Origin of the sequence: Ectorhizobium quercum (genome assembly GCF_026552795.1) — a bacterium.
GTDB lineage: Bacteria > Pseudomonadota > Alphaproteobacteria > Rhizobiales > Rhizobiaceae > Ectorhizobium > Ectorhizobium quercum.
Genome location: NZ_JANFPI010000002.1, coordinates 225790 through 282627, shown reverse-complemented (window position 1 = coordinate 282627; position 56838 = coordinate 225790). Strand labels below are relative to the sequence as shown.

Annotated in this window: 53 protein-coding genes (2 of these 53 cut by a window edge); 30 read left to right on the top strand and 23 right to left on the bottom strand. The window is 64.9% G+C overall.

From position 1 onward, the window contains the following. Positions 1 to 2601: the 3' portion of a PAS domain-containing hybrid sensor histidine kinase/response regulator gene (locus NOF55_RS06040; RefSeq protein WP_306410444.1), read on the top strand. The gene continues 1113 nt to the left of window position 1, outside the view; 2601 of the gene's 3714 nt are visible here — the last part of the coding sequence; its start codon lies off the left edge, out of view; the stop codon is at positions 2599 to 2601. 2 nt (positions 2602 to 2603) lie between these two features. Here the strand turns inward: NOF55_RS06040 and mnmC2 are convergent, their stop codons facing one another. Beyond that, complete coding sequence (gene mnmC2, locus NOF55_RS06035; protein ID WP_306410443.1) at positions 2604 to 3320, bottom strand: tRNA (5-methylaminomethyl-2-thiouridine)(34)-methyltransferase MnmC2; 717 nt, start codon at positions 3318 to 3320, stop codon at positions 2604 to 2606. A gap of 217 nt (positions 3321 to 3537) precedes the next feature. Between mnmC2 and NOF55_RS06030 the strand changes: the two genes are divergently transcribed. The 7 genes from NOF55_RS06030 to NOF55_RS06000 all read left to right on the top strand — a co-directional run bounded on the left by NOF55_RS06030 (position 3538) and on the right by NOF55_RS06000 (position 8835). Continuing rightward, on the top strand, positions 3538 to 4662 hold the full coding sequence (locus tag NOF55_RS06030; RefSeq protein ID WP_306410943.1) for an NAD(P)/FAD-dependent oxidoreductase: 1125 nt from the start codon (positions 3538 to 3540) through the stop codon (positions 4660 to 4662). 129 nt (positions 4663 to 4791) lie between these two features. Next, on the top strand, positions 4792 to 5712 hold the full coding sequence (puuE, locus tag NOF55_RS06025) for an allantoinase PuuE (RefSeq protein WP_306410442.1): 921 nt from the start codon (positions 4792 to 4794) through the stop codon (positions 5710 to 5712). 2 nt (positions 5713 to 5714) lie between these two features. Continuing rightward, positions 5715 to 6209 carry a 2-oxo-4-hydroxy-4-carboxy-5-ureidoimidazoline decarboxylase gene (uraD, locus tag NOF55_RS06020; protein WP_306410441.1) on the top strand — a complete coding sequence of 165 codons (495 nt, stop codon included), beginning with the start codon at positions 5715 to 5717 and terminating at the stop codon, positions 6207 to 6209. 1 nt (position 6210) lies between these two features. After that, the gene (gene alc / locus NOF55_RS06015; protein ID WP_306410440.1) at positions 6211 to 7230 is read left to right on the top strand and encodes an allantoicase; all 1020 of its coding nucleotides are present in this window, start codon (positions 6211 to 6213) and stop codon (positions 7228 to 7230) included. Positions 7231 to 7235: 5 nt separating this feature from the next. Next, a complete protein-coding gene (locus NOF55_RS06010; RefSeq protein ID WP_306410439.1) occupies positions 7236 to 7739 on the top strand; it encodes an ureidoglycolate lyase in 504 nt (167 codons plus the stop codon). After that, positions 7736 to 8092 (top strand): hydroxyisourate hydrolase, encoded by a 357-nt coding sequence (gene uraH, locus NOF55_RS06005; RefSeq protein ID WP_306410438.1) that lies wholly within the window; start codon positions 7736 to 7738, stop codon positions 8090 to 8092. Before NOF55_RS06010 ends, uraH begins: the two co-directional genes overlap by 4 nt. A gap of 2 nt (positions 8093 to 8094) precedes the next feature. Next, positions 8095 to 8835 carry a metallophosphoesterase family protein gene (locus tag NOF55_RS06000; RefSeq protein WP_306410437.1) on the top strand — a complete coding sequence of 247 codons (741 nt, stop codon included), beginning with the start codon at positions 8095 to 8097 and terminating at the stop codon, positions 8833 to 8835. Between the two features lie 126 nt (positions 8836 to 8961). On the opposite strand, the gene NOF55_RS05995 is transcribed toward NOF55_RS06000, so the two are convergent. The 10 genes from NOF55_RS05995 to xdhA form a co-directional block, all read right to left on the bottom strand. Continuing rightward, positions 8962 to 9558: a ferric reductase-like transmembrane domain-containing protein gene (locus NOF55_RS05995; RefSeq protein WP_306410436.1), complete on the bottom strand. Its 597-nt coding sequence runs from the start codon at positions 9556 to 9558 to the stop codon at positions 8962 to 8964. After that, positions 9542 to 10036: a peptidase associated/transthyretin-like domain-containing protein gene (locus tag NOF55_RS05990; RefSeq protein ID WP_306410435.1), complete on the bottom strand. Its 495-nt coding sequence runs from the start codon at positions 10034 to 10036 to the stop codon at positions 9542 to 9544. Before NOF55_RS05990 ends, NOF55_RS05995 begins: the two co-directional genes overlap by 17 nt. Positions 10037 to 10144: 108 nt before the next feature. Beyond that, positions 10145 to 11290: an alpha-hydroxy acid oxidase gene (locus tag NOF55_RS05985; protein WP_306410434.1), complete on the bottom strand. Its 1146-nt coding sequence runs from the start codon at positions 11288 to 11290 to the stop codon at positions 10145 to 10147. Positions 11291 to 11346: 56 nt separating this feature from the next. Then, positions 11347 to 12669, bottom strand: coding sequence for a guanine deaminase (gene guaD / locus NOF55_RS05980; protein WP_306410433.1), 1323 nt, complete (start codon positions 12667 to 12669; stop codon positions 11347 to 11349). Then, entirely contained in the window at positions 12666 to 13913 is a 1248-nt protein-coding gene (locus tag NOF55_RS05975; protein WP_306410432.1) for a urate hydroxylase PuuD, read from the bottom strand. The genes guaD and NOF55_RS05975 overlap by 4 nt, the downstream gene beginning before the upstream one ends. A 111-nt stretch (positions 13914 to 14024) precedes the next feature. After that, positions 14025 to 14933 carry a LysR substrate-binding domain-containing protein gene (locus NOF55_RS05970; RefSeq protein WP_306410431.1) on the bottom strand — a complete coding sequence of 303 codons (909 nt, stop codon included), beginning with the start codon at positions 14931 to 14933 and terminating at the stop codon, positions 14025 to 14027. Beyond that, the gene (locus tag NOF55_RS05965; RefSeq protein WP_306410430.1) at positions 14930 to 15169 is read right to left on the bottom strand and encodes a hypothetical protein; all 240 of its coding nucleotides are present in this window, start codon (positions 15167 to 15169) and stop codon (positions 14930 to 14932) included. Before NOF55_RS05965 ends, NOF55_RS05970 begins: the two co-directional genes overlap by 4 nt. Next, positions 15166 to 16008, bottom strand: a complete 843-nt coding sequence (gene xdhC, locus NOF55_RS05960; protein WP_306410429.1) for a xanthine dehydrogenase accessory protein XdhC — start codon at positions 16006 to 16008, stop codon at positions 15166 to 15168. Before xdhC ends, NOF55_RS05965 begins: the two co-directional genes overlap by 4 nt. Further along, on the bottom strand, positions 16008 to 18344 hold the full coding sequence (gene xdhB, locus NOF55_RS05955; protein ID WP_306410428.1) for a xanthine dehydrogenase molybdopterin binding subunit: 2337 nt from the start codon (positions 18342 to 18344) through the stop codon (positions 16008 to 16010). Before xdhB ends, xdhC begins: the two co-directional genes overlap by 1 nt. Positions 18345 to 18349: 5 nt before the next feature. Next, positions 18350 to 19807: a xanthine dehydrogenase small subunit gene (gene xdhA, locus NOF55_RS05950; protein ID WP_306410427.1), complete on the bottom strand. Its 1458-nt coding sequence runs from the start codon at positions 19805 to 19807 to the stop codon at positions 18350 to 18352. Positions 19808 to 20052: 245 nt separating this feature from the next. Between xdhA and NOF55_RS05945 the strand changes: the two genes are divergently transcribed. The 4 genes from NOF55_RS05945 to sbmA all read left to right on the top strand — a co-directional run bounded on the left by NOF55_RS05945 (position 20053) and on the right by sbmA (position 24540). Continuing rightward, entirely contained in the window at positions 20053 to 21108 is a 1056-nt protein-coding gene (locus NOF55_RS05945; protein ID WP_306410426.1) for an LLM class flavin-dependent oxidoreductase, read from the top strand. A gap of 27 nt (positions 21109 to 21135) precedes the next feature. Continuing rightward, positions 21136 to 21891 (top strand): type I methionyl aminopeptidase, encoded by a 756-nt coding sequence (gene map, locus NOF55_RS05940; RefSeq protein ID WP_306410425.1) that lies wholly within the window; start codon positions 21136 to 21138, stop codon positions 21889 to 21891. A 77-nt stretch (positions 21892 to 21968) separates the two neighbouring features. Further along, a complete protein-coding gene (locus tag NOF55_RS05935; protein ID WP_306410424.1) occupies positions 21969 to 23162 on the top strand; it encodes a YbfB/YjiJ family MFS transporter in 1194 nt (397 codons plus the stop codon). A 124-nt stretch (positions 23163 to 23286) separates the two neighbouring features. Continuing rightward, positions 23287 to 24540, top strand: coding sequence for a peptide antibiotic transporter SbmA (gene sbmA / locus NOF55_RS05930; RefSeq protein ID WP_306410423.1), 1254 nt, complete (start codon positions 23287 to 23289; stop codon positions 24538 to 24540). A gap of 93 nt (positions 24541 to 24633) precedes the next feature. Here the strand turns inward: sbmA and NOF55_RS05925 are convergent, their stop codons facing one another. Continuing rightward, entirely contained in the window at positions 24634 to 25641 is a 1008-nt protein-coding gene (locus NOF55_RS05925; protein ID WP_306410942.1) for a polysaccharide deacetylase family protein, read from the bottom strand. A 110-nt stretch (positions 25642 to 25751) separates the two neighbouring features. Here NOF55_RS05925 and NOF55_RS05920 point away from each other — a divergent pair, with 110 nt between their 5' ends. From NOF55_RS05920 to der, 3 genes are all read left to right on the top strand, one after another. Then, the gene (locus NOF55_RS05920; RefSeq protein ID WP_306410422.1) at positions 25752 to 26336 is read left to right on the top strand and encodes an NnrU family protein; all 585 of its coding nucleotides are present in this window, start codon (positions 25752 to 25754) and stop codon (positions 26334 to 26336) included. A 153-nt stretch (positions 26337 to 26489) separates the two neighbouring features. Next, positions 26490 to 27161: a tetratricopeptide repeat protein gene (locus NOF55_RS05915; protein WP_306410421.1), complete on the top strand. Its 672-nt coding sequence runs from the start codon at positions 26490 to 26492 to the stop codon at positions 27159 to 27161. Between the two features lie 9 nt (positions 27162 to 27170). Beyond that, positions 27171 to 28586: a ribosome biogenesis GTPase Der gene (der, locus tag NOF55_RS05910; RefSeq protein WP_306410420.1), complete on the top strand. Its 1416-nt coding sequence runs from the start codon at positions 27171 to 27173 to the stop codon at positions 28584 to 28586. A gap of 9 nt (positions 28587 to 28595) precedes the next feature. Here the strand turns inward: der and NOF55_RS05905 are convergent, their stop codons facing one another. Continuing rightward, positions 28596 to 29639: a glycosyltransferase family 4 protein gene (locus tag NOF55_RS05905; protein ID WP_306410419.1), complete on the bottom strand. Its 1044-nt coding sequence runs from the start codon at positions 29637 to 29639 to the stop codon at positions 28596 to 28598. A gap of 133 nt (positions 29640 to 29772) precedes the next feature. Here NOF55_RS05905 and bglA point away from each other — a divergent pair, with 133 nt between their 5' ends. The 5 genes from bglA (at position 29773) to NOF55_RS05880 (ending at position 35912) form a co-directional block, all read left to right on the top strand. After that, a complete protein-coding gene (bglA, locus tag NOF55_RS05900; protein WP_306410418.1) occupies positions 29773 to 31407 on the top strand; it encodes a beta-galactosidase BglA in 1635 nt (544 codons plus the stop codon). Between the two features lie 162 nt (positions 31408 to 31569). Then, positions 31570 to 31878, top strand: a complete 309-nt coding sequence (locus NOF55_RS05895) for a DUF485 domain-containing protein (protein ID WP_306410417.1) — start codon at positions 31570 to 31572, stop codon at positions 31876 to 31878. Continuing rightward, positions 31875 to 33536, top strand: coding sequence for a cation acetate symporter (locus NOF55_RS05890; RefSeq protein ID WP_306410416.1), 1662 nt, complete (start codon positions 31875 to 31877; stop codon positions 33534 to 33536). The genes NOF55_RS05895 and NOF55_RS05890 overlap by 4 nt, the downstream gene beginning before the upstream one ends. A 400-nt stretch (positions 33537 to 33936) precedes the next feature. Further along, positions 33937 to 34245, top strand: coding sequence for a DUF485 domain-containing protein (locus NOF55_RS05885; RefSeq protein WP_306410415.1), 309 nt, complete (start codon positions 33937 to 33939; stop codon positions 34243 to 34245). Then, the gene (locus NOF55_RS05880) at positions 34242 to 35912 is read left to right on the top strand and encodes a cation acetate symporter (RefSeq protein ID WP_306410414.1); all 1671 of its coding nucleotides are present in this window, start codon (positions 34242 to 34244) and stop codon (positions 35910 to 35912) included. The genes NOF55_RS05885 and NOF55_RS05880 overlap by 4 nt, the downstream gene beginning before the upstream one ends. A gap of 234 nt (positions 35913 to 36146) precedes the next feature. Here NOF55_RS05880 and ade read toward each other — a convergent pair whose 3' ends face one another. The 6 genes from ade to NOF55_RS05850 form a co-directional block, all read right to left on the bottom strand. Further along, a complete protein-coding gene (gene ade, locus NOF55_RS05875) occupies positions 36147 to 37841 on the bottom strand; it encodes an adenine deaminase (protein ID WP_306410413.1) in 1695 nt (564 codons plus the stop codon). 98 nt (positions 37842 to 37939) lie between these two features. Further along, on the bottom strand, positions 37940 to 38257 hold the full coding sequence (locus NOF55_RS05870) for an ArsR/SmtB family transcription factor (RefSeq protein ID WP_306410412.1): 318 nt from the start codon (positions 38255 to 38257) through the stop codon (positions 37940 to 37942). A gap of 315 nt (positions 38258 to 38572) precedes the next feature. Continuing rightward, positions 38573 to 39061 carry a HugZ family pyridoxamine 5'-phosphate oxidase gene (locus NOF55_RS05865; protein WP_306410411.1) on the bottom strand — a complete coding sequence of 163 codons (489 nt, stop codon included), beginning with the start codon at positions 39059 to 39061 and terminating at the stop codon, positions 38573 to 38575. Positions 39062 to 39236: 175 nt separating this feature from the next. Next, positions 39237 to 40280, bottom strand: coding sequence for a choline ABC transporter ATP-binding protein (gene choV / locus NOF55_RS05860; RefSeq protein WP_306410410.1), 1044 nt, complete (start codon positions 40278 to 40280; stop codon positions 39237 to 39239). Then, the gene (gene choW, locus NOF55_RS05855; protein WP_306410409.1) at positions 40277 to 41152 is read right to left on the bottom strand and encodes a choline ABC transporter permease subunit; all 876 of its coding nucleotides are present in this window, start codon (positions 41150 to 41152) and stop codon (positions 40277 to 40279) included. The genes choV and choW overlap by 4 nt, the downstream gene beginning before the upstream one ends. 143 nt (positions 41153 to 41295) lie before the next feature. After that, the gene (locus NOF55_RS05850; protein WP_306410408.1) at positions 41296 to 42258 is read right to left on the bottom strand and encodes a choline ABC transporter substrate-binding protein; all 963 of its coding nucleotides are present in this window, start codon (positions 42256 to 42258) and stop codon (positions 41296 to 41298) included. A 214-nt stretch (positions 42259 to 42472) separates the two neighbouring features. On the opposite strand from NOF55_RS05850, the gene NOF55_RS05845 reads away from it, so the two are divergent. Together NOF55_RS05845 and NOF55_RS05840 are read left to right on the top strand one after the other, a co-directional pair. Further along, positions 42473 to 43483 carry a hypothetical protein gene (locus NOF55_RS05845; protein ID WP_306410407.1) on the top strand — a complete coding sequence of 337 codons (1011 nt, stop codon included), beginning with the start codon at positions 42473 to 42475 and terminating at the stop codon, positions 43481 to 43483. Positions 43484 to 43621: 138 nt separating this feature from the next. Further along, positions 43622 to 44737, top strand: a complete 1116-nt coding sequence (locus tag NOF55_RS05840; protein ID WP_306410406.1) for a DUF2333 family protein — start codon at positions 43622 to 43624, stop codon at positions 44735 to 44737. Positions 44738 to 44797: 60 nt separating this feature from the next. On the opposite strand, the gene NOF55_RS05835 is transcribed toward NOF55_RS05840, so the two are convergent. Further along, entirely contained in the window at positions 44798 to 45316 is a 519-nt protein-coding gene (locus tag NOF55_RS05835) for a TIGR00645 family protein (protein WP_306410405.1), read from the bottom strand. Positions 45317 to 45566: 250 nt separating this feature from the next. Here NOF55_RS05835 and NOF55_RS05830 point away from each other — a divergent pair, with 250 nt between their 5' ends. Further along, positions 45567 to 47792: a TonB-dependent hemoglobin/transferrin/lactoferrin family receptor gene (locus NOF55_RS05830; RefSeq protein WP_306410403.1), complete on the top strand. Its 2226-nt coding sequence runs from the start codon at positions 45567 to 45569 to the stop codon at positions 47790 to 47792. A 52-nt stretch (positions 47793 to 47844) separates the two neighbouring features. Here NOF55_RS05830 and NOF55_RS05825 read toward each other — a convergent pair whose 3' ends face one another. After that, positions 47845 to 48660: an extensin-like domain-containing protein gene (locus NOF55_RS05825; protein ID WP_306410402.1), complete on the bottom strand. Its 816-nt coding sequence runs from the start codon at positions 48658 to 48660 to the stop codon at positions 47845 to 47847. Between the two features lie 288 nt (positions 48661 to 48948). Here NOF55_RS05825 and NOF55_RS05820 point away from each other — a divergent pair, with 288 nt between their 5' ends. The 5 genes from NOF55_RS05820 to NOF55_RS05800 all read left to right on the top strand — a co-directional run bounded on the left by NOF55_RS05820 (position 48949) and on the right by NOF55_RS05800 (position 54300). Continuing rightward, complete coding sequence (locus NOF55_RS05820; protein WP_306410401.1) at positions 48949 to 51138, top strand: anthranilate synthase; 2190 nt, start codon at positions 48949 to 48951, stop codon at positions 51136 to 51138. A 2-nt stretch (positions 51139 to 51140) separates the two neighbouring features. Next, positions 51141 to 51647 carry a GNAT family N-acetyltransferase gene (locus NOF55_RS05815; protein ID WP_370868953.1) on the top strand — a complete coding sequence of 169 codons (507 nt, stop codon included), beginning with the start codon at positions 51141 to 51143 and terminating at the stop codon, positions 51645 to 51647. Between the two features lie 194 nt (positions 51648 to 51841). Next, positions 51842 to 52759, top strand: a complete 918-nt coding sequence (locus NOF55_RS05810) for a cation diffusion facilitator family transporter (RefSeq protein WP_306410399.1) — start codon at positions 51842 to 51844, stop codon at positions 52757 to 52759. Then, positions 52756 to 53220: a preQ(1) synthase gene (gene queF, locus NOF55_RS05805; RefSeq protein ID WP_306410398.1), complete on the top strand. Its 465-nt coding sequence runs from the start codon at positions 52756 to 52758 to the stop codon at positions 53218 to 53220. The genes NOF55_RS05810 and queF overlap by 4 nt, the downstream gene beginning before the upstream one ends. Before the next feature lie 276 nt (positions 53221 to 53496). Then, positions 53497 to 54300, top strand: coding sequence for a GNAT family N-acetyltransferase (locus NOF55_RS05800; RefSeq protein ID WP_306410397.1), 804 nt, complete (start codon positions 53497 to 53499; stop codon positions 54298 to 54300). 54 nt (positions 54301 to 54354) lie between these two features. Here NOF55_RS05800 and NOF55_RS05795 read toward each other — a convergent pair whose 3' ends face one another. Next, entirely contained in the window at positions 54355 to 54927 is a 573-nt protein-coding gene (locus NOF55_RS05795; protein ID WP_306410396.1) for a HupE/UreJ family protein, read from the bottom strand. A gap of 158 nt (positions 54928 to 55085) precedes the next feature. Then, positions 55086 to 55583, bottom strand: a complete 498-nt coding sequence (locus NOF55_RS05790) for a GNAT family N-acetyltransferase (protein WP_306410395.1) — start codon at positions 55581 to 55583, stop codon at positions 55086 to 55088. A gap of 170 nt (positions 55584 to 55753) precedes the next feature. Between NOF55_RS05790 and NOF55_RS05785 the strand changes: the two genes are divergently transcribed. Then, positions 55754 to 56338: an ATP-dependent Clp protease proteolytic subunit gene (locus NOF55_RS05785; RefSeq protein WP_306410394.1), complete on the top strand. Its 585-nt coding sequence runs from the start codon at positions 55754 to 55756 to the stop codon at positions 56336 to 56338. A gap of 70 nt (positions 56339 to 56408) precedes the next feature. Next, a protein-coding gene (locus tag NOF55_RS05780) for a benzoate/H(+) symporter BenE family transporter (RefSeq protein ID WP_306410393.1) crosses the window boundary here: on the top strand, positions 56409 to 56838 show its beginning. The gene runs 755 nt beyond the window's last position; the window shows 430 of its 1185 coding nt (coding positions 1-430); it begins with the start codon at positions 56409 to 56411; its stop codon lies beyond the right edge, outside the window.

Sequence of the window (56838 nt, the reverse complement as noted above, 5' to 3'; positions counted from 1 at the left end):
GACTCGTCGCTGTCCGTCATCACCCGCCTCAACCGGATCGCGGCGCCCGACGGGGAGCGCTTCGTCGTCGGCTCCATCACCGACGTCTCCGTGCTGAAGGCGCGCGAGGTGCAATTGCTCGAGGCGCGCAGCCACGCGGAGAAGCTGCGTTCCGATCTCGAGACGATCCTGCAAAGCCTGCCGGTCGGCGTCATGATCCTCGACGGCAATTTCGATATCGAGTCCGTGAACGCCGCCTTCGCGGATGTGTGGACGGCGGGCGATCCGCTCGCGCTCATCGGGCGCCCCTATCGCGAATTCGTCCGCGCCAATTACGACAGCAACTCCTATGCGGGGATCGGCGAGGATTTCGAGGCCGTCTACCGTTCGCGCATCGAGAGCTTCTCGAAGGCGGATGCCGAGCCGCTGGAAGTGCGCAGCCATGACGGCAAGGTGCTGATCATCGGCAACAAGGCGCTGTCGAACGGCAAGTATCTCCTGACCTATTTCGACATCACCGCCGTGCGCGAGCGCGAGCGGGAGGCGCATGAGGCGAAGGAGGCGCTGGAGCGTCTCGGCGAACTTTGGGGCGATGCGACCCGGGTGATGTCGCAGGGGCTGCTGATCATGCACGAGGGGCGCATCGTCATGTCGAACGGCGCCCTGCCGGACATGCTGCACGTTCCGCCCGCCATGCTGGAGCCGGGCCAGCCCTGGAGCCGTCTTCTGACCTTTCTCTGCGAGCGGGGCGATCTGGGCGGGCCGGACGATGTGGCCGGCCTCCGGCAGATGTTCGCGGAGCGCATTCCGCGCGGCGAAAGCCTTTCCGCCTCCTTCCTCGCCGATGGCAAGACCTGGGTTCTGTTCGAATCCAATCTCAGCAGCCGCGACCACTGGATCGCGGTGTTTACCGACGTGACCGAACTGAAGCGCCGGCAGGAGGAACTGACCCTGCTTCTGGAGCGGGCCGAGGCCGCCGACCGGGCGAAGTCGGAGTTCCTCGCCAATATGAGCCACGAGATCCGCACGCCGATGAACGGCGTCCTGGGGATGGCGGAGCTGCTGGCCAAATCCAATCTCGACACCCGCCAGAAGACGTTCACGGATATCATCGTCAAGTCGGGCAATGCGCTCCTGACCATCATCAACGACATTCTCGACTTCTCGAAGATCGATGCCGGGCAGATGAAGCTCAGGAGCATGCCGTTCGATCCGGTCGAGGCGATCGAGGACGTCGCCTCGCTGCTGTCGACGGCGGCCGCCCGCAAGGATATCGAACTGGCGGTGCGCGGCACGCAGGCGCTGCGGCAGGTGGTGGTGGGCGATGCCGGGCGGTTCCGCCAGATCGTGACCAATCTGCTCGGAAACGCCATCAAGTTCACCGAGAAGGGGCATGTGCTGATCGATTTCGGCTTTGCGCCGATGCAGGACGGGCGGCAAATGCTTACCCTGCGCATCGCCGATACGGGGATCGGCATTCCCGAGGACAAGCTGGACTCCATTTTCGAGAAGTTCTCGCAGGCGGACGCTTCCAATACGCGCCGTCACGAAGGCACGGGGCTCGGGCTTTCGATCACCGCCGGTCTCGTCGAGTTGTTCGGCGGCGAGATCGCCGTGGAAAGCGTGCCCGGAGAGGGATCTGTGTTCACGGTGCGCCTGCCGCTGCCGGTCGCCGGTGGCCAGCGCGATCCGTCGCCGCTTCCCGTCAATGTGCAGGGCGCGCATGTCCTGGTCATCGACGACAACGCCGTCAGCCGTGCGGTCCTGATGGAGCAGCTTTCCGGCTGGGGGTTCGACGCCTATGCCTGCGCCAGCGGCGGGGAAGCCTTTTCCATCATGGATGCCGCCCTGGACAGCGGCCTTGCCATCGATGCCGTCATCGTCGACTTTCCGATGGAGAAGGACGATGCCGCGAATATCGCCCGCCGCATGCGCGACAGCGCGCAGCATGCCGATGTTCCGGTGATCTTCCTGACCTCGATGGAGGTGGCGGGCAGCGAACACCTGTTCGCGGCGCTCAACGTGCAGGCCCATCTCATGAAACCGCCGCGGGTCGATCTTCTGCGCAAAACGGTGGTCGATGTCGTGCGCGGCGCCCGGCTGCGGCGCGGCATGCTGAAGGAGGATGAGACGGCAAGTGCCGTTTCGCTGCCGCCGGCGGCTCCGGCTCCGGCCGTTGCTGCGGCCGTGTCGTTTTCCCCGAAACGGAGCGGTCTCGATATTCTCGTCGCCGAGGACAACGAGGTGAACCAGATCGTGTTCACGCAGATATTGCAGGCGACCGGGCTTTCCTTCCGCATCGCCCGCAACGGCCAGGAGGCGGTCGAGATCTGGCGCACGGATACGCCCTCGATGGTCCTGATGGACGTTTCCATGCCGGTGATGAACGGCCATCAGGCCACGCGGCTGATCCGGCGGATCGAGGAGGAGGAAGGATTGCAGCGCGTTCCGATCATCGGCGTCACCGCCCATGCGCTGGACCGCGACCGCGACCTGTGCCTGGAAAGCGGAATGGACGACTATCTTTCAAAGCCCATCAGCCCGGAACTCCTGGAAGCGAAGATCAGCCGCTGGCTCGGTATCCGGGGGCAGGACGCCGGCGGCAGGGATGCCCGGTCCTGATCCTAGCGCACGCCGCACAGCATCTCGCGCTTGCCCGCGAAGCCCGGCGCGCGGTTCACGGTGAAGCCGGCGGCGGCGAGATTGCGGCGGACGAAGCCGGCCGCCGCATAGGTGGCGAAACTGCCGCCCTCGGCGGTCCGGTCGAAGACGAGTTGCATCAGGCCCGCCGACCACATGTCCGGGTTGCGGGAAGGGGCGAACCCGTCGAGATAAAAGGCGTCGAAACGGTCGTTCCAGTCCCGCAATCCGTCGAGCGCCGGGCCGCAGACGATGGTCAGCCGGGTCTGCGGGTCGAGGTCGAGGACGACATGGCCGGCGGGCTCGTCCGGCCAGAGCGCGGTGAGCGCCTGCCGTTCGGCATCGATTTCCGGCCAGCGCGACAGCGCCTTGCCGATCGCCGCGCGGGGCATCGGATAAAGCTCGAAGGAGGTGAAATGCAGGTGGCCTGCCGGGTCGCGGGTTTCCTTCCACTGCCGCCAGGTCTCGCAAAGGTTCAGGCCGGTGCCGAAGCCCAGTTCACTGATGCGGAACGGGCCGGGCTTCGTCCAGCGCTGCGGCAGGCCGTTGCCGGCGATGAAGACGTGGCCGCATTCCAGCCGCCCGTCGCTGCGGCAATAAAAGTGATCGCCAAACCGCGGCGAATAGGGCATATCGCCATCGAACCATTCGAGGGTGAAGCCGTCCGCTTCGGGCGAGTGATCTGGGAACCGAGTGCTCATGTCTTCTGCTAGTCCCGACACCGGCGCCGGTCAATCCTCCGTGCCGGCAATGCCCCCTCTGGCCTGCCAGCCATCTTCTCCTCAAGGGGGGAGGAAGCTGGGCGCGTCGGTTTCCTCAAGTGTGGGCTTGACGGCGGGCGAGGCCATCCCACCCGGTTTCTCCACCCAAACGGGCGAGACGGCGGCAGCCAGAGGGGCACATTCCCTCTCGGCAGAGGTGCTCGTCATCGGCGGCGGCGTCATGGGGCTGTGGGCGGCGGTGGAGGCGGCGCGGGCGGGCGCGGACGTGCTGCTCGTCGATGCCGGCCGCATAGGGCAGGGGGCGAGCAACGGGCTGGTCGGTGCGCTGATGCCGCACATGCCCGACAAATGGAATCAAAAGAAGCAGTTCCAGTTCGATGCTCTCGTTTCGCTGGAACATGAAGTCGCGGCGCTGGAGGCGGAAACCGGGATTTCGGCCGGCTATCGCCGCTCGGGCCGGCTGGTGCCGCTGCCCAGGCCGCATCTGCGCGCAATCGCGCTTCGCCATTCGGCGGATGCCGAGCGGGTCTGGCAGGCGGAAGGGAGGCGCTTCCACTGGCATGTGCTGGACCGGCCGCCGGTCGAGGGCTGGGTGAATGCCGGGGCCGGCGCGCACGGCTTCGTGTTCGATACGCTCGCCGCCCGCGCCGCGCCGCGCCGGGTCACGGCGCTGCTGGCGGGGTGGCTGGAGCGTTCGGCCCGTGTGCGCATTCTGGAAAACAGCCGGGTCGAGCAGCTCGATCCGGCGGGCACCGCCCGTCTTGCCGGCGGGCCGACCGTTCGTTTCGGCCATGCCGTGGTCGCTGCCGGTTATGATGCGTTCGCCATGTTCGAAGCCGTTTCCGCTCCGCTGGAAAAGCCGCTGGGGCAGGCCGTCAAGGGCCAGTCGGCACTGCTTCGGGCGGATGTCGATCCCGCCTTTCCGGCGATCTTCCTCGACGGGCTCTACGTCATTTCCCACGAGAACGGTCATGTCGCCATCGGCTCGACCAGCGAGAATGCGTTCAGCGATCCCTTTGCCTGCGACGGCCTGCTCGAACCGTTGATCGCCCGGGCGGTGCAGATGGTTCCGGCGCTCGAAGGCGCCCCCGTGGTCGAGTGCTGGGCCGGGCTTCGGCCCAAGGCCATCGGGCGGGACCCGATGGTCGGCCCGCACCCGGACCATCCGCGAATCATCGCGATGGCCGGAGGCTTCAAGGTCAGTTTCGGCATTGCCCATCTGCTGGCGAAAGCGGCACTTGCCGCCCTGCAAGGCAAAGCCCCGGCGGTGCCGGAAAGCTTTCTGGCCGCCAGCCATATCGCGCTGGCGCAAAGCCGGTAAACTGATGCCGGACGCTCTTGCCGGGGCGGGGCGATGGGATATATTGTCCGCAATCTGCGTGCCGGTTGTATACGCTGCGATCCGGCACCGCCCGCCTTACAGTCTGTTGCGTCAAGTCGAGGTCAGTTCATGGTTTCCGATGCCTATCCCCGCAATCTCGCAGGTTACGGACGCAATGCGCCCGATCCGAAGTGGCCGGGCGGCGCGAACATCGCCGTTCAGTTCGTCGTCAACTACGAGGAGGGCGGCGAGAGCACGATCATGGACGGCGATCCCGCCTCGGAGAGCCTGCTGTCGGAAATCGTCGGTGCCGCGCCCTGGCCGGGCCAGCGCAACATGAACATGGAATCGCTTTACGAATACGGCTCTCGCGCCGGATTCTGGCGCCTGTGGCGGCTGTTCACCGGCCTCGGCGTGCCGGTCACGGTCTATGGCGTGACGCTGGCGATGGCGCGCAACCCGGAGGCGGTCGCCGCCATGCGGGAAGCGGGCTGGGAAATCGCCAGCCACGGCTATCGCTGGCTGGAATACAAGGATTTTTCCGAGGAGGAAGAGCGCCGGCATATCCGCGAGGCGGTGCGGCTTCACACGGAACTGACCGGCGAGCGTCCGCTCGGCCTCTATCAGGGCAAGCCCTCGGTCAACACGCTGAAGCTGACGCAGGAGGAGGGCTTCCTCTATTCCAGCGATTCCTATGCCGACGACCTGCCCTATTGGGTGAAGGGCATCGACGGCAAGCCCTTCCTGATCATTCCCTACACGCTGGAAGCCAACGACATGCGGTTCGCGACGCCGCAGGGCTTCAATTCCGGCGACCAGTTCTTCACCTATCTGAAGGACAGCTTCGACGAGCTTTATGCCGAAGGTGCCGCCGGCAGCGCGAAGATGATGAATATCGGCCTGCATTGCCGGCTCGTCGGCCGCGCCGGGCGCATCGCGGCGCTGCGGCGCTTCGTCGAATACGTGCTTTCGCACGATAACGTCTGGATTCCGAAGCGGATCGAGATCGCCCGCCACTGGCATGCGCTTCACACGCCGGAGACCATCTGAGCATGGACGGAAAGGCTTTCGTCGAGACCTTTGGCGGCGTATTCGAACATTCGCCCTTCATCGCCGAACGTGCCGTCGCCGCCGGCACCATCGTCGAGCCGCTGACGGCTGAGGGCGTGCATCGGGCGCTGGTCGCCGTCTTCCGCGCCGCGACGCCGCAGGAGCGGCTCGGCATTCTGAACGCCCATCCCGATCTGGCTGGCAGGCTGGCGATCGCCGGCGAACTGACGGAAGACAGCCGCAACGAGCAGGCAGGCGCAGGGCTGGACCGGCTTTCGCCCGCCGAACACGCACGTTTTACCGAACTCAATACCGCCTATGTTGAGAAATTCGGGTTTCCCTTCATCATCGCGGTGAAGGGACTGAACAAGGACGATATCCTCGCCGCCTTCGAGCGGCGGATCGGCAACAGCCGCGAGGAGGAGTTCGCGACCGCCTGCGCGCAGGTCGAGCGGATCGCGCTGCTGAGGCTGAAGAGTTTGCTTGCAGGAGAATGAGATGAGTGAAGTTGAATCCGTTGACGTGCCCGATTTCGCCAAGGGCGCGGTCAACCTGGCCTCGGCGCGCCTCGGTGCACGCGGCCTTTATGCCACCGACGAGTTCTTCGCGCCGCTGTCGCGCATGCTGAAGGACGATCCGGCGGTCTTCCTGCCGGGTGAATACGACGAGAACGGCAAGTGGATGGACGGCTGGGAAAGCCGCCGCAAGCGCGTGCCGGGCCATGACTGGGCGGTGATCCGCCTCGCCATGCCGGGCTATGTCCACGGTTTCGATATCGATACCAGCCATTTCACCGGAAACTATCCGCCGCATTGCTCCATCGAGGCGTGCTTCCTCGAGGAAGGCGACCCGACGGACGCCAGCGACTGGACGGAAATCCTGCCGAAGCATCCGCTCGGCCCGAACGCCCACCACTTCATCGAGGTGGCGGACAAGACGAAGGTATGGACGCATCTGCGCCTGCATATCTATCCCGATGGCGGCATCGCCCGCCTGCGTGTCTATGGTTCGGCGCATGTCGACTGGTCGAAGATCCCGGCGGACCGGGAAATCGACCTCGCCTATATCTTCAACGGTTCGAAGTCGCTCGCCTGGTCGGATGCGCATTACGGCCACCCGGACCTGATCCTGAACGCCGGTCGCGGCGTGAACATGGGCGACGGCTGGGAAACCGCCCGCCGCCGCGGACCGGGCCACGACTGGGCGATCATCCGCCTCGGCCATGCGGGCCTTATCCGGCGCATCGTCATCGACACCGCCCACTTCAAGGGCAATTTTCCCGATGGCGCGGAGATCCGCGGCATCTCGCTGCCGGGCCACAGCGATTATTTCAGCGCGGACGAGATCGCCGCGTCCGAAGGCTGGCCGGAGCTTCTGCCCCGCCAGAAGCTGAAGGCCGACCACATCCACGACTATGCCGGGGAAGTGCGCGACATCGGGCCGGTGACGCATGTGCGCCTCGCCATGTTCCCGGATGGCGGCATCAGCCGCCTGCGTCTGTTCGGCTTCAAGGCGTGAGCGTCATGGCCGACGATTTCCTTCCCATCGAACCGCTGAGCCGCGAAGCCTTCGCCCCCTTCGGCGATGTGATCGACCCCGATCCGGCCTCCATGCGCCTGATCAACGGCGGGACGACCCGGCGTTTCGATGCGCTCGCCCGCGTCGAGGCCTATGGCGAGGATGCGGAGGTCGTCATCAGCATCTTCCGGGGCGAGCCGCGCCGGTTTCCCTATCTCGTCACCATGATGGAGCGTCATCCGCTCGGCAGCCAGAGCTTCTCGCCGCTGTCCGGCCGGCCGTTTCTCGTCGTCGTTTCCGAGGACAGGGACGGTATTCCGGCGGTTCCGCGCGTTTTCCTGGCCAGCGGAGGCCAGGGCGTGAACTATCGCTCGAACGTCTGGCACCATCCGCTGATGACGCTGGGCGCGGTGAGCGATTTTCTGGTTGTCGACCGTCTCGGGCCGGGCAACAATCTCGAAGAGTATTTTTTCGATACGCCCTACCTGATCGGAGAGCCGACGCCATGACCGGAGTGACCACCCATGTTCTCGATACCGCGCTCGGCAGGCCCGCGGCCGGCATGCGCATCGATGTGGTGCGCCATGAAGGCAAGGGACGGGCGGTCCTCAAGACGGTGACGACCAATGCGGACGGGCGCGTCGACGGCGGGCCGATCCTGTCCGGCGACAGCTTCCTCGTCGGGGAATACGAACTGGTCTTCCACGCAGGCGATTATCTGCGCGCCGCCGGCCACGCGCTGCCGGAACCGCCTTTCCTCGATACCATCCCGATCCGTTTCGGCGTCGCCGATACGACGCAGCACTACCATGTGCCGCTGCTGATATCGCCGTTCAGCTATTCCACCTATCGGGGAAGCTGAGCATGCGCCTTGCCGTCATCGCCGACGTTCACGGCAATGCGGCGGCGCTGGAGGCCGTCCTTGCCGACATCGACCGGCAAGGCATCACCGACATCGTCAATCTTGGCGACTGTTTCAGCGGGCCGCTGGAGGCGGGCAGGACGGCGGACATCCTGCTTTCACGCGCCATTCCGACCGTTTGCGGCAACCACGACCGCGCCCTGATCGACCGGCCCTTCGCGGAGATGGGAGACTGGGAGCGACCGGCCCGCGCGCAGCTTTCGCCGGCGCATCTCGACTGGATCGGCGCCTTGCCCTTCAGTCTGGTGTGGCGCGATGAGGTCTATCTCTGCCATGCGACACCGCAGGACGACAACACCTACTGGACCGAGGCGCTGACGCCCGAGGGTTCCTTCCGGCTGAAGGCGCTGGAGGAGATCAAGGCGCTGGCCGAGGGCATCGAGCAGACGCTCATTCTCTGCGGCCACAGCCATATCGCCCGCTCCGTGCTGCTGTCCGGCGGGCGGCTTCTCGTCAATCCCGGCAGCGTCGGCTGCCCCGGCTACGACTATGACCAGCCGTGGTATCACAAGGCCGAGGCCGGAACGCTGTTCGCCTGCTACGCCATCGTGGAAAAGACGGCGCGCGGCTGGCAGCCGGCTTTTCGGCAGGTGCGCTACGACAACGAGGCAATGGCACGGCTTTCGGAAGCTGCGGGCCTGAAGGACTGGACGAGCGCGCTGAGAACGGGCTGGGTCCGCTGACCGACCGGGTGCGGCGGGATCGTCCTTGAGCATTTCCGCATTCCTTGAATCGAGAAAGCGCTCGAACTGCTTGTTTTTACGTATTTCCGGCCGCAGAACCGCTTCAGACTTTTCCCGGGTTTGCTCTCAGCGGCTGGGTCGCAGCCGGGTTTTCACGGCCAGAAGCGTTGCGAGCAGGGCTGCGGCGCAGATCATCGCTTTCGTCATGTCTCCCATCGCACCCTCGATCATCCACGCATGGACGATCCCGGCAATGGTGGCCGTGGCGGCGAGGAGCATGTGAAGCGCGCGCCACAGGGCGGGCGCAAGGCGCAGCCGGCGGCGGCCCGCGGCGAGCGCCGCCGTCAGCAGCAGGGCCACGAGGCCGATCACGCCATAGAGCGAGAAGGGGGTGGGCGCGACGAGCAGCAGGGCGTCGGCAATGTCCTCCGGGCTGTAGATGTAGAGGCCGCCGACATGGGCGATCACGAGAAGCAGTGTGACCGCGCCCGTCAGGCGATGCCAGGACAGGCCGGTCCTGCCGCGCGTTCCGGGCAGGCGGTTGGCGACGAAGAGCGGTTGCAGGAAAAGCGTGCTCAACGCAAGGACGCCGGCCATGCCGCCGGCGATCCATATCGCGTCGCGTCCGTTCAGCAGGGGGCTTGCCGCCGCCACGGCGACGGGCAGGACGGCGACGAGGCCGACCGCCGTCCACAGGGCGATCGCCTCAACTCTTCGGCGCATCGCCGCCGGTCGGAGCCAGATTGAAATCGACGACGATGGACGTGTCGTTGCGGCTTTGCAGCACGGGCCGCAGGAAGAGCGTCTCATAGCCCGGATCGTCGAAGGCGACATGGATGTGCGCCTGGCCGAATTGCGGGACGATGGGCGAGGTTTCGAGGCGGAAATTGCCCTGGGCGTCGGTCATGACGCTGCCGCGGTTGGTCGGCTCGCGCTCGCCGCCGCGTTCCGTGGCAGTCCAGATCTGCACGCGCACATTGGCGAGCGGCGCGCAGGTGCCGGCTTCGCGCACCGTTCCCGACACGACGAAGCCGGTGCCGAGGTTTTCGACCGCAGGGGCGTTGGCGATATAATTGTTCCGGCCGCCGCGCATCGTTTCGGTGGCGGCGCATCCGCTGGCGTTCTGGGCGAACGCCGGCGGGCCGGGAAGCGCAAGAACCGGCGAAAACGCGAGTGCCGCTGCGATCAGGGTCCGTTTCATGGGATCAGCCTCTTCGACCTGTTGAACGAAAGAACGTCCTGCAAGTGTGTCGGTATCCGCGGGGCTTTTGAAGGCCGGCCGCTTCAAACATCCGTGAGACGGCGGTGATCAGAACGGGCTTTCGGCGATGATCTCCCGCGTCGCCCCGGAAATCTCCCTCCTGCCGCAGAGGGCGAGCGTGGTGTCCATCTCCCGGCGGATGATCTCGAGCGCCAGCTTCACGCCCTCGCGTCCGCCGGCGCCGAGGCCGTAGAGGAAGGGGCGGCCGATGAAGGTGCCCCTCGCGCCGAGCGCCAGCGCCTTCAGGACATCCTGGCCGGAGCGGATGCCGCCATCCATATGGACCTCGATGCGGTCGCCGACCGCTTCGGCGATCCGGGGCAGGGCGGAAATGGAGGAGGGCGCGCCGTCGAGCTGGCGGCCGCCGTGATTGGAGACGATCAGCGCATCGGCGCCCGTCCTCGCCGCCATTTCCGCATCCTCGACGTCGAGCACGCCCTTCAGGATCAGCTTGCCGCCCCAGCGCTGCCGGATCCATTCCACGTCCTTCCACGAAAGCTGCGGGTCGAACTGTTCCGCCGTCCAGGTGGAGAGCGAGGAGAGGTCCGAGACGTTCTTCGCATGGCCGACGATGTTGCCGAAGGTACGGCGCTTCGTCTTCAGCATGTCGAGGCACCAGAAGGGCCGGGTCGCCATCTGCCAGATATGCTTCGGAGTGAATTTCGGCGGTGTGGACAGGCCGTTGCGGATGTCGTTGTGGCGCTGGCCGAGGATTTGCAGGTCGAGCGTCAGCACCAGCGCCGAGCAGCCCGCCGCCCGGGCGCGGTCGATGAGGCTGCCGACAAAATCGCGGTCCTTCATCACGTAGAGCTGGAACCAGAAGGGCGATTTCGTGTGGGCGGCGACATCCTCGATGGAGCAGATGCTCATGGTCGACAGGGTGAAGGGCACGCCCGCCTCTTCCGCCGCCTGCGCCGCGAGGATCTCGCCGTCGGCATGCTGCATGCCCGTCAGGCCGGTCGGGGCGAGTGCGACCGGCATGGAAACGGGGTGGCCGACCATCGTCGTTTTCAGCGAGCGGTTCGCCATGTCCACCAGCACGCGCTGGCGCAGCTTGATCCTGCCGAAATCCTCCTCGTTCGCCCGATAGGTGCTTTGCGTGTACGAGCCACTGTCGGCGTAGTCGAAGAACATTTTCGGCACACGGCGTTTCGCGCGGGCCTTGAGGTCGGCGATATCGAGGGAAGCAGTCATGAGGGGTATTCCGGTGGTTGAAAGTGGCCCGGTCTAGCACGCCGGGCCGGCGCGCGTCATGACGCAATTGTCGCAATGCTGCTTTTCGCCGGGCGGCCGGCAACGTAGGTTTCGGCAACGGCGCGGTCGTCGCCGAGCGTTTGCAGCAGGAACAGTTCGTCCGCGAGCGAGCCGACCACTTCCATCTTCAATGCCATCGCCGGCGTCGCCGACGCGTCCAGCACCACGAGGTCGGCATCGGTGCCGGGATCGAGCGAGCCGATGCGGTCGGCCAGCGCGACGGCTTCGGCATTGCCGCGGGTCAGCAGCCAGAAGCTTTCCAGCGGGTTCAGCCGCTCGCCCAGCAGTTGCTGGACCTTGTAGGCCTCGTCCATCGTCCTCAGCATCGAATAGCTGGAGCCGCCGCCGATGTCGGTGGCGACCGAAACCGTCACGGGTTTCTCGCGGCCGATGAGCTTTTTCAGCGGCATCAGGCCCGAACCGAGGAAGAGGTTCGAGGTCGGGCAATGGACGGCGACCGCGCCCGTGTCGCTTAGCACGTCCGCCTCGCGTTCGGAAAGATGGATGCAGTGGCCGAGCAACGCCTTCGGGCGCAGGAGGCCGTAGCGGGCGTAGATGTCGGTATAGTCGGACGCTTCCGGGTAAAGCTCGCCGGTGTAGCGGATTTCCTCGTCGTTTTCCGACAGGTGCGTCTGGATGTGCAGGTCGGGAAACTCGCGGGCGAGTGCTGCGGCGGCTTCCATCTGCCGCGGCGTGGAGGTGATGGCGAAGCGCGGCGTGATGGCGACGTGGTTGCGGCCCCGGCCGTGCCACTCATCGATCACCGCGCGGGTCTCGTCATAGCCGGTCTCCGGCGTGTCGAGCAGGCCCTGCGGGGCGTTGCGGTCCATCATCACCTTGCCGCCGATCATGCAGGTGCCGCGCTTCAGGCTTTCGGCGAAGAAGGCGTCGGCGGAGGTCTTGTGGACCGAGCAATAGGCAGCGGCGGTGGTGGTGCCGTGGCGCAGAAGCTCATCGAACAGATGCGTGGCGATGCGCCCGGCATGGGCGCTTTCCACGAACCTGCATTCCTCGGGGAAAGTGTAGGTGTTCAGCCATTCCAGAAGATTGGCGGCGTAGGAGCCGATCACCTGCATCTGCGGGAAATGGATATGCGTATCGATGAAGCCGGGCAGGATGAGGTGTGGCCGGTGGTCGATCTCCGCGGTGCCTTCCGGCGCTTCGGCCCTGACAGAGGCGTAGTCACCGACGGCGGCGATCACACCGTCCTCGATCAGCAGGCCGCCGTCCTCCTCGTAGAGATAGCTCGCCCGGTCGTCGAGGCTTTCCGGCATGCGGTGGAAGGAGAGGAGGCGGCCCCTCAGCAGCAGTCGTGTCATTGCGTGGTCTTTCGGGAAAGGGCGCTTTCATACCAGGCTGTCAGCAGCGCCCTGTCTTCCGCTGTCAGGTAGGTGACGTTGCCGGGCGGCATCGCCCGGCTGATGCCCGCCTGCAAATAGATCTCGCGGGCGTGGCGGGCGATTTCCGCGTCGGTTTCGAGCTTCACCGCCTTGGGCGCGTGGATGATGCCCTCCCAGGCCGGCTCCCGCGCGTGGCACATCGAACAGCGCGACTGGACGAGATCGCGCACCTCCTCGAAATGCGGATCGTCGGCGAAACGGGCATAGGCCGGCGCGGGGGCGGCCGCTTCTTCATCCTCGGCCACCGGCGCGCCGTTGCCGAGCGTCGAGAGCCAGACGATGGCGGCGAAGATCGCGGCGGTCGCGCCCCAGGTCCAGTACGGCTTGCCTTTGCGGGCATGGGTGGTGTTGAACCAGTGGCGGATGGTGACGCCGAGCAGGAAGACCAGCGCCGCGATGGCCCAGTTCCACGCCGTGGCGAAGGCCATCGGATAGTGGTTCGACAGCATGAAGAAGATGACCGGCAGCGTCAGGTAGTTGTTGTGCAGCGAGCGTTGCTTGGCCTGTGCGCCAAGCTTCGGGTCCGGCGTCCTGCCGGCCTTGAGATCGGCGACGACGATCTTCTGGTTGGGAATGATGACGAAGAACACGTTGGCCGTCATGATCGTCGCCGTGAAGGCGCCGAGATGCAGGAAGGTGGCGCGGCCGGAAAAGACCTGCGTATAGGCGAAGGCCATGATGACCAGCACCAGATAGAGCAGGATCATCAGGCCGCGGGTGTTCCTGCCCAGCGGCGACTTGCAGAGCAGGTCGTAGGCGATCCAGCCGATGGTCAGCGAAACGATGGAAATGAGGATCGCCTGCCAGCCCGCCAGTTCCATCACGTCCGTGTCGATCAGGAAGAGGTCCGCCCCGGCGTAATAGACGATGGCCAGTAGCGCGGCGCCCGACAGCCAGGTGACGTAACTTTCCCATTTGAACCAGATCAGGTGGTCCGGCATCGAGGCCGGCGCGACCAGATATTTCTGGATATGGTAGAAGCCGCCGCCGTGAACCTGCCATTCCTCGCCATGCACGCCGGAGGGCAGGTGCGGGCGCTTCGTGAGGCCGAGATCGAGCGCGATGAAATAGAACGACGAGCCGATCCACGCGATGGCCGTGATGACATGCAGCCAGCGGACGGCGAAGGACAGCCATTCCCAGAGGATGGGATAGTCAAACATTCGGTTCCCCTTCTTGGTGTCTGCCCCGCGATCTTGCGAAAGAACCGCGGTAAGGAAAGTTCTTCACGAGCATTCCGGAGCCTCGCCCCCAAGGCCGCGCGGCGCCCGGCATCATGTCTGTCCGTCCGGTTCGAAGGGCGGCAGCATGTCGGTGATCCATTGCCGGAAAGCCTTGATCTTGTAGGTGTTGCGCCGGCTTCGCGGGTAGACCAGCCAGTAGATGCTTTCCTTTTCCAGAAACAGGTCGAAAGGCTGGATGAGGCGGCCGGAATCGAGTTCGTCCTGAACGTAGAACGGACTCAGCATCGCCACGCCATGACCGGCAATAGCAGCATTGGCCTCCATGTCCAGAGCGCCGAAGGCGTCCAGCTTCGGAAAGCTGTGTCCGGACGCATCGACGCCGGCCGCGCTGAACCAGGACCTCCAGCAGGCGGCCGTCGAACTGATGCAGGGCAATGCCAGCAGGTCGGAAAGCTGGCTGATCCCTCCGACGCTGGCCGCAAGTTCCGGACTGAGCATCGGTGCGTAGCGAAGCCGCAGGATCGGATGGCAGACGAGTCCCGGCCAGTTTCCCGTTCCGATACGGATCGCGACATCGGCGGTTTCGCGATCGAAATCCTTTTCGTCGACCGCCCGCAGCAGCCGGACGGCGATATCGGGATGCTGCAACTGGAAGCCGCCGAGATGGCGCGCCAGCCATTGCGCGGCGAATGTCGGCACGGAATGGATTTCCAGCGTCTCGTCGGCGGTACGGCGTGCGGAGCGGACCGCCTCGGTCAGCAGGCCGAAAGCCTCCGCAACCCGCGGGAAAAGCCGCTCGCCGGTCTCGGTGAGGGCGATCTGGCGCGGGCGCCTTTCGAAAAGCGGTTTGCCGACGTTCTCCTCCAGCAGCCTGATCTGATAGCTGACGGCGGTCTGCGTCATGCCGAGTTCTTCGCCCGCTCTCGTGAAACTGAGATGGCGAGCCGTCGCCTCGAAAACCCTCAATGCGTTCAGGGGAAACTGCCGCGACATCTTCATGGATAAGTTCTCTTTATGGAAGGCGCGGCAGTTTTCATTGGATGTTCCGGAAAGGAAAAAGCATTTTCCGGTTCGGGCAACCAATGGATTTGGGCCTGGATCAAGGAGAGAACGATGTTCATCGACAGTCCGCGCGCGGTGCGGCTGCTGGCGCGCCTGCGCGCATTTTCATGCCGGGCCGTGCGGCGGCTGGCGAAACGGCGCCAATGCGGCGGTGACGTGCCGGCCATGCTCAAGGGCGATCTCGCTCTGCCGACAGGGCAGGAAGAGGTGACGCCGCTGCGCGAGAAGCAGAGGCGCGAAGCAGTTCGGCTGCGACCATAGCCGCGATGACCGCCGGGCGCTTGTCGCGCACCGCGCTGCCGCCGATCGGCAGGACGAGGCGGTCGAGCGCTGCCGGTTCGCCGCCTTCGGACACGAACCACCTGGCGAAGGTCGCCCGTTTGGTGGCCGAGCCGATCATGCCGGTATAGAAAAGGTCGGTGCGGGCGAGCGCACGCCAGGCGATCAGGAAATCCAGCGCGTGGTCGTGGGTGACGATGATGGCGGCGCCGCCCGGCGGAATGGCCGTCGCCTCGGCTTCCGGCAGGGCGGAAAGCCGGGTGGCGACCCCTTCCGGCAGGCCTTGCAATTCCTCCCGGCGCGTCTCGACGACCGTGACGGCGAAGGGCAGGGGCAGGAGCGCGGAGGCGAGCGCCTTGCCGACATGGCCAGCGCCGAAGACGAAGACGGCGGGATGCGTTTCCGTCTCCGCTTTCAGCCGTGTTTCGAGGCGGGTTCGGGCAGCCGCGTCGAAGACCGAGAAGGACAGCGACACGAAGCCGCCGCAGCACTGGCCGATGGCCGGGCCGAGCGGAATGTCCCGCCGCAGATCGTCCGCCCTGCCGGCCAGAAGCGCCCGGGCATGGTCGATCGCCATATATTCGAAGGCGCCGCCGCCGATGGTGCCGTGGAGGCCGGTTTCGGAGACGAGCATCCACGCGCCCGCCTCGCGCGGGGTGGAGCCTTTCACCTCGACGACCTCGACGAGGATGGTCCTGGGATTGTCTTCGAGGAAGGTAGAGAGGAGCTGCATCAAGGCCCCTTCAGCCGTTCCACGGCCATCAGCACGCGCTCCGGGGTGGCGGGCGCGTCGAGGCGCGGGCATTGGCGATAGCCGGCGACCGAGGCGACGGCCATCGACAGCGCCTCCAGAACCGAAATGCCCAGCATGAAGGGCGGCTCGCCCACCGCCTTGGAGCGGCCGATGGTGGGCTCGGTATTTTCCGCCCATTCGGCCAGCGCGACATTGAAGATCTTCGGCCGGTCGGAAGCCAGCGGAATCTTGTAGGTGGAGGGGGCATGGGTGCGCAGGCGGCCCTTGGCGTCCCACCACAGTTCCTCGGTCGTCAGCCAGCCCATGCCCTGCACGAAGGCGCCCTCGATCTGGCCCTTGTCGATGTCCGGGTTCAGCGAGCGGCCGACATCGTGGAGAATGTCGGTGCGCTCCACCTGGTATTCGCCGGTCAGCGTATCGATAGACACTTCCGAGCAGGCAGCGCCATAGGCGAAGTAATAGAAGGGATGGCCGCGACCGGCCTTGCGGTCCCAGTGGATCTTCGGGGTCTTGTAGAACCCCGCCGCCGAAAGCTGGACGCGGGCGAAATAGGCCTTGTTGATGAATTCCGGGAAGGGCACCTGCTCGCCGCCGATCCGCACGCGGTTCGGCAGGAACTCCACCTCGCCTTCCGGCACGTTCCATGCCGCGGCGGCGAAGGCGACGAGGCGCTCCTTGATCTGGCGGCAGGCATCCCATGCGGCCATGCCGTTCAGGTCCGAACCGGAGGAGGCGGCGGTGGCCGAGGTGTTCGGCACCTTGCCGGTGGTGGTGGCGGTGATCTTCACCCGGTCGATATCGACCTTGAACGCATCGGCCACCACCTGCGCCACCTTGGTGTAGAGGCCCTGGCCCATTTCCGTGCCGCCGTGGTTCAGGTGGATCGACCCGTCGTTATAGACATGCACCAGCGCGCCGGCCTGGTTGAAGGCCGTCATGGTGAAGGAGATGCCGAATTTCACCGGGGTCAGCGCGATGCCCTTGCGGATGACCGGGCTCGTCTCGTTGAAGGCGAGGATCGCCTCGCGCCGTGCCTGATAGTCCGCGCCCTCTTCCAGTTCCGACACGATCCGGCCGATGATGTTGTCGGCGATGTCCTGATGGTAGGGGGTGAGGGTGCGGCCCGAGCCGGGCTGGCCGTAGAAGTTCAGCTTGCGGATTTCGAGCGGGTCCTTGCCGACGGCATAGGCGATTTCCTCGATGAAGCGTTCGCCGCCCACCATGCCCTGCGGGCCGCCGAAGCCGCGAAAGGCGGTGTTGGAGACGGTGTGCGTCTTGAGCGGCTTCGAGACGAGCCGCACATGCGGGTAGAAATAGCTGGAATCGGCATGGAACAGCGCGCGGTCCGTGACCGGGCCGGAAAGATCGGCGGAGAAGCCGCAGCGGGCCGCGAAGGTCGCGTCGACCGCGTGGATGCGGCCCTCGTCGTCGAAGCCGAGATCGTAGTCGATGCGGAAATCGTGGCGCTTGCCGGTCGCCACCATGTCCTCGTCGCGGTCGGGGCGGAACTTCACGGCACGGTTCAGCTTCTTCGCCGCGATGACGGCAAGGGCGGCGAACTGGTTGCCCTGCGTTTCCTTGCCGCCGAAGCCGCCGCCCATGCGGCGCACGTTGACCGTGATGGCGTTCGAGGCGATGCCCATGACATGGCCGACGATGTGCTGCACCTCGCTCGGGTGCTGGGTGGAGGACCAGATCGCCACCTCGTCGTCTTCGCCGGGAATGGCGAGCGCGATGTGGCTTTCCAGATAGAAATGCTCCTGCCCGCCGACATGGAACGTGCCCTTCAGGCGGCGCGGCGCCTTGCCGATCTCGGTTTCCGGCTCGCCGCGATGCAGAACCATCGGCTCGACGACCGTCGGCGCGTCGTTGGCGATCGCGCCGTCGATATCCGACCAGTGCGGCAGGTCGCGATATTCGATCTTCGCCCTGCGCGCCGCGCGCCGGGCAATGTCGCGGGTTTCGGCGATCACGGCGAAGATCGGCTGGCCGTGGAACTCGACCCTGGTTTCGGCAAGCAGGGGCTCGTCGTGGCGGCCGGTGGACGAGACGTCGTTGACGCCGGGCACGTCGCCGGCCGTCAGCACGCAGACCACGCCGGGCTGGGCGGCGACGTCGGAAAGATCGACGGACAGGATGTCCGCATGCGCCCGCTCGGCGAGGCCGAGCGCGCCGTGCAGCAGGCCGGCCGGTTCGGGAATGTCGTCGATATATTCGGCCGCGCCCGTCACGTGCTTGTGGGCGGAATCGTGCCGCAGCGATGCGTGCATCGGTCCCTTGATCGTGGCGGCAGCGGTGAAGGTGGCCTTGTCCATTGCGTTCAAGCCTCCGCGTAACGCTTCAGTTCCTGCGGCGTGCCGGATGTTTCGAGGAAGAAACGGTAAAGCAGGTTTTTGGCCGTGAGTTGGCGATATCCGGCGGTGGCGCGCCAGTCGGTCAGCGGCTGGTAATCGGCGTCGAAGGCGGGTTGCGCGGCGCGCACCGTTTCCTCCGTCCACGGCCTGCCGAGCAGGGCCGCTTCGACGGCGCCGGCGCGTTTCGGCGTTCCGGCCATGCCGCCGAAGGCGATGCGGACGGCTTTCACGGTTCCGGCCTCAAGCTCAAGATAGAAGCCGCCGCAGACGGCGGAGATATCCTCGTCGCGGCGCTTGGAAATCTTGTAGACGGCATAGCGGCTGTCGCGCGCCGGGCGCGGAATGAAGACGCTTTCGACGAATTCGCCGGGCTTGCGGTCCTGCTTGCCGTAATCGATGAAGAAGGCCTCCAGCGGCAGCGTGCGCGGACCGGCGGCGCCGTTGAGCGTCAGTTCGGCGCCGAGCGCGATCAGCGCGGGCGGCGTGTCGCCGATGGGCGAGCCGTTGGCGATGTTGCCGCCGATGGTGCCCATGTTGCGCACCTGCTGGCCGCCGATACGGGAAATCAGCCGGCCGAAGGCGGGAAACATGGCGCTGACGGCATTGAAGGCGGCGGCATAGGTGACGCCTGCGCCGATCCGCATGCCGTCTTCCGTCACGTCGAGCGTCTGGAGTTCGGGCAGATGGTTGATGAAGACGGCCGGCGAGAGGCTGCGCATCTGCTTCGTCACCCACAGGCCCGTGTCGGTGGAGCCGGCGACGATGGTCGCCCCGGCTTCCTGCGCGAGAATGCGGGCGAGATCGGAGGCTGAGGCGGGCAGGATGGCGCGCTCTCCGTTCCTTTCGATGACAATGGTCTCGTCCACGGCGAGTTCCTTCAGGCGGGCGGCGACCTTCTCGCGGCCGCCGAAGACCGGATCGGCGGCGGAGGGGCGTGAAAGGGCCGCCTGTTCGGCCGCCTTCACGATGGCCTCGTAGCCGGTGCAGCGACAGAGATTGCCTTGCAGCGCGCGCTCGATCTCCTCGCGGGTCGGCTGCGGATTGGCGAGCCAGAGGCCGTAGAGCGACATGACGAAGCCCGGCGTGCAGAAGCCGCATTGCGAGCCGTGGCAATCCACCATCGCCTGCTGCACGGGGTGCAGGGCGCCGTCCTTGCCTGCCAGATGCTCGACGGTAACGATGTGGGTCGCGTTGAGGGAACCGAGGAAGCGGATGCAGGCATTGACGCCCTCATAGACGAGCGCGCCGCCGGTGAGACGCCCGACCAGCACGGTGCAGGCGCCGCAATCGCCTTCGGCGCAGCCTTCCTTCGTGCCCCTCAGCCGGCGCTCGAGCCGCAGATAGTCGAGCAGCGTGTCGGCAGGGCCGAAATCCCGGACCTCGACTTCGGTCTCGTTCAGAATGAAACGAATACTACCGGACATGCTTCCCCTTCAGGTCGTCTTGATTTCATGCGCCGGTCTGAAAAGTTACGCGCAAAAGCGGTGCTCTGGCAATCCATGTTTTTAGGGGGCGCAAGGATTGGATACGAAATCGGTCGGAATTGAACTCATTTTTCCGCAGTTGCGGGCGAGGCCGCCGGATGCGGAGACGAACTGTCAACGGCAGGCCGCTTTGCGCTTTCGTGCGGGAGCCTCTATCTGGAATTGAAACGCACAGGAGATGAGGCATGGAACTCGGTCTTTACACTTTCGCGGATGTCGATCCGGCGGCGCCCCGAGGCCCGGAAGGCGCACGGCGGCTGAAGAACCTGCTGGAGGAAATCGAGCTGGCCGATCAGGTCGGGCTCGACGTGTTCGGCCTCGGCGAACATCACCGGCCGGACTACGCGGTTTCCTCGCCTTCCACGGTGCTGGCCGCCGCGGCGGTGAAGACGAAGACCATCCGGCTGACGAGCGCCGTCTCCGTCATCAGCTCGGACGATCCGGTGCGGCTCTTCCAGCAGTTCGCCACCATCGATCTTATCTCCGGCGGGCGGGCAGAAATCATGGTCGGGCGCGGTTCCTTCATCGAATCCTTTCCGCTGTTCGGCTACGACCTCGACGACTACGACGATCTCTTCGCCGAGAAGCTTGAACTTCTGATGCGGCTGAACGAAGGCGAGACCGTTCGCTGGCAGGGCAAGCATACCCAGACCATCGACGGGCGGGGCGTCTATCCGCGCCCGCTCCAGGAAAAGCTGCCGGTCTGGGTGGCCGTCGGCGGCACGCCGCAATCGGTCGCTCGCGCCGGCGCGCTCGGCCTGCCGGTGGCGCTCGCCATCATCGGCGGCGAGTATCCGCGTTTTGCGCCGCTTTTTTCGCTTTACCGCGAGGCAGCGCGCCGCGCCGGGCAGGACCCGGCGAAGCTTGCGACCTCGATCAACGTTCACGGTTTCGTCGACGTCACCCGGCAACAGGCCGCCGACACCTTCTACGGCCCGCAGCAGGCGGTGATGGACCGTCTCGGCCGCGAGCGGGGCTGGCCGCCTGGAACGCGCGGCCAGTTCGACCGGGCGATGGGACCGACCGGCAACCTCTTCGTCGGCGCGCCGGAGGAGGTGGCGGAAAAGATCGTCGCCGCGCACCGCCTGTTCGGCAACGACCGCTTCCTGTTGCAGATGGCCATCGGCCTGATGCCGCACGACGCGATCCTGCGCGGAATCGAGCTTTATGGCACGAAAGTCGCGCCGCTTGTCAGAAAGGAATTGACGGGCAGCGAAAGCGGCGGCAAACCCGCCGCGTGAATTTCAATCGTCAGGGAGAGCAGTCCGATGGTGATCAGCAGTCAGGAAGAGTTCGGCAAGATGCGCGATATCGGCCGCATCTGTGCGCGGACGCTCCAGACGATGAGCGAGGCGCTTCGTCCCGGCATCACCACCCGCGAACTGGACGAGATCGGCCGCAGGGCGCTGGAGGCGGCGGGCGCGCGCTCGGCGCCGGAGCTTTGCTACCAGTTTCCCGGCGCGACCTGCATTTCCGTCAACGAGGAAGTGGCGCACGGCATTCCGGGCGAGCGGGTCATCAAGGCGGGCGATCTGGTCAATATCGACGTTTCGGCCGAAAAGGACGGCTTCTTTTCCGATACGGGCGCATCCTTCACGGTCGGCAAGACCGCGCCGAAAATCTCCCGCCTGCTGCGCGACGGCAAGCGCGCCTGCTGGCTCGGCATCGGCGAGGTGAAGGCCGACAAGCCGCTCGCCAGCATCGGGCAGGCCATCGGCACCTTCGCGGCCAAGAACAGATACACGCTGATCGCCAACCTCGCCAGCCACGGCATCGGCCGTTCGCTGCACGAGGAGCCGACCGAACTCTCGACCTGGCCCGACCCCGACGAAAAGCGGATCATGCAGGACGGCCTCGTCTTCACCATCGAGCCTTTCCTCTCGCTCGGCGGCCAGTGGGCCGAGGACAGCGACGGCGAGGACGACTGGACGCTCTATTCCAGTCCCAAGGCGCCGACCGTGCAGTTCGAGCACACCGTGGTCTGCACCCGCAACGGCCCGGTCGTGCTGACGCTGCCGGATTGACACGGTGAGCGGCGTTCATCGCTGCCATCAGAATTCCTGATTTGTTTTGCGCCGGTGGCAATGGCATGAACGGCGGCATGACTGTCCGGACCGTCCGCTTCCCCTCGCTTTTCCTCCTCGGCCTGACCGGCGCGCTGGCGCTTGCCTCCTCGCAGGGGCTCGGCCGCTTTTTCTATACGCCGGTCCTGCCGGGCATGATGGCCTCGCTCGGCCTGTCGCCCGCCGATGCGGGCCTGATCGCGGCCGCCAATTTCGCGGGCTATCTGATCGGCGCGCTGCTTGCGGCGCAAAGCTGGGCGGCGGGCCGCGAACGGTCCGCCGCACTCGCCGGCCTGCTGGCGACGGCGGTGCTGATGGCGCTCATGGCCTGGCCGCAATCGCTCGCGCCCTTCATCGCCATCCGTTTTCTGGCCGGGCTGGCGAGCGCCTTCGCCCTGATCTTCACCTCCGCCATCGTCCTCGAACTGGCGGCCCGGGCGGGCAGCGCGACCGTGCCTTCCGCCATGTTCGGCGGCGTCGGCCTCGGCATTTCGCTGTCCTCCCTGATCGTCATGGCGGTTTACGTGCTGGCGGGCGGCAGCGGCGAGAGCTGGAGGCCGGGCTGGCTGACGGGATCGCTCCTGGCGCTGGCCATTTTCGCTCTGGCGGCCGTCGTGCTGCCGAAACCGCAGGCTGGCGCGCGCAAGGCGACGGAGCCCGAACTGAAATGGCGGCCGCTGTTCGTGATTGTGGCGGCGGCCTATTGCTGCTTCGGATTCGGCTACATCGTCAGCGCCACGTTCCTGGTCGCCATCGCCCGGCAGGCGGGGTCCGGGCAATGGGTGGAGTTTTCCGCCTGGTTCGCGACCGGCATTGCCTGCTTCGCATCGCTGTTTGCCTGGCAGCCGCTCGTCAGGCGGCGCGGGGCGGATGTCGTGTTCGCCATCTGCATGGTTCTTCTGGCGGCGGGGACGCTCGCTTCCGTGCTTCTGCCAGCCAGATTTGCGGTGGTCGCCGGCGGCATCCTGCTTGGCTGCACCTTCATGGTCATCACCTCCTGCGGGCTGGCGACCGGCCGGACGTTCGCGCCCGAGAGCCCGCGGCGGGCGATGGGCGTCATGACGGCGATCTTCGGGGTCGGCCAGATCGCCGGGCCGCTCGTCGGCGGCTGGGCGGCGGACATATCCGGCAGCTTTCTCCTGCCGAGCGTCATCGCGGCCGGCATCTTGATGATCGGCGCGGCGCTGCTCGTGCCGGTGATCACCGCGCGCCGCCAGACGGCCGGTAGATGACAATTCCGTAAGCTTCGATCCGTGCCATTGCGGCGCACACGCTTCTGCCATAGTTTCGCGTCAACTGGTCGGGCAGGGAGGGTTCCGCCCTCTCGAGCCATCCGCCAAGACAAGGTTCCGACGCGTGTTTCATTCCTTTTTCCCCCGCCCCAAACTGTTCTTTTCCTCGGCTGCGATCTGGACTTTGGTCTGCATCTGCGTCTGGTATTCGGTCGGTCCGCAGATCGGCGCTCTGGTCGGCCTGCCGCCGATGCCCCCGGGCGAAACGCCGCCGGTCGGCCTCGCCTTCTTCCTCACCCCGGACAACATCTGGTTCTATATCTACTTCACGATCTTCGTGGGAATCTTCGGCTTCGTCTGGAAGGTGATCGCGCGGGATCATCCGTGGGTGGACTGGTCGATCTGGGGATCGGCCTTCATCATCTTCATCGCCTATTTCAGCGTGCAGATCTCCGTGGCGGTGAACAACTGGCGCGGGCCGTTCTGGGACATGATCCAGAGGGCCATGAACAAGGACCCGGACGTGACGGTCGGCGCGCTCTACAGCCTTCAGCTCCGCTTCCTGGAAATCGGCCTGATCGGCGTGGCGCTCAGCGTGATCACGGCCTTCTTCACTAACCACTACGTGTTCCGCTGGCGCACGGCGATGAACAACTACTACCTTTCCAAATGGGACAAGCTGCGCCACATCGAAGGCGCCTCGCAGCGCGTGCAGGAAGACACGATGCGCTTCGCCAACATTCTCGAAGGGCTGGGCGTGGCGCTGATCAACTCCGTCATGACGCTGGTGGTCTTCCTGCCGATCCTCTTCCGCCTCTCGGACAATATCGGCGACCTGCCGGTGATCGGCGCCATTCCGCACGCGCTCTTCTGGCTGGCGATCGTCTGGTCGCTGTTCGGCACCGGTCTTCTGGCGCTGGCCGGCATCAAGCTGCCTGGGCTGCAATTCCGCAACCAGCGCGTCGAGGCGGCCTTCCGTAAGGAACTGGTCTACGGCGAGGATCACGCCGAGCGCGCCGACCCGGTGACGGTGCGCGAACTGTTCGACAATGTGCGGCGGAACTATTTCCGCATGTACTGGCACTATCTCTATTTCAACGTGGCGCGCTACACCTACGGCCAGCTCGACGCCATCTTCCTGACCTTCATCCTCATTCCGACCTTCGTGGCCGGGCGGCTGACGATGGGCCTCTGGCAGCAGGTGGCGACGGCCTTCGGGCAGGTGACGGACAGCTTCCAGTATCTGGTCAGCTTCTGGTCGACGATCATCGAGCTTCTGTCGATTTACAAGCGCCTCGTGGCCTTCGAGGCGGCCATCGACAACGAGCCGCTGCCGGAAATCGACCAGCGCTATCTGGAACGTGTCGGCAAGGCATAAAGGGCCGGCGCGGACGTACATGGAAAAGGGCGGCATGTCGGTGCCGCCCTTTTTCGTTCGCCAGTGCGTGAGGGGGGAGAGGAAAGGCCTCCGTCAGAGGCCGGCGTTGATGATGCCGTCCTTCCGGTTCTCTTCGAGCGACCGGATTGCCTCGCTGTAGGTCACGCAGGCGACGTCCGGCTTGCGGCAGACCTCGGTGGCGATGCGTTCCAGCGCGCGCCAGTAGGCGCCGCCGTTCATCTCGGTGAAATGGAAGCCGAGCTGGAGCGGGGTGCGGTCGCCGTCGTATTCCGTGTCGAAGGCGGCGCGGAAGGCGGCGTAGGCCCGTTCCTCGAAGGCAGGGGCGCCGGCCCGATCCTCCTTGGCGCCGGAATGGCGGACGTAGAGATTGTAGTCCATCGCGATCACCGGCCGGGCCTTCGGGCCTTCGGGAATGAGCGGCAGGCCGAACCGCACCAGCCCCTCCCGGCGGTGCGGCATCTGCGGGCCTTTGGTCACGCCGCTGGCGTCATAGGTAAAGCCCTCGGCTTTCAGCGCGGGCAGCAGGCCGGGGCTTTCCGACAGGTAGGGCGCCCGGAAGCCGCGAATGCGCGTGCCGACGAATTCCCGCCAGCCTTCCGGTTCCCGCCCGGCGGCATCGGCCGTCGTCCATGCGTTTTCCAGCACGCTGCGGAAGGCGGTGAACTCGGATCGCCATTCGGCAGCGCTCCATTTGCCGCCGTCGAAATGGCCGCAGGTGTGGCTGCCGATCTCGTTGCCTTCCTGCACGGCGTTCCAGATGTGGCCGAGGCGGGCGGCGGCCTCCTGCTTGTCCGGCGCGAAGCCGATGTTGGACCGGCCGGCTTTCATGCCGGGGCCCTTGTAGCTCTTGCCGGAATCCCGGTCGAGAATCATGGTGCAGGACAGGAAGTAGGTGAAATGCGCGCCGCTCCTACGGGCGAGATCGCGGCTCCATTGCCACATGGCGCTCGGGCCCGCGCCGTCGAAGGAGACGAGGACGAGCTGTTTCGGTTTGTCCTGCGCGGCCGCGGGCAGGGGAGTAAGAAGGCCGAGCGGCAGCGTGGCCGCGAGGCGGGCGAGTAAGCGAGCGATCCTGAACATCCGTGCAGAGAAAGGATGCAAATGGGGCGAAGGCATGGCCGCGCTGGCAATCCGCGCCACGGACAGGTAAGGCATGGTTTCCGTTTTCCTAACGTCCGGAGGTATCCGTCATGATCCTGCTCGTCGTCGGCCTTTTGCTGTTTCTCTGTCTTCATTCGGCGCGGGTGGTCGCGCCGCAGGCTCGAAGCGGGATCATCGCGCGGATCGGCGAGGGAGGCTGGAAAGGTCTTTATTCGCTTCTCAGCCTCGGTTTTCTCGTTCTGGTCATCTACGGCTTCGCCGTGGCGCGGGCCGATACACCCGTGCTGTGGTATCCGCCGGTCTGGACGCAGCATATCGCGCTGGTACTGATGCTGCCGGCGATGATCTGTCTTGCCGCCTCCTTCCTGCCTGCCGGCCACATCAAGGCGCGGGCGAAGTTTCCGCTGGTGTTGTCGGTCAAGATCTGGGCGCTTGCACATCTCATCGCCAATGGCGAGCTTTCGTCGATCCTCCTGTTCGCGACCTTCCTCGCCTGGGGCGTGGTCTTGCGCATCTCGCTGAAGCGGCGCGCGGCGGAGGGCGAGGTGACGCTGCCGGTCTTCGTCTCGGGCCGCTACGATGCGATTGCCGTCGTCGCCGGGCTGGCGCTGTGGGGCTGGATGATCCTCGGCCTGCACGAATGGCTGATCGGCGTCGCGCCGCTGGTGTTCTGACGCGGCCATTCCCGCAAAAGTGAGAGGCGGTTTCGCGTCCGCGGCCGCATTCCTATGAAAGATTCGCGAAAGGACGCTTACAAGCGCGGTAAAATCGGGTAGAAGGCGCCGATTATCAAGGCGACAACGCGAGCCAGCCGCGACGGAGAGACAATGGCAAACGAACACGACAGCTTTATCCGCGAGGTCAACGAGGAAATCCGCTCCGAACAGATGCGGATGTTCTGGGCCCGCTACGGCCGGATCGTGATCGGCGGTGCGGTTGCGGTCGTGCTGGCGACGGCGGGCTGGCGCGGCTACGAATACTGGGCCGAGCGTCAGGCTTCGGCATCCGGCGACCAGTTCATCGCGGCGCTGGCGCTGGTGCGCGACGGCAAGACCGCCGAGGCCGAGGCCGCGCTTCAGGCGCTGGAAAAGGACGGTGCCGGTTCCTATCCGGTTCTGGCCCGCCTGCGCGCCGCGACGCTGCTTGCCGAAAAGGGCGAGGCCGCCGGCGCCATCGCGGCCTTCACCGCGATCGGCCAGGACGGGTCCGTTCCCGACGTCATGCGCGACACGGCCCGCCTGCGTGCCGCCTACCTTCTGGTCGACACGGGCAGTTACGAGCAGGTCGCGGCGGAAGCCGAACAGATCGCCGTTCCGGCCAATGCGCTGCGCCATTCGGCCCGCGAGGTGCTTGGCCTTTCCGCCTACAAGTCGGGCGACATGGTCAAGGCGAAGGACTGGTTCGAGCAGACCGCGACCGACGCGCAGGCGCCGAGCAACGTCGCCAACCGCGCCCGGATGATGCTCGATCTCATCAATGCCTCGGGCAAGGCCCCGTAAGGAACGCTCATGAGCTTCACAGTCGCCATCGTCGGGCGTCCGAATGTCGGTAAATCCACGCTTTTCAACCGTCTGGTCGGAAAGAAGCTCGCGCTCGTCGACGATACGCCGGGGGTGACGCGCGACCGCCGCCCGGGCGACGCCAAGCTTATCGACCTGAGGTTCCGTATCATCGACACCGCGGGTCTGGAGGAATCCGGCCCCGAGACGCTCGAGGGCCGCATGCGCGCCCAGACGGAAGCGGCCATCGACGAGGCGGACCTGACGCTGTTCGTGGTCGATGCGAAGATGGGGCTGACGCCGGTCGACAACGCGCTGGCCGAAATGCTGCGCCGGCACGGCAAGCCGGTCGTGCTGGTTGCCAACAAGTCGGAAGCGCGCGGTTCGGATGGCGGTTTCTACGATTCCTTCACGCTCGGCCTCGGTGAGCCGGTCCCTGTCTCCGCCGAACACGGCCAGGGCATGATCGACCTGCGCGACGCCATCGTCGATGCCATCGGCAAGGACCGGGCCTTTCCGCCGGAAGAGGACGTGGCCGAGACCGATGTCGTCATCGCGAAGACGGAAGACGAGGAGGACGAGGAGCCGGTCTACGACGAGACGAAGCCGCTGCGCGTCGCCATCGTCGGGCGCCCGAATGCCGGCAAGTCCACGCTCATCAACCGCTTTCTCGGCGAGGACCGGCTTCTGACCGGCCCCGAAGCGGGGATCACGCGCGATTCCATCTCGGTGGAATGGGACTGGCGCGGCCGCACCATCAAGATGTTCGATACCGCCGGCATGCGCCGCAAGGCGCGCGTGACGGAGAAGCTCGAAAAGCTTTCGGTGGCCGACGCCCTGCGCGCCATCCGTTTCGCCGAAACCGTGGTGATCGTATTCGACGCGACCATTCCCTTCGAGAAGCAGGATTTGCAGATCGTCGATCTCGTCGTGCGCGAGGGCCGTGCGGCGGTGCTGGCCTTCAACAAGTGGGATCTGGTCGAGGAGCCGCAGGCGGTGTTGGCCGAGCTGCGCGAGAAGACCGAGCGGCTTCTGCCACAGGCGCGAGGCATCCGCGCCGTGCCGATCTCCGGCCAGACCGGCTACGGCCTCGAAAAGCTGATGCAGAACATCATCGACACCGACAGGGTGTGGAACAAGCGCATCTCGACGGCGAAGCTCAACCGCTGGCTGGAGGCGCAGCAGGTGCAGCATCCACCACCGGCCGTGTCCGGGCGCCGCATCCGGCTCAAATACATGACGCAGGTGAAGGCGCGCCCGCCGGCCTTCATGATCTCCTGCACGCGCGCCGACGCGCTGCCGGAATCCTACACGCGATACCTGATCAACGGGCTGCGCAACGATTTCGACATGCCGGGCGTGCCGATCCGCATCCATTTCCGGGCATCGGAAAACCCCTTCGAGAACAAGCGCCGCAAACGCTGAGCGTCAGGCTTACTCAGCCGCGACCGGCAGGAGCCTGTCGCCGTTCGCCATCATGACGTTGTCGAAGAACTGGCGGGTGGCGGCTTCCCATGAATAGGTGAGGGCGAGATCGCGCGCCGCCGTGCGCGAGCAGCGCTGGAGCGCGGTCAGGCAGGCGGTCCGGAGATCGTCGTTCAGCGCGCCCGCTTCCGGGTGGCCGCCGAGAATGTCGGCGGGACCCGTGACCGGATGGGCCGCGACGGGGACGCCGCTGGCCAGCGCCTCGAGAATGGTGTTGCCGAAGGTGTCGGTCTTCGAGGGGAAGACGAAGACGTCCGCCTGCGCATAGGCCGCGGCCAGTTCCCGGCCGAATTTCGCGCCGGTGAACAGAACGTCCGGATAGCGCCGTTCCAGCGCCGCCCGCACCGGCCCGTCGCCGACGACGATCCGGGAGCCGGGCAGGTCGAGATCGAGGAAGGCGGGAAGGTTCTTTTCGACGGCGACGCGCCCGACGGTCATGAAGATCGGGCGCGGCAGGCCGAAGGGCCTGTCCTCCAGCGGCCGGGGGGTGAACTGGCCGGCGTCGATGCCGCGGCTCCAGCGGGCGAGATGCCTGAGGCCGCGTCCGGCCAGGTCGCGCTCGAGGCTGTCAGTCGCCACCATACAGACATTGCCGGAATTGTGGAACCAGCGCATGAAGGCGTGCAGCCAGCCTTCCGGCACCGGCCAGCGGGCGGAGACATATTCGGGAAAACGGGTGTGGTAGCTGGTGGAGAAAGGCATGTGGTGGGCAAGGCACCAGTGCCGGGCCATCAGGCCGAGAGGCCCCTCCGTCGCGATATGCACATAGGAGGGCTGATAGCTTTCGATCAGCCGGGCGACATTGCCGTAGAGCGTCACCGCCAGCCGGATTTCGGGATAGGTCGGGCAGGGGATGGAGCGAAAATCCCGGGGCGTGACCATCGAGACGTCCAGCCCCATCCGGGTGAGTTCGCGATTGGTGTTCTCGATGGAACGGACAACGCCGTTCACCTGCGGATACCATGCGTCGGTGACGATCGTGAGTCGGGTCATAGGGCCATCTTTCGTTCGGCCTGCTTATGCGTCGCGAATGTTACAACGGCATGTCAGCCCTTTTGTGGCCTGTTCATCGCCGCGCAACGCTTTTGGCGATAAGCTTGGCCGATATTCACGGAGACCCGGCAGCATGACGAAACAGACGGAATGGTGGCGCGGCGCGGTGATCTACCAGATCTATCCGCGTTCCTTTCAGGACCAGGGCGGCGACGGCATCGGCGACATTCCCGGCGTCACCAGCAGGCTGGAGCATGTGGCCTCGCTGGGCGTCGACGCCATCTGGCTTTCACCCTTCTTCACCTCGCCGCAGGCGGACATGGGTTATGACGTTTCCGACTATTGCGACGTCGACCCGATGTTCGGCACGCTGGCCGATTTCGACGCGATGATGGCCGAGGCCCATCGCCTCGGCCTGAAGGTGATCATCGATCAGGTCATCTCGCACACGTCCGACCAGCATCCGTGGTTCAAGGAAAGCCGTGCCAGCCGCGACAACCCGAAGGCGGACTGGTTCGTCTGGGCCGAACCGAAGCCGGACGGCACGGCGCCCAACAACTGGCTTTCCGTGTTCGGCGGCCCGGCCTGGGAATGGGACGGCACGCGCAAGCAGTATTACATGCACAATTTCCTTACGAGCCAGCCGGACCTGAACTTCCACAATCCGGAAGTCCAGAACGCCGTTCTGGAAGCGGCGCGCTTCTGGCTGGACAGGGGGGTGGACGGCTTCCGCTTCGATACCGTGAACTACTATTTTCACGACCGGAAACTGCGCGACAACCCGCCGCTTTCGGAAGAGGGCGTGTTCGGCCTCGACGCCCCGGACGTCAATCCCTACGGCATGCAGAACCATCTCTACGACAAGACGCAGCCGGAAAACATCGGCTTCCTGCGCCGGATGCGGGCGCTGCTCGACCAGTACGACGACCGCGCCACGGTGGGAGAGGTGGGCGACGGCGCCCGTTCCCTGCAAACGGTTGCGGCCTATACGCAGGGCGGCGACAAGCTCAACATGTGCTACACGTTCGACCTGCTCTCGCCCGATTTCACTCCCGGGCACATCCGCCGCTCGGTCGAGGGCTTCTTTCGGGCCGTGAGCGACGGCTGGGTCTGCTGGGCCTTTTCCAACCACGACGTCGAGCGGCATGTGTCTCGCTTCATGGAAAGCGAGGCGGAACGGGAGAGCATCGCGAAACTAGCCCTGACGCTGATCGCGACGCTGAAGGGGTCCGTCTGTCTTTATCAGGGCGAGGAACTGGGGCTGCCCGAGGCCGACCTCGCCTTCGAGGACCTGCGCGATCCTTACGGCATCCGCTTCTGGCCGGCCTTCAAGGGGCGCGACGGATGCCGTACGCCGATGGTGTGGGAAGCGGGGCGGGCACATGGCGGCTTTTCCACCGCCAAGCCGTGGCTGCCGGTGCCTTACGAGCATGCGGTTCTGGCGGTCGACGCGCAGGAGGCCGATCCCCATTCCGTGCTTCATCACTACCGGGCGGCGCTCGCCTTCCGCAAGGCGCATGGCGTGCTGCGCGACGGGTCGATCACCTTCCTCGACGCGCCCGAAGGCGTTCTGGCCTTCGTGCGCGAAAACGACACGGAAAAGTTGCTGTTCGTGTTCAATCTGGGGCGCGAGGCTGCGTCCTTTCTCATCCCGCCGGAACTCGGCAGGACGGTGCCCGTCGCCATTCCGGCCGCTGCGGTGCGGGAGGCGAACGGCAGGGTCGATCTGGATGCGTTCGACGTGTTTTGCGCCGAATGCCGCCGATAGCGGCCTTTCAGGCCTGAAATCCACCGGATTCGCGACTTTCGTCTGGCGACTTAAGTCAGAAGACCTAAGTCGGATTTCGCGGCGCACTCTCCCTTGGTATCCCATTCGACGGAGGCTTCCGCCACAGGCGGGGGCGCGTTGGGGCAGAATCGGGGGAGTTTCATGCAACCGGCATACGAGAAAATCGCCAGCGATCCGCGCTTCGCGGAACTGGTCTCCAGGCGCAATCGCTTCGCGGTTTCCCTGTCGTTCATCGTGCTGGCCGTGTTTTCGGCCTTCATTCTGGTGGCGGTTGCCGGCCACGGCCTGTTTTCCGCTCCGCTGGCCGAAGGCTCGCCGTGGACCTGGGGCATCGTCGGCGGCTGGCTCATCCAGATCTTCGCCTTCCTGATCACCGGCGTCTACACCCTGCGGGCCAATGGCGAGTTCGACAGCCTGATCAAGTCCATCGTCGTGGAGGCCACGGGATGAAGCGCCTTTCCGTCGCTCTTTCCTGCATCGTCTTCAGCGCCCCGGTCGCTCATGCGGCCGGCGAGGCCATCACCGGCGCGGTCGACAAGCAGCCGGTCAACGTCGTGGCCATCATCATGTTCCTCGCCTTCGTGGCGGGCACGCTCGGCCTGACCTACTGGGCGGCGCGCCAGACGCGCTCGACCTCAGACTTCTACACCGCCGGCGGCGGCATCACCGGTTTCCAGAACGGGCTGGCGATTGCCGGCGACTACATGTCGGCCGCCGCGTTCCTCGGCCTGTCGGGCATGGTGTTCGGCAAGGGCGTCGACGGCATCTTCTACACGGTCGGCTGGACCGTCGGCTGGCCGCTGATCCTGTTCATGATCGCCGAGCGCCTGCGCAATCTCGGCCGCTTCACCTTTTCGGACATCACCTCCTACCGCCTCGACCAGACGAGCATCCGCTCGCTTTCGGCCTTCGGCGCGCTGTCGGTCGTGATCTTCTATCTCATCGCGCAGATGGTGGGCGCGGGCAAGCTGATCCAGTTGCTGTTCGGCCTGGACTATGCCTATGCCGTCATCCTCGTCGGCGTTCTCATGGTGCTTTACGTCACCTTCGGCGGCATGCTGGCCACGACCTGGGTGCAGATCACCAAGGCCGTGCTGCTGCTCGGCGGCTGCACGGTCCTCGTGCTTCTCTCGCTGTGGCACTTCGGTTTCGATCCGAGCGCGCTGATGAACTCCGCCCTTGCCAACCATGCGGCGGGCGAGACCATCCTGCTGCCGTCGTCGTCGATTTCCGATCCGCTGTCGGCCATCTCGCTCGGTCTGGCGCTGATGTGCGGCCCGGCCGGCCTGCCGCATATCCTGATGCGCTTCTTTACGGTTCCGGATGCGACGGCTGCCCGCAAGTCGGTGTTCTACGCCACAGGATTCATCGCCTATTTCTTCATTCTCGCGGTCATGATCGGCTTTGCCGCCATCACCATCGTCGGCACCAACCCGGCCTTCCTCGATACCGCCGGCAATATCCTCGGCGGCGGCAACATGGCGGCTATCCACCTGTCGAAGGCCGTCGGCGGCGATGTCTTCCTCGGCTTCATCTCGGCGGTGGCCTTCGCGACGATCCTCGCGGTCGTCTCGGGCCTTGCGCTTGCCGGCGCCTCCGCCGTGTCGCACGACCTCTATTCCGTCGTCATCATGAAGGGCAAGGCTTCGGGGGCGCAGGAAATGCGCGTCTCGCGCATCGCCACGCTGTTCCTCGGCGTCATGGCCATCGTGCTCGGCCTCGTCTTCGAAAACCAGAACATCGCTTTCATGGTCGGTCTCGCCTTCGGTCTCGCGGCGTCGGTCAATTTCCCCGTGCTGTTCCTGTCCATCTTCTGGAAGGACATGACGTCGCGCGGCGCGCTCATCGGCGGCTTCCTTGGCCTCGCCAGCGCCGTCACCTTCGTGGTTCTCGGTCCGGCGGTCTGGGTGGCGGTCCTCGGCTTCGAACGGCCGATCTTCCCCTACGAGCAATATGCACTGTTCTCGATGACCATCGCCTTCACGAGCATCTGGTTCTTCTCCGTCACCGACAGGAGCGAACGGGCGAAACGCGACAAGGCCGGCTTCCAGGAGCAGTTCATCCGCTCCGAGACGGGGTTGGGTGCCGCTACCGCCGCCGCGCATTGATGTTGCGTCGCAAAGACCCGATTTTTCGCAAGTCTTTGCGATATCAATATCTTGGACCCATTCCGACTTAAGTTTAACGACTTAAGTCGGATTTTTGCATTGCGATAGGACTGATAAGCAACCCAATGCGGCTGCCGCCGGAATGGCGCAGGTGCAGAGCCATTCGGCTTCTGGGAGGAGGAGAGGGATGCGGGCGCCAGCGCCCGTATCGACAGGCGGAACAGGCAGGGGCGCACTATGTCCGCAGGCTGCCGCCGCGGCGGATTTCTTCCTGGATGGATTGCGTGCCCGGCGGAAACGATGGTTTCGCCACGGCGGTTTTTCGTTCAGGACGGTTCGCCCGACATTCTGCCCGCCCCAGGCGCCGAGCGGCTTCATTGGATTAATTCGGGAGAGTTCCATGCAGCCTGCTTACGCAAAAATCGCCGGGGACCCGCGTTTCGCGGACCTGGTTTCCAGGAGAAACCGCTTCGCCGTTTCCCTGTCGCTCATCGTGCTGGCCGTGTTTTCGGCCTTCGTTTTCGTCGCCGTGGCGCTGCCGGGCTTCTTCGCTGCCCGTCTCGGCGAAAGCTCGCCGTGGACCTGGGGGCTGATCGGCGGCTGGCTCATCCAGATCTTCGCCTTCCTCATCACCGGCGTCTATACGCTGCGCGCCAATAGCGAGTTCGATCCGGCCGTCAGGGCCATCGTTCAGGAGGCGACCCAGTGAAGCGGATCGTCCTTCTCCTTGCCTCCTCTCTCGTCTGTCCCGCTCTTGCCGCCCCGGCGTTTGCCGCAGGCGAGGCGATTTCGGGTGCGGTCGAAAAACAGCCGGTGAACGTCACTGCGATCATCATGTTCATGGTCTTCGTCGCCGGCACGCTCGGCCTGACCTACTGGGCGGCGAGCCGCACGCGCTCGACCTCCGACTTCTACACTGCCGGCGGTGGCATCACCGGCTTCCAGAACGGCCTTGCGATTGCGGGCGACTTCATGTCGGCGGCCTCCTTCCTCGGCATTTCCGGCATGATCTTCGGCACTGGCGTCGACGGCCTGTTCTACGCGGCGGGCTTCACCATCGGCTGGCCGCTGATTCTGTTCATGATCGCCGAGCGCCTGCGCAATCTCGGCCGCTTCACCTTTTCGGATATCACCTCCTACCGGCTGGAGCAGACGCGCATCCGCTCGCTTTCGGCCTTCGGGGCGCTCTCCGTGGTGCTGTTCTACCTGATCGCGCAGATGGTGGGGGCGGGCAAGCTGATCCAGCTTCTCTTCGGCCTCAACTATGCCTATGCGGTCGTTCTGGTCGGCGTGCTGATGATGCTCTACGTCACCTTCGGTGGCATGCTGGCCACGACCTGGGTGCAGATCACCAAGGCCGTGCTGCTTCTGGCCGGCTGCACGGTCATGGTGTTCCTCGCGCTCCGCCATTTCGGGTTCGATCCGGGCCGGCTCATCCAGAGCGCCGTCGACAACCATCCGCGCGGGGAAGACATGCTGCGGCCGTCCCCGACGCTGGCCGATCCGCTGAACGCCATCTCGCTCGGCCTGGCGCTGATGTGCGGCGCCGCCGGCCTGCCGCATATCCTGATGCGCTTCTTCACGGTTCCGGACGCTGTCGCGGCGCGCAAGTCGGTGTTCTACGCCACGGGTTTCATCGCCTATTTCTACATCCTGACGATCACCATCGGCCTCGCCGCGGTGACGATCATCGGCACCGACCCGTCCTTCTTCGATGCGGCCGGAGGGCTGCTCGGCGGCGGCAACATGGCGGCGGTGCATCTGGCCAAGGCGGTGGGCGGCGATGCCTTCCTCGGCTTCATCTCGGCGGTCGCCTTCGCGACGATCCTCGCGGTCGTCTCGGGGCTGGCGCTCGCCGGCGCATCCGCCGTGTCGCACGACCTCTATGCGAACGTCATCATGAAGGGCACGGCCACCGGCGCGCAGGAAATGCGCGTGTCGCGCATCGCCACGCTCGTCATCGGCGTTCTCGGCATCGTGCTGGGTCTCGCCTTCGAGAACCAGAACATCGCCTTCATGGTCGGCCTCGCCTTCGGCGTGGCGGCGTCGGTGAACTTCCCGGTGCTGTTCCTGACCATCTTCTGGAAGGACGTCACGACGCGGGGCGCGTTCATCGGCGGCTTCCTCGGCCTCGTCTCGGCCATCGCCTTCGTGGTGCTCGGCCCGACGGTCTGGGTGGCGCTGCTCGGCTTCGAGAAGCCCATCTTCCCCTATGAGCAATATGCGCTGTTCTCGATGACGATCGCCTTTTCCGGCATCTGGTTCTTCTCCGTGACGGACAAGAGCAAGCGCGCTGCACTGGACAAGGCCGGCTTCCCCGAACAGTTCATCCGTTCGGAAACGGGCCTCGGCGCTGCGGCGGCATCCGCGCACTGAGCAGGAGAGGTAATCGAAAAGAGGAAGCCGGGGTGCAAACCCCGGCTCACGCTGCCGGCAAGGTCCACACACCTCTCTCGTCATGGTCGGGCTTGACCCGACCATCCACCGCGGCGCTTGCGGCTTGGAGCCTTGGGGCTCGAGCTCGAGGGTGACGAAAAAGGATGGGACAGGGGGCCGCCAGTAATCTTGGCCGGGGTGAAAGCCCCGGCTTTTTCATGTCATGCGTCCGTTTCAGATCAGCTCGAACTTGTCCACGTCCACCAGTCCGCGGTCCGAGATCTTCAGGTGCGGGATGACCGGCAGCGGCAGGAAGGCCACTTGCAGGAAAGGTTCGGGAAGGGTGGTGCCGAGTGCGTATGCCGCCTGGCGCAGGCCGTGCAGCGTGTCGCGCACCGCTTCGTAAGGCGCGGTGCTCATCAGTCCGGCGACGGGCAGGGCGATCTCGCCCGTCACCTTGCCGTCTTCCACGACGACGAAGCCGCCCTTGATCTCGCCGAGCCGGTTGACGGCAATGGCCATGTCTTCCGCCGAAACGCCGACCACGCAGATATTGTGGCTGTCATGGCCGACGGTGGAAGCGATCGCGCCCTTCTTCAGCCCGAAGCCCTGCACGAAGGCGTTGGCATGGTTGCCGTTCTTGCCGTGTCGCTCGATGACGGCGACCTTGATGATATCGCGGTCGAGGTCGGGCACCGTCTCGTTGCCCTCGGAGGGGAGATGGAAGCGGCGGAATTCGGTGATGATCTTGCCGGGCAGGACGCCGAGCACCGGCACTTCGCCTTCCGTGACCGGCACGGCGAAATGACCGGCCTTGACCGGCCGTGCCCTGACGCTGTCGAGGCCGACCGGGGCGACCGGCCTGCGGGTGGAAAAGAGCGCGTCGTTCACCTCGCGGCCGGCGGAGAAGACCAGTTCCGCCTTGCAGTTCTCCAGGCTGTCGATGACGACCAGGTCGGCGCGCCAGCCCGGCGCGATCAGGCCGCGGTCGCGCAACCCGAAGGCGCGTGCGCCGGAAATCGAGGCGGCGCGATAGACGGCGAGCGGCTCCACGCCGTTGGCGATGGCCTCGCGGATCATGTAGTCGAGATGGCCCTGCTCGGCAATGTCGAGCGGGTTGCGGTCGTCGGTGCAGAGGGCGAGATAGGGCGACAGCCGCTCGGTGATGATCGGCAGCAGGGCGTGCAGGTCTTTCGAGACCGAGCCTTCGCGCACGAGGATGTGGACGCCCTTGCGGATCTTTTCCAGCGCTTCCGGCACGTTGGTGCATTCATGCTCGGTGCGGATGCCGGCGGAAAGGTAGGCGTTGAGCCCGTAGCCGGACAGAAGCGGTGCGTGGCCGTCGATATGCTGGCCCTGAAAGGCTTCGAGCTTGGCGATGCAGCCGGGGTCCTTGTGGATGACGCCGGGAAAATTCATGAATTCGGCCAGGCCGATGACCTTGGGATGATCGCGGAAGGGCAGGAGCTTTTCGATGGGCAGGTCGGCGCCGGCGGTTTCCAGATGCGTGGCCGGCACGCAGGAGGAAAGCTGGACGCGGATATCCATGATCGTTTCCAGCGCCGACTCGAGGAAGAAGCGGATGCCTTCCTCGCCCAGCACATTGGCGATCTCGTGCGGATCGCAGATGGCGGTCGTCACGCCGTAGGGCAGGACGCAGCGGTCGAATTCGTGCGGCGTCACGAGCGAGGATTCGATGTGGAGGTGGGTGTCGATGAAGCCGGGCACGACGATGCGGCCAGTGATGTCGATCTCGCGGGCACCTTCATACACTTCGCCGACGCCGACGATGGTGTCGCCGCACACGGCGATGTCGGAGGCGACCAGTTCGCCGGTGACGAGATCGAAATAGCGCCCGCCCTTGAGTACGATATCGGCGGGGATGCGCCCCGCGCCCTGATCGATTCGACGTTCAAGTCCGCTCGTCATGCCTGTCTCCATTTCCGTAATGACAGCGGGACATTAGAACATGGGAGCGAAGCGTGTGAAGCCGCTTTCGACATTCATGGGCGATTGCGCGGGCGGCGTCAGGCCGCCGTCTTGCTGCCCGCGGACGGCGCATAGATATCCGCCAGCGTGCGCAATATCATGAGAACCGCTTCGGAACGGGTCGAGTAATAGATCGTCTGCGCGTCGCGCCGGGTCGTCACCAGCTTCTTGGCGCGCAGCTTCGAGAGGTGCTGGGAGAGCGCCGACTGGCTCAGGCCGACGCGCGTGGCAAGTGCGCCGACGGCCATCTCGCCTTCGAGGAGGTTCAGCAGGATCAGCAGGCGCTTGGGGTTGGCCATCGCCGAAAGCAGGCTGGCAATCTCCACGGCATTTTCCGACAGATGCATCATTGTCATGATCTATGACCCCCTCCACAGAACCACACGGCTTCGACTGCAACGGAACCGGCTGCGGTTTCCATCCCCGACACGGCCGATCCGGGTGCAACCTTAACAATCCGGTTTCGTGTTTGTATACACACAAATCCGTATCGCGCCGCAGCTTTATTTGCATCGGATGCGGCTCTATCGGTTGAAAAACCCTTGACTGCCGGTCGGCTTGGTCGCCAAGGGCATGAAATTATTTCAATCTAAGGTTGTTAATCTTTGGCGCCAAATGTTAAAAAATCTCCGTTCGAGGCGGGTGCCCCGCACAAGAGCGGCTCCGGCGATTCATCCTGCAAGATCGTCCGGCATCAGCCAGAATGCCTTGCCGAATCCTCCGTTGAGGGCGGCCTTCTGCGGCACGAGACGGAAGAAGCTGAAATCCGGGAAGTCGATATAGAGCTTCGACTTCGGATGACGTTCCAGAAACCGCTCGCGAAGCGATGCGTGTTCCTCGCCGTCGCGCTCGACCTGCTGCGCCAGGCACTGGACCGTCATGCGCGGATGCACGAGCGGGTCGCCCTTGCCGGCTGGTTCGCCGACGAGCAGCGAGCAGCGCGGATCGTTGAGGATGCCCTGCGTGTGGGCGGACAGTCTGGAGGCCAGGATGACGGGCGTGGCCTTGTCCGTTATCACGAGGATGCGGCTGACCGAGGGAAAGCCGGTTTCCGGATCGATGACGCCGATCGACGCATAGCGCGCCTGGGCAAGCAGAGTGCGCGCCAGTTCCCGGGCTTCGTTGTCGGTGTCTCTGATGACGGCTGGTTTGTCTGCCACGGCGATTGTCCCGATGAAATGTCGACCACTTTATACATCGGCTTCCGGCCTTCTGTAACAGGAAGCTGCCCGCTGCGCTGATTTGTCGTCCAGGGTCAAGAATGGTCGCCAGCCGGACCGCAATCCGAAACCTATGCGCGACGGGTTCGTGATGCCGCGAACGGGCCGCGAGCCCTCAGCGCCGGCGGTAGCGGCTAAGGCCGCGCACGACGTCGTTCGAATCGATGGCGCCCAGTATGCTGCCCTTGTCGACGACGCCGATCACGCCGGGATGGCGGGCGAGGGCATCGATGACGTCGGCGAGCGGCGTTTGCGGCTGGGCCGTGGCCGCGACCCGGGCCGTGCGGTCCTGCGGAATGCCGGGCCGCATGACGTCGGCGGCGGTCAGCAGGCTGATGGGATTCATGCCGGCGATGAAATCGGCGACGTGCTGGTTGGCGGGATTGTCGAGAATGTCGCGCGGCGTGCCGCACTGGACGATGCGGCCGCCGTCCATGATCGCGATGCGGTTGCCGATGCGGAACGCCTCGTCGAGATCGTGGCTGACGAAGATGATGGTCTTTTTCAGGCGGCGCTGGAATTCGAGAAGCTCGTCCTGAAGACGGGCGCGGATCAGCGGGTCGAGCGCGGAAAACGGTTCGTCCATCAGGAGGATCGGCGCCCGGGTGGCGAAGGCGCGGGCGAGGCCGACGCGCTGCTGCATGCCGCCGGAGAGTTCACTGACCTTGTGGGAGCCCCAGTTCGTGAGGTTGACCAGTTCAAGCTGCTCGTCGACGGCCCGCCTGCGCTCGCTGTCGGCAACGCCGGCGAGCTCCAGCCCGAAGCCGACATTGTCGGCCACGGTTCGCCAGGGCAGGAGCGCGAATTGCTGGAACACCATCGACACGGTCGAAAGCCGCAGGTCCCTCAGCACCTTCGGCGAGGCCTTGTACGGATCGACCGGACCCCGGGCCGTCTGGACCGTCACGCTGCCGCGCACCACCGGCGCCAGCCCGTTGACGGCGCGCAGGAGCGTGGACTTGCCGGAGCCGGACAGGCCCATCAGGACGAGGAGTTCGCCCTCCTCGACGGTGATCGACGCGTCGAGCGCCCCGGCGATCAGCGAGGTGCGGGTGCTGATCTCGTCGCGGTCCATGCCCTGGTCGATCAGCGGGAAAGCCCTCTGCGGCCTCGCGCCATAGACGATGTCGATATTCTTCAGGACGACGGCGTCGGTCATAAACGGTCTTTCCAGAAGCTCAGCGTCCGTTTGGGCGGCGCCTGGCCGGGCACGCGCAGCATCCGGTCGAGGATGATCGCCAGGATCACGATGCACAGGCCGGCTTCGAAGCCGCGGGCGATGTTCACCGTGTTGAGGGCGCGCACGACCGGCACGCCGAGGCCGTTGGCTCCGACCAGGGCGGCGATGACGACCATCGACAGCGACAGCATGATGGTCTGGGTGAGGCCGGCCATGATCTGCGGCATGGCATAGGGAAGCTCGACCTTGCGCAGCACCTGCCACGGCGTCGCCCCGAAGGCGACGGCGGCTTCCTTCAGCGGTTCCGGCGTGGAGACGATGCCGAGCCGCGTGAGGCGGATCGGCGCCGGCACCGCGAAGATCACGGTGGCGATGAGGCCGGGGACCATGCCGAGGCCGAACAGGATCAGCGCCGGAATGAGATAGACGAAGGTGGGAATGGTCTGCATCAGGTCGAGAACGGGCCTGAGCGCCGCGTAGATCCATTGGCGCCGCGCTGCGGCGATGCCGATGGGCATGCCGATGAGCATGCAGACGGCGGTAGAGGCCAGAACCAGCGCCAGCGTTTCGGTCGTTTCCTTCCAGTATCCCTGGTTGAGGATCACGAGCAGGCCGAGCACGGTGAAGACGGTGACGCCGATGGAGCGGCGATACCACCAGACGAAGACGGAGAACACCGCAATCGCGACGAGCGGTGGCGGCGATTGAAGACACCAGAGGATGCCGTCGATCGCGCGGCCGAGCCCGAGGGATGCCGCATCGAACGCCCAGCCGCCATGCGCCGTCAGCCATTCGACGAAGGCTCTCGACCAGGGGCCGATGGGTATCTTCGTTTCAGTCAGCCAGTCCAATATCGTGTTCCGCCTTCGCTCGTAGCGCCGGTCCTTGGATCATTTCCGTTTTTCCCCAACTCGCGAAAATGCTCCAACTCTTTGTTTCTACGCATTTCCGGACGCAAAGCAGCGTGTCGCACTTTTGCTGGAAATGCTTCGGGTCAGAGGCCGAGCGCCGTCTTGACGGCGGCAAGGCCGTCCTCGCCGGAACGGGAGGTGACGCCCGCCAGCCACGGCTCGATGGCGGCGGGGTTGGCCTTCAGCCACTCGGCCGCAGCCGTTTCCGGTTCCTCGCCATCGTCGAGGATCTTCGCCATGATCTCGTTTTCCATCTCCAGCGTGAAGGAGAGGTTGCCAAGCAGTGCGCCGACATTGGGGCATTCGCCGGTATAACCGGCGCGGACATTGGTGAGAACGGTCGCGCCGCCGAGGTTCGGGCCGAACACGTCGTCACCGCCGGTCAGGTAGGTCAGCTCGAAATTGGCGTTCATCGGGTGCGGTTCCCAGCCGAGGAAGACGACGGGCTTGCCTTCCTTCTCCGCCCGGGCGACCTGCGCCAGCATGCCCTGTTCGGAGGATTCCACCACATCGAAGTCCTTCAGGCCGAAGGTGTCGTTCTCGACCATGCCGAGGATCAGTCGGTTGCCGTCATTGCCGGGCTCGATGCCGTAAATCTTGCCATCGAGATCGTCGCTGTGCGTGGCGATGTCCTTGAAATCCCTGATGCCGAGTTCGGCGCCCCTGGCATTGGTGGCAAGTGTGTATTTCGCGCCCTGAAGGTTTTCGCGCACCGTCTCCACCGAACCGTCTTCGCGATAGGGGGCGATGTCGGCCTCCATCGTCGGCATCCAGTTGCCGAGGAAGACGTCGATATCCTTGTTCTTCAGCGATGCGTAGGTGACGGGGACGGAGAGCAGCTTGGTTTCGGTCTGGTAGCCGAGGCCCTTGAGGATGACGGAGGCGGTTGCGGTCGTCGCGGCGATATCCGTCCAGCCGACGTCGGAGAAGCGCACGGTGGCGCAGCTTTCCGGTTCGGCGGCCAGTGCGCCCGTCGCAAGGGGGCTGGTCGCAAGGCCGGCGACGAGAACGGCCAGCGCGGCGCGGCGCGAGTGAGATGCAATCATTGTCCCTTGTCTCCCGATGGTTCGTCCAGCCGCGCTTGTAGCAAGGATGGCCGGAGCCGGAAAGAGCGGCATCCGCCTTTCCGCTGCCATTACAGCCTGCGCACCCTGCTGTCACCGGAAAAGAACGCCGGCGGCGTGGCTGGCAGGCCCCCGGACGTCTCCGGGGGGATACCGTTTTCGGCCGGCCTCGGCTAAAAGGAGGGGATCGATCCGCATGCCGTTACCCGAGGAGAATGAGTTGCCGGAGCCGGTTTCCGACATGATAGAGGCGCATCTTGCCGGTGCGCGGCAGGCCTCCGCGACGTTTCTCGAAACCGTCGAACTGGCCGCCGCCGCGCTCGAACGGCTGGAACGCGACGGCAAGGGCGAGGACGGCAGCGGCGAGGAGCGCATGGCGGCGCTGCGCCTGCACGCCGCTGCGCTGGAAGCCGCATTGCTGGAACTGGTGTTCGCGACGGAGGCGGCGATGGACGGCTTCATGTCGGATTTCGAACGGATCAGGCGTTCGGAAGTGGAGCGTGCCCGTTCGCCGTTTCTGCGCAGAAACCGCCCGCTGGTGGTCGTTTCCGATCATCGGGCCCTGGCGGCGCTTGCCGACGAGATCGAAGGCGGATTTGCGCACATCGAAGCCGTTCTCGACATGCTGGAGGGAGAAAAGGCCACGCTCCGGCGCTGTCATGCTCAGGCCGACGCCGTTGTGGAACGGGCAATCGAGCGGCGGCGGACGGCATTGACCGATCTGGAAGCGGCGCGGAGGAGGGCCGGGGAGCTGCGGTTGCCGCTGACGGAAGCCGTTCTTTTGCTGTCCACCGCCGATGAGGGGGACCGCGCAGCGCTTTCCAGGGAAAGGGAGCGGCGGCAGGCAGCACTCGACGAGGCGCGGACGGACGAGGCGGGATGCTTCGCGCTCTATGAGGCCAGGGACCATCTGGCGGCGCTGTCGGTCCACTACACCGATGCGCTCAATGCCGGGCTGGCGGCGCGCACGCTGCTTTCGGAAAAGCTGACGATCGAACTCCAGCGCGGCGTTCTTCTTCATCGGGCGGTCATCGCCGGCGGCGAGGCGGACACCGTTTCCACAGCGGTGGGTCCCGTCGCCACGATGCGGGCGCTGGCGCAACAGGGCATCCTGACCCATGCCGAGACGATGCGCCGCAAGGCGGCGATCGACGACGCGCTTGCCCGGCGTTTCGGGGCCGTTTCCGGGCCGCGCAGCCGGGCCTGAGCGCTCTTCGCAATGGGTCCGGTTTACCGTTCCGCAGGCATTCGGTGAAAAGGCGCGGGGCCGCTGTTGTCAGGCGCGCGGCGGAAGCCTATCTCATGGGGAGAGGCCGTTCGCCCGCGCACGCTACAGGAGAAACTGATGCTCGACCCCGTTTTCGCCTTGTTCCGAAGCCTCTGGGCCGGCATCCGACGTGTCTGCGGGCTTGTCGTGGCGGCGCTCGTCTGGCCGTTCATGGCCGTACACGGCTGGTACAGGGACCGTGGACTGCTTCACAAGGCGATCGTCGCGGCCATTCTGGCCATCGTGCTGATCTTCTATGGCGCCTTCGTCTGGCAGACGCAGCGCTGGACCGGCTTCGATCCCGATTTCATCGCGAAATACGAGCTTGCCGCGCGTCCGGCGATCGCCGGGCAGGAAATCCCCTCGACGACGGGCGCAAGGGTCTGCCAGACATCGGCCATCGTCGACGTGACTGCCGACCTGATCGATTTCAACGTCAACCAGAATGGCTGGGTTTCGTCGATGCTCGCCTACCGGATCGGCCTGTTCGGCGTCGACTGGGATCATACGCCCTTCTTCGACAACAAGGCGTCGTTCCAGCGCGGGGTGAACCAGGCCATCCGGCGCACTGCGGTCGAACTCGTCGATTCGCTCGGCCGCGTGCGCGGCACATCGGGCGTGAACCAGGACCTCCAGAACGCGCGCGGCAACATGCAGTTCGACGAATATTCCTGGTATTTCGGCCTCGATCCGTTCGGGCCGAAGACGCCGACGCCGAGCTATTATCGCGCCGCCGAATCGAGCCTGCGCAAGTTCAACGCGTCGCTGGAGAACTGCTCCTCGACCTTCGACACCCGCGCCGACAACTTCGTGCAGTTCATCGACCGCATCGCCAACGACATTGGCTCGACGTCGGCGATCCTGGCCGAGCGCGCGGAGTTCCACAATCGCGGCTGGTTCGACTTCCGCGCAGACGACCGCTTCTGGTTCGCCTACGGGCAGCTCTACGGCTATTACGGCGTGCTTTCGGCGGCGGGCGCGGATTTCTCGCAGGTCGTGCGCGAGCGGAACCTGACGCAGCTGTGGAGCGATACGTTGACCCAGACGCGCGCCGCGCTCAACATCCAGCCGTGGATCATTTCCAACGGCCGGGAAGACGGGATCATCATGCCGTCCCATCTGTCGACGATGGGCTTCCGAATCCTGAGGCTGCGCTCCAACCTGGTCGAACTGCGCAGCGTTCTCGACCGCTGACGCCTTGCGCCGCAACGGACGGGGAAAGGCCGCATGCGTGCCCATGCGGCCTTTTTCTTTTCAGAGCTTCTGCTTGCCGGCGGCCTTGACCGAGGCCATGACCTTTTCGAGATAGCCGAGCATGACGGCTGAAATCACGAAGGCGATGTGCATCAGCGTCAGCCACATGATCCTCGAATCCGAGTACTGGCTGGAGTTCAGGAACACCTGCAACAGGTGGATCGAGGAAATGGCGACGATGGAGGAGGCGACCTTGATCTTGAGGCTGCCTGAGTCGAGCTTTCCGAGGAAGGACACGTCGGCGTCGGTATCGTCGAACCGGCTGACGAAGTTCTCGTAGCCGGAAATCATGACCATCACGATGAGGCTGGCAACGAGTGCGGCATCGATCAGGCCGAGCATGGCGAGGATCATCTCGGCTTCGCCGAGGGTGAAGACGTCGCCCGCCACCTTGATGAACTTGTAGGCGAAGGACACGGCATAGACGGCCAGCGCCGCGACGAGGCCGAGATAGAAGACGACCAGCAGCCAGCGGCTCGAAAGGATGATCCGCTCAACGAGGATTTCGAGTGATTTCATGGAAGTGCAATGTCTCCGGTTGCGCTGCGGTGCAAATAGTGCGCGGAACCGGGGTTTCGCAAGGGGGCGCTTTCGCAGTTGCGAAATGTGTCCGAATTTTGCAATTGTAATCTTGACTTCCTCAGTCACCTTATAATACGTCACGAAATTGTAACTTGAGATTATGACTCAAGATAATTTCGCCGACGGGGCCTGTCGATGTCACGCGATCCCACCCCCGAAAGGCATGCGCCGCACAGGGGAAACATACATGAATTACCGGAATTTTCGGGTTGCGCTGCTGGCCTGCACGGCCATTTCTGGTCTGACGGCATCCGGCGCGGCCGTGGCGCAGGAAACGCAAGCCGCCGCTGACAGCCCGGTTCTGAGCACGATCGTCGTGAAGACGACGGGCAAAACGGCACGCCAGAAGCTCCAGGAGGGGGCTGCCGATACGCCCCTGGCATCGACCACGACGGCGCAGACGCTTCGCGAGAAGGAAATCGGCAGCATCAAGGATCTCGGCAACACGACCGAGCCGGGTGTGGATTTCGTCGACACGAAACCGGGCAAGCCGGGCGGCCTCTATATTCGCGGCCTCGGCCAATCGCGCGTCGTAACGCTGGTCGACGGCATTCCGATTCCCTATTTCGAGAATTTTGCCCGCGCCGGGACGGCGACCAGCAGCTTCAGCGACTCCAATTCCAGCTTCGACTTCTCCTCGCTGTCGACGGTCGACGTGCTGCGCGGTGCCGATTCCAGCCGTGCCGGTTCCGGCGCTCTGGGCGGCGCACTGGTTCTGCGCACGCTCGAACCGGAGGACGTGATCGGCGAAGGCCGTGACTGGGGTGCCATCACCAAGTCGGGCTTCGACAGCAGGGACAAGAGCTTCGGCGGCTCGGTGGCCGTGGCGAAGAAGATTCAGAACACCTCCATTCTGTTCCAAGGTGCTTATCAGCGCGGCGATGAAAGCCGCACCAAGGGCGATGTCAATGTCATCGGCCCGACCCGGACCAAGGCCAACCCGGCCGATTACGACCAGAACAACCTGCTGTTCAAGCTGCGTCAGGACCTTGAGGGCGGGCATCGCGTGGGTGTGACCCTGGAGCGTTTCGAACGCGACACGGACACCGATCTCCTGACATTGCACAATACCTATTTCCCGTACACGGGATGGGACGACACGCTGCGCGAACGCGTGTCGCTCGACTACGGCTACGAAGCTCAGTCGGCCGACGCCCTTATCGACGCGGCCCAGTTCACCGCCTACTGGCAGCGTTTGTCGAAGGAAGCGGGTTCCGAAGGAAACGTCATCAGCAGCGGTGCAGCCTATGAGCGCGAGGACAGCTACCGGCAGAGCGCTTTCGGTCTGACAGGAGGGTTCATATCGAGCTTCGAGTCGGGTTCTCTCGATCACACCGTCCGGGTTGGCGGCAATTTCGAAACCTTCGATTTCAAGGAATATCTGTACGCGCTCGGAGGGACTTCCTCGGCCGACATGCCAAAAGTCGAGGGGAATCGTCTGGGCCTTTATGTCGAGGATGAAGTCGCTTTCGCCGAGACGGGCTTCAAGCTGACGCCCGGTCTCCGGTTCGACTGGTACGATTACGATCCGAGCGGGTCCACCTCGACGAACAGCGGCTACAATACCTTCGGGCTGCCGAAGGGGCAGGACGGTTCGCGCTTCTCGCCGAAGCTGCTGGCCAGCTACGATGTCACGCCTGAACTCCAGGTCTTTGCGCAGTGGTCGACGGCCTATCGCGCTCCGACGGTGAACGAGCTTTACCTGAACTTCTCCAATATCAGTTCCGGCTACGCGGTGCTTGGCAATTCCGATCTGAAGCCCGAAACCAGCAACGGCTTCGAGATCGGCGCGAAATACGAGGGGGACGACCTCACTGCCGGCCTGAACCTGTTCCATAACAGGTATCGGAACTATATCCTGAACGAATCGACGACGACTGACCTCTTCACCAGTCCGTGGACCGGTGGTCAGGGAACGCTGTTCCAGTACCGCAACGTCGCGCGTGTCGAGATTTCCGGTGTCGAAGCGAAGATCCGCAAGGAATTCGCCAACGGTTTCTTCACGCATGCCTCTCTTGCCTACGCCTATGGCAAGAACAAGGAGGATGGCACACTGCTCAGCTCGGTCGCGCCGTTCAAGTCCATTGTCGGCATCGGTTACGAACAGGAAAGCTGGGGCACGGAACTGACCGGCATCTACTCCAGCCGTGCGCGTGACGACAACAAGACCACGACTTACGATGCGCCGGCCTACGCCATCGCCAACCTCACCGGCTGGTGGGAACCGGAGCAGGTCAAGGGGCTTCGCGTGCAGGCGGGCGTCTACAACATCTTCGACAAGAAATACTGGAACGCGATCGCCGCGCGCGACGTCAATCCGGGTTCGAATTCTGTGGTCAATGCGAACCAGCCGGTCGATTTCTATTCGGAGGCGGGGCGCACGTTCAAGATTTCGCTGACGAAGCGTTTCTGAGCGATCCACGTTTCATCGAACGAGGGGCGGCTCACGGGCCGCCCTTTTCGATTCACCGGCAGTAGCGATAGCCGTTCTTGCGTTCGATGATGTCGAGATGCAGATGGTCCTGATGGGTGGCGTCGCTGCCGGGGGAGAGGACGGTGGTGAAATAGAGGCAGGCCGAGGCCGTGAGGCTGCGCTGGAAGGCGCCGGCCATGTCGCCGTCCTCGCGGCGTGGTTTCATGGTGAGGGTTTCCCCGTCCGAAAAGGTGACGGCGGAGATGTCGATGGCGTTGCCTCTGGCATGTTCGGAAACCTTGCCCGTCTGCTCGGTGTTGCGGTTGCGGCAGACATAGGAGGAGGCGTTGGAGAGCGCGGTGATGCGTTTGCCGGGAAAGGCCTTGCGCGCAACCGGGACGGCGATCTCGCGCGTCCATTCGACGACGCTCAATGCCGCCGCACAGCGCAGCACTGCCGGCGGATCGAGGCGCAGGCCGGGGGCCGGTTCGGAAAGCTCGATCGGGTTTTCGATGCCGCAGGCGCCCGGGCCGCTCTGCCTGGGGAGGGTGCGGAAAACAGCGCCGCTTTCCTCCAGGGTCTTGATGCAGGCGGAAAGCTCTTCGGCATTCTCGGGCTCCTGCCGGGCGCCTGCGTCGTCCTTGCCCGATGTTTCCGGCTTTTCCTCCAGCACCGGTTTTTCCTCCGGCACGGGTGCCTGCGCGGCGGGCGGAGCATCGGGCATGCCGGTTTCCGGCGTCTCCGGCTTCGCCTCGGGCGCCGGGGCCTGCTCCTGAGCGGGCTTTTCCTCCGGCACCGGGCCGACGGGCGGCGGCGCCGCCGAGGCGAGGAAGACGAGCGCGGCAAGGGCGGATGCGGATTTCAGCATGGCTTGTTCCTCTTCTCGTCCTGGAGAAACGCGTGGGGCACCGGATCGGTTGCGGTGCAATTGCCCGGGCGCGCGACAATTGCCGCTTGCGTTCCCCTTTCGTCCACGCTAACAATTTCCGTCATGATGAACGTGTCCGTGAACATTGCCAACTGGTGGCGGGTCTGCTCGAAGCGGCCTTGATCAGTTGTGTCCACGGACCAGACAACAAGCCGCCCGGAATGTCAGGCGGCTTTTTTCGTATCCGGCCGTCTGACCCGGGCGTTCGGATGATGGAGAGACGAAAAAATGGTAACGGTGATTGAAAGCGATGGTGCCGAGGCCTACGAGACGCGCGGCGGCATCAGGGTCCGGCGCAAGCGCCGCGAGGTGCCGTATGAAGGCGCGGTCGACGCCTATGTCGCGAAACTGGACGAGCGGCGCGGCGCGGTTTTCTCATCCAACTACGAATATCCGGGCCGCTACACCCGCTGGGACACGGCCATCGTCGATCCGCCGCTCGGCATATCCTGCTTTGGCCGTTCCGTGTGGATCGAGGCCTATAACGAGCGCGGCGAGGTTCTGCTCTCCTTCATTTCCGAACGCCTGAAGGCGGTGGAGGACGTCGTGCCGGGCGCTGCGACCACGCGGCGTATCGACCTTACGGTGCGGGAGCCCGACCGGGTTTTCACCGAGGAAGAGCGCTCGCGCATTCCGACGGTCTTTTCCGTTCTCCGCGCCATCGTCGATCTTTTCTATTCGCAGGAAGATTCGGCCATCGGCCTGTTCGGTGCCTTCGGCTACGATCTCGCCTTCCAGTTCGACGCGATCAAGCTGAAGCTGGACCGGCCCGGGAACCAGCGTGACATGGTGCTCTACCTGCCGGACGAAATCCTCGTCGTCGACCATTATTCGGCCCGTGCGTGGGTGGATGCCTACGATTTCGGCAAGGATGGTCTGACGACCGCCGGCAAGAGCGCCGAAATTCCCGCCGATCCGTTCCGCAAGACGGATACGATTCCGCCGCGCGGCGACCATCATCCCGGGGAATATGCGTCGCTGGTGGTCAAGGCGAAGGAAAGCTTCCGCCGTGGCGACCTGTTCGAGGTGGTTCCCGGCCAGAAATTCATGGAGCGCTGCGATAGCCGGCCCTCCGATATTTCCCGCCGCCTGAAGACCATCAACCCGTCGCCCTATTCCTTCTTCATCAATCTGGGCGAGCAGGAATATCTGATCGGCGCGTCGCCGGAAATGTTCGTGCGCGTATCCGGCCGCCGCATCGAGACCTGCCCGATCTCCGGCACGATCAAGCGCGGCGACGACCCGATCGCCGACTCGGAACAGATCCTCAAGCTGCTGAACTCCAAGAAGGACGAGTCCGAACTCACCATGTGCTCGGACGTCGACCGCAACGACAAGAGCCGGGTGTGCGAGCCGGGTTCGGTGAAGGTCATCGGCCGCCGCCAGATCGAGATGTATTCGCGCCTCATCCACACCGTGGATCATATCGAGGGACGGCTGCGCGACGGCATGGACGCCTTCGACGGCTTCCTCAGCCATGCCTGGGCGGTTACGGTCACGGGAGCGCCCAAGCTCTGGGCGATGCGCTTCATCGAGAACCACGAGAAGAGCCCGCGCGCCTGGTATGGCGGCGCCATCGGCATGGTCGGCTTCAACGGCGACATGAACACGGGGCTGACGCTGCGCACCATCCGCGTCAAGGACGGCATCGCCGAAGTGCGGGCCGGCGCGACGCTGCTGAACGATTCCAATCCGCAGGAAGAGGAAGCCGAGACCGAACTGAAGGCCTCGGCCATGCTAGCCGCCATCCGCAATGCCGGGAACGCCGACAATGCAGCCGGCCGCGGCGGCGCCAACCGGGTGGGGCAGGGCGTGAAGATCCTGCTCGTCGACCATGAGGACAGCTTCGTTCACACGCTGGCGAACTATTTCCGCCAGACCGGCGCAACCGTGACCACGGTGCGCACGCCGGTGGCGGAAGAAGTGTTCGACCGGCTCGACCCCGACCTCGTGGTGCTTTCGCCGGGACCGGGCAATCCGAAGGATTTCGACTGCAAGGCGACGATCAAGCGGGCGCGGGCGCGCGACCTGCCGATCTTCGGCGTCTGCCTCGGCCTTCAGGCGCTGGCGGAAGCCTATGGCGGCGAATTGCGCCATCTTGCCGTTCCCATGCACGGCAAGCCCTCGCGCATCCGCGTTCTGGAACCGGGCATCGTCTTTTCGGGGCTCGGCAGGGAGGTGACGGTTGGCCGTTACCACTCCATCTTCGCCGATCCGTCGACGCTCGACCGGAATTTCATCATCACGGCGGAGAGCGAGGACGGCACGATCATGGGCATCGAGCATGCCCGGGAGCCGGTGGCGGCGGTGCAGTTCCACCCCGAATCCATCATGACGCTGGGCGGCGAGGCCGGCATGCGGATGATCGAGAACGTCGTGTCGAAGCTGTCGCGCAAGGCGAAGACCAAGGCGGCGTGACCGTGACGACCGCCGACGGCATCGCGATCGAAGCGATTCGCGAAGACCATGTCGAAGGGTTCCGCAAGGCCCTCGACGTGGTCGCGCGCGAGCGCCGCTATCTGATCTTTCTGGAAGCGCCGCCGCTTAAGGCCATGCGTGCCTTCGTGCAGGACATGATGGCGAAGGGAAACCCGCATTTCGTGGCCCTGGCCGGCGGCGAAGTCGTCGGCTGGTGCGATATCCGCCGGCATGAGCGGGAGGCGGTTTCGCATCGCGGTGCGCTGGGCATGGGTATCGTGCCCGGTTTCCGCGACAAGGGGCTCGGCACGCGGCTGATCGCAACGACGCTGGATGCGGCGCGCAAGGCGGGACTGCACCGCGTCGAACTCGACGTTTACGCCGACAACCCGCGCGCCATCGCACTCTATGAAAAGGCCGGCTTCGTGCGGGAAGGTGTCGCAAGGGATGCCGTGCGGATCGACGGCGTTTATCGCGACAGTATCTGGATGTCGACGATTCTCGACTGAGCTCCTCGCGCTTCGCTTCACCGGCCACGGCGGCCGGGTAAGAATCCTGGCGGGAATCGGCCATTGACCCCGCCCGGTTGTGGGTGCATAGAAGCGCTCGCCGAAACCGCGCCACGTTCGTCCGTGTGCGCGGTTTCGCGTTGTTTACGCTGCATTTTCTGCAACTCATTCGCATCTGCAAGAGGAGGGCGACGATGGTTGGACAGGATGACAGGACCGTCGAGCGTCTTGCCTTCTGGGGCATCCCCTTGTCGATCGGGGTGCTGGGGCTGAAGCTTCTGGCCTGGTACGTGACGGGGTCTGTGGCGCTGCTTTCGGACGGTCTCGAATCGACCGTCAACGTGGCGGCGGCGTTCATCGCCTATTTCGTCATCCGGTACGCCAAGCGGCCGCCGGACGAGGATCACCAGTTCGGCCACTACAAGGCCGAATACATATCGGCGGTCCTGGAAGGCGTGCTGATCGTGGTGGCGGCGCTGCTGATCATCCAGGAGGCGCTCGGCGCGCTTGCCGCGCCGCGGGTCATGGATGCGCCGGTTCTCGGCCTTGCGATCAATGCGGCGGCGGCTGTCGTCAACGCCGTGTGGGCGAGCGTGCTGATCCGCGTCGGCACGAAGCATCGTTCGCCTGCGCTGACGGCAGACGGACGTCATATCATGTCCGATGTGGTGACGTCGGCGGGCGTGCTGGCCGGGTTGACCGGCGCGGTCCTGACCGGCTATCCGATCCTCGACCCCATTCTCGCCATTCTGGTGGCGATCAATATCCTCTTCCAGGGCTGGAAGGTCATCTCGCATTCCCTCAGCGGGCTGATGGACAGGGCCATCGAGCCGGAAGAGGAGGAGGCACTGAAGAAGGCGATTGCCGACAACGCGGCCGGATCGCTCGGCGCGCACGGATTGAAGACGCGCCGGGCCGGCCCTGCCGCCTTCATCGATTTCGATCTGGTGGTTCCCGCGACCATGACGGTTGCCGAGGCGCACCGTATCTGCGACCGTCTCGAGGAGGCGATCGGCGCGGCGGTTCCCGGGGCGGTGACGAATATTCACGTTGAGCCCGAGAGCGAAAAGGCGCATGGGCTGCGTGTGAGGATCGAAAGGAGAGCGCGATGAGCCATACGGATGTTTCGGGACTGACGCAACTCGGGGGCCGCACGGAGGCCCCGGCCAGCCCGGAAGAGGCGGTGCTGGAAAAGGTGCCGGCGGCCAACGGCGACATGAATTTCGTGGTGCGCTTCACCGCGCCGGAGTTCACGTCGCTTTGCCCGATGACGGGCCAGCCGGATTTCGCACATATCGTCATCGACTACATTCCGGACGGCTGGCTGGTCGAATCGAAATCGCTGAAGCTCTTCCTCACATCGTTCCGCAACCACGGCGCCTTCCACGAAGACTGCTCTCTCTACATCGCCCGGCGGCTCACCGAGCTTTTACAGCCGAAATGGTTCCGCATCGGTGCCTACTGGTATCCGCGCGGCGGGATTCCGATCGATGTGTTCTGGCAATCCGGCGAGCCGCCAGCCGGCGTCTGGCTGCCCGATCAGGGCGTGCCGACCTATCGCGGCCGCGGCTGAAGGCGCAGGCGGAAAGACGGGGCCGGGCCTTCGATCCGCTGAAATGTGGAATCCGCATCGATAAGGGTTCGAGCGGCGGGTTGCACGGCGCGCCTTGCGGGCAGCCCTTCTTGCGGAAGATATCTTCGCGAGGCACTCTGCGTCCGCAATTGCCGCGGCATACCGGTCTTGCGCCGCCGCCGGCTTGCCCGCGCCTGTCACTTCCGGAGACCGCCGATGCACCCAGACCTTCGTTTCCGCTCGGATTACGCTTCTTCCGCGGAAGGGCTGTCTGCCTTGAAGAAGCTTATATACGATGTGTTCGAGATCGACGTTTCCCCGCTGAACAGGCTCGGCCACGATCCGAGTATCGTCGCTTTCGGCTGGTGGCACGACGGAGAACTGGTCGCCAATGTCAGCCTCTATGAGCGGCGGCTCTGGCTTTCGGGAGAGCGGGTCGAGGCCTACGGCGTGCAATCCGTCGCCGTCAGGCCCGAATGGCGCGGAAAGGGATTGTTTCGCGACCTCATGGTCCGGGCTCTGGACCATGCCGATGCGCGGGCGGGCCTCGTGATTCTTTCCACCGACACGCCGGATCTCTACACGCGCTTCGGCTTTCGCGCGGTCCGCGAATCGTTCTTCAGCGGATCCTTGCCTCCGGGACGCCCCCGGCCGAACTGCCGCCGGCTATCGCTGGAAAACGAAGCCGATGTGGCCCTGCTGCTCGACCTTTTCGCCCGCAGGGTTCCGACGTCCCTCCTGGCCGCAGCGTGCGATCATCCCGCATTGTTCATGCTCAAGGCCGTGGAAACCCCGGAGATAGCGTTGATGCATCTGCCGGAGCTGGATGCGGTCGTCGCGGTCAGGGACATCGACCAGGCCCCCATGAACCTGCTCGATATCGTCGCCCCGTCAATCCCTTCGCTGGAAGACATTGCCGCCGCGCTGGGTTACGGGGAGCGTCACATCCATGTGTATATGACACCCGACCGGCTTGCATGGACGCCCGGTGAAATCGCACCCGTCGACACCGGATACATGGTGCGCGGGCCGTATCCGCCCGAAGGGGAAGCGTTCATGCTGTCGGACATGAGAATATAGCGGCATCCTTCCGCCTGCACTTCAAGCTGCCGCCATAGTCCGGTCCGGGCCGTCTCAGCCAAACATCAGGGACAGGCCGGCGAGTGCGGTGGCGAGGCCGAGACCTTGGGCGATGCGGGGGCCGAAGCGGCCGATGGCGAGGCCGAGGCCGATGCCGGCCATGTGCAGGGCGGCGGTCGCAACGACGAAGCCGGCACCGAAGGCAAGCGCACCGGCTTCGCCCAGTTCGCCACCATGCGCATGGCCGTGGAAGAGCGCGAAGACGGCGACGATGGCGGCCGAGGCGGCGGCCGGCAGGCGCACGGCCAGACCGACCAGAAGGCCGAGGCCGATGACCGAAGCGAGGATCGCCGGCTCGACGAATGGCAGGGCGATGCCGGATACCGCCATCAGGAAGCCGAGCGTCATCATCGAGACGAAGGCGGCGGGAACGGTCCATAGGCCGCGTCCGCCGATCTGCGAGGCCCAGAGCCCGACGGCCAGCATCGCCAGAATATGGTCGGCCCCGAACAGGGGATGCGAAACGCCGGCCATGAACGAGCCGTGTTCCTCGGGGTTGAGATGCGCGAACGCCGGAGCGACGGTTACGGCAAGAATGGCGGCGGAGAGCGGCAGGCGTCTGAACATCGGTTCCCTCATTGTGGATGCGGCGGCGCTTCGGGGTCTCCGTCCGGCGCGGCGGTTGCAGGCCGGCGGCGGAAGGCCCCGTTGCGAGCCTCTTTCGGCATGAATAATTTTCAGATTAGGCAAGCCGATCTGCCATGTCCATGCGCAATTTACCGGTATCAGACGCCGATCACGCCATCGATGGATTGGGCGAGATCGGCACCGGGCGGCCGCTTCCAGTGATAGAGCGCATCCGGTTCCTTGTCGCGGCTTTCCGGGGTTTCCGTGGCGCGGACCAGTTCGAAGCCGTGGGTCTCGTAGAAGCGGCTGGCGCCGCAGTTCTGCTGGAAGGTCCAGAGCTGCAATTCGCTGTTCTGAAGCTGGCAGTGGCGCAGAAGCAGGCTGCCGACGCCGCGGCTCTGGAATTCGGGCAGGACGTAGAGATGGTCGAGCCATATGTCACGGATGGCGGCGAAGCCGACGATCCGGCCATTGTCGAGCGCGCCCCAGAGATCGCTGTGCGGAAAGACGGTTTCGCGGAAGAAGATCCGGTCTTCCTCCCGGGTGCCGGTGCTTGCGAGCCAGGGCAGGCGCTGGTCGAAGGATCGTCTGTAGATGTCGGCCACCGCGTCCATGTCGTCGATGGTCAGGCGTCGGATTGCGACTATGCCGTTCATCGTTTCCTTCTATCGTCCCCGTTTCCATGACTTTCCGCTGCCGCGTCGCCCAAACGGCTTGTCTTTTTCCCGCATTGTTTTACGACAGGGGGCACTTGGCTTTGCCGGCCGGCGGCTCCGGGAGTCGGACGGCCCGGACGAAAGTATAACATCAAACTGGAGACATGCCTATGAGCGACAACGAAGACGAAAAGACGACCGAACTGCCGCTGGGCAAGGAAGCGGAAGCCAACCTCTTCAAGTCACGCTCCATTTTCATCTACGGCGGCATCACGCAGGAACTGGCCCACAAGGTCTGCGCGCAGCTCGTGGCGCTGGCGGCGGCCGGCGACGAGGATATCCGCATCTTCGTCAATTCGCCGGGCGGCCATGTCGAATCGGGCGATTCGATCCACGACATGATCAAGTTCATCAAGCCGAAGGTCTGGATCATCGGCACCGGATGGGTGGCCTCCGCCGGCGCGCTGATCTATGTCAGCGTTCCCAAGGAACGCCGGCTGGCGCTGCCGAACACGCGCTTCCTGCTGCATCAACCGTCCGGTGGCACGCGCGGCATGGTTTCCGACATCGAAATCCAGGCCCGCGAGATCATCAAGATGAACGAGCGCCTGAACAGGATCTTCGCGGCCGCCACGGGCCAGCCGGTCGAGCGGATCGCCAAGGATACCGACCGCGATTACTGGCTCTCCGTCGAGGAAGCCAGGGACTACGGCCTCGTGTCGAAGATCATCACCTCGCAGTCGGAAATCGGCTGATCTTCTTTTTTTCCGAACAGGGCCGCCCCGCTCGAAGCGGGGCGGTTTTTCGTTTCCAGGCGATCTTGCCATGTTGCGTGATTTTTCCGGCCAGTCCTTCTTCATGGGCGTGCTGACGGCTGTCGTCGGCTTCGTCAGTTCATTCGCCGTCGTCCTGCACGGGCTCTCCGCGATGGGCGCCTCCGAGGCCGAGCAGGCGAGCGCGCTGCTGATCGTGTGCGTCTCCCAAAGCGTGCTTGCGGTCTTCTTCTCGCTTCGCACCCGCATGCCGGTCATGATGGCATGGTCGACGCCCGGGGCGGCGCTGCTGGCCGCCACCGGTTCGATTGAAGGCGGCTTTCCGGCGGCCATCGGGGCCTTCGTGCTGTGCGGCCTGCTGATCGCGATAACGGGTCTGTTTCGACCGCTCGGGACAGCGATTCGCCGCATTCCGGCGCCGCTCGCCAGTGCCATGCTGGCCGGAATCCTGGTTGGCCTGTGTCTGGCGCCGGTGAAGGCGG

Coding starts and splice junctions, on each gene's coding strand:
- mnmC2 (WP_306410443.1), bottom strand. CDS start 3,320: ATGAGCACTCGGTTCCCAGATCACTCGCCCGAAGCGGACGGCTTCACC.
- puuE (WP_306410442.1), top strand. CDS start 4,792: ATGGTTTCCGATGCCTATCCCCGCAATCTCGCAGGTTACGGACGCAAT.
- uraD (WP_306410441.1), top strand. CDS start 5,715: ATGGACGGAAAGGCTTTCGTCGAGACCTTTGGCGGCGTATTCGAACAT.
- alc (WP_306410440.1), top strand. CDS start 6,211: ATGAGTGAAGTTGAATCCGTTGACGTGCCCGATTTCGCCAAGGGCGCG.
- NOF55_RS06010 (WP_306410439.1), top strand. CDS start 7,236: ATGGCCGACGATTTCCTTCCCATCGAACCGCTGAGCCGCGAAGCCTTC.
- uraH (WP_306410438.1), top strand. CDS start 7,736: ATGACCGGAGTGACCACCCATGTTCTCGATACCGCGCTCGGCAGGCCC.
- NOF55_RS06000 (WP_306410437.1), top strand. CDS start 8,095: ATGCGCCTTGCCGTCATCGCCGACGTTCACGGCAATGCGGCGGCGCTG.
- NOF55_RS05995 (WP_306410436.1), bottom strand. CDS start 9,558: ATGCGCCGAAGAGTTGAGGCGATCGCCCTGTGGACGGCGGTCGGCCTC.
- NOF55_RS05990 (WP_306410435.1), bottom strand. CDS start 10,036: ATGAAACGGACCCTGATCGCAGCGGCACTCGCGTTTTCGCCGGTTCTT.
- NOF55_RS05985 (WP_306410434.1), bottom strand. CDS start 11,290: ATGACTGCTTCCCTCGATATCGCCGACCTCAAGGCCCGCGCGAAACGC.
- guaD (WP_306410433.1), bottom strand. CDS start 12,669: ATGACACGACTGCTGCTGAGGGGCCGCCTCCTCTCCTTCCACCGCATG.
- NOF55_RS05975 (WP_306410432.1), bottom strand. CDS start 13,913: ATGTTTGACTATCCCATCCTCTGGGAATGGCTGTCCTTCGCCGTCCGC.
- NOF55_RS05970 (WP_306410431.1), bottom strand. CDS start 14,933: ATGAAGATGTCGCGGCAGTTTCCCCTGAACGCATTGAGGGTTTTCGAG.
- xdhC (WP_306410429.1), bottom strand. CDS start 16,008: ATGCAGCTCCTCTCTACCTTCCTCGAAGACAATCCCAGGACCATCCTC.
- xdhB (WP_306410428.1), bottom strand. CDS start 18,344: ATGGACAAGGCCACCTTCACCGCTGCCGCCACGATCAAGGGACCGATG.
- xdhA (WP_306410427.1), bottom strand. CDS start 19,807: ATGTCCGGTAGTATTCGTTTCATTCTGAACGAGACCGAAGTCGAGGTC.
- NOF55_RS05945 (WP_306410426.1), top strand. CDS start 20,053: ATGGAACTCGGTCTTTACACTTTCGCGGATGTCGATCCGGCGGCGCCC.
- map (WP_306410425.1), top strand. CDS start 21,136: ATGGTGATCAGCAGTCAGGAAGAGTTCGGCAAGATGCGCGATATCGGC.
- NOF55_RS05935 (WP_306410424.1), top strand. CDS start 21,969: ATGACTGTCCGGACCGTCCGCTTCCCCTCGCTTTTCCTCCTCGGCCTG.
- NOF55_RS05925 (WP_306410942.1), bottom strand. CDS start 25,641: ATGTTCAGGATCGCTCGCTTACTCGCCCGCCTCGCGGCCACGCTGCCG.
- NOF55_RS05920 (WP_306410422.1), top strand. CDS start 25,752: ATGATCCTGCTCGTCGTCGGCCTTTTGCTGTTTCTCTGTCTTCATTCG.
- NOF55_RS05915 (WP_306410421.1), top strand. CDS start 26,490: ATGGCAAACGAACACGACAGCTTTATCCGCGAGGTCAACGAGGAAATC.
- der (WP_306410420.1), top strand. CDS start 27,171: ATGAGCTTCACAGTCGCCATCGTCGGGCGTCCGAATGTCGGTAAATCC.
- NOF55_RS05905 (WP_306410419.1), bottom strand. CDS start 29,639: ATGACCCGACTCACGATCGTCACCGACGCATGGTATCCGCAGGTGAAC.
- bglA (WP_306410418.1), top strand. CDS start 29,773: ATGACGAAACAGACGGAATGGTGGCGCGGCGCGGTGATCTACCAGATC.
- NOF55_RS05895 (WP_306410417.1), top strand. CDS start 31,570: ATGCAACCGGCATACGAGAAAATCGCCAGCGATCCGCGCTTCGCGGAA.
- NOF55_RS05890 (WP_306410416.1), top strand. CDS start 31,875: ATGAAGCGCCTTTCCGTCGCTCTTTCCTGCATCGTCTTCAGCGCCCCG.
- NOF55_RS05885 (WP_306410415.1), top strand. CDS start 33,937: ATGCAGCCTGCTTACGCAAAAATCGCCGGGGACCCGCGTTTCGCGGAC.
- ade (WP_306410413.1), bottom strand. CDS start 37,841: ATGACGAGCGGACTTGAACGTCGAATCGATCAGGGCGCGGGGCGCATC.
- NOF55_RS05870 (WP_306410412.1), bottom strand. CDS start 38,257: ATGACAATGATGCATCTGTCGGAAAATGCCGTGGAGATTGCCAGCCTG.
- choV (WP_306410410.1), bottom strand. CDS start 40,280: ATGACCGACGCCGTCGTCCTGAAGAATATCGACATCGTCTATGGCGCG.
- NOF55_RS05850 (WP_306410408.1), bottom strand. CDS start 42,258: ATGATTGCATCTCACTCGCGCCGCGCCGCGCTGGCCGTTCTCGTCGCC.
- NOF55_RS05845 (WP_306410407.1), top strand. CDS start 42,473: ATGCCGTTACCCGAGGAGAATGAGTTGCCGGAGCCGGTTTCCGACATG.
- NOF55_RS05840 (WP_306410406.1), top strand. CDS start 43,622: ATGCTCGACCCCGTTTTCGCCTTGTTCCGAAGCCTCTGGGCCGGCATC.
- NOF55_RS05835 (WP_306410405.1), bottom strand. CDS start 45,316: ATGAAATCACTCGAAATCCTCGTTGAGCGGATCATCCTTTCGAGCCGC.
- NOF55_RS05830 (WP_306410403.1), top strand. CDS start 45,567: ATGAATTACCGGAATTTTCGGGTTGCGCTGCTGGCCTGCACGGCCATT.
- NOF55_RS05825 (WP_306410402.1), bottom strand. CDS start 48,660: ATGCTGAAATCCGCATCCGCCCTTGCCGCGCTCGTCTTCCTCGCCTCG.
- NOF55_RS05820 (WP_306410401.1), top strand. CDS start 48,949: ATGGTAACGGTGATTGAAAGCGATGGTGCCGAGGCCTACGAGACGCGC.
- NOF55_RS05810 (WP_306410399.1), top strand. CDS start 51,842: ATGGTTGGACAGGATGACAGGACCGTCGAGCGTCTTGCCTTCTGGGGC.
- queF (WP_306410398.1), top strand. CDS start 52,756: ATGAGCCATACGGATGTTTCGGGACTGACGCAACTCGGGGGCCGCACG.
- NOF55_RS05795 (WP_306410396.1), bottom strand. CDS start 54,927: ATGTTCAGACGCCTGCCGCTCTCCGCCGCCATTCTTGCCGTAACCGTC.
- NOF55_RS05790 (WP_306410395.1), bottom strand. CDS start 55,583: ATGAACGGCATAGTCGCAATCCGACGCCTGACCATCGACGACATGGAC.
- NOF55_RS05785 (WP_306410394.1), top strand. CDS start 55,754: ATGAGCGACAACGAAGACGAAAAGACGACCGAACTGCCGCTGGGCAAG.